Annotated in this window: 48 protein-coding genes (2 of these 48 running past the window's edge); 15 read left to right on the forward strand and 33 right to left on the reverse strand. The window is 62.5% G+C overall.

All coding sequences use genetic code 11. From position 1 onward, the window contains the following. The 4 genes from leuB to D0T11_RS09030 all read right to left on the reverse strand — a co-directional run. Window positions 1–1011: the 5' portion of a 3-isopropylmalate dehydrogenase gene (gene leuB, locus D0T11_RS09015; protein ID WP_119655458.1), read on the reverse strand. The gene continues 114 nt to the left of window position 1, outside the view; only the first 1011 of its 1125 coding nucleotides appear in the window; its start codon is at window positions 1009–1011; its stop codon lies beyond the left edge, outside the window. Then, window positions 999–1598: a 3-isopropylmalate dehydratase small subunit gene (gene leuD / locus D0T11_RS09020; RefSeq protein WP_119655459.1), complete on the reverse strand. Its 600-nt coding sequence runs from the start codon at window positions 1596–1598 to the stop codon at window positions 999–1001. Before leuD ends, leuB begins: the two co-directional genes overlap by 13 nt. Window positions 1599–1706: 108 nt before the next feature. Continuing rightward, on the reverse strand, window positions 1707–3119 hold the full coding sequence (gene leuC / locus D0T11_RS09025; RefSeq protein WP_119655460.1) for a 3-isopropylmalate dehydratase large subunit: 1413 nt from the start codon (window positions 3117–3119) through the stop codon (window positions 1707–1709). 204 nt (window positions 3120–3323) lie between these two features. Beyond that, window positions 3324–4490, reverse strand: coding sequence for a 2-isopropylmalate synthase (locus tag D0T11_RS09030; RefSeq protein WP_119655461.1), 1167 nt, complete (start codon window positions 4488–4490; stop codon window positions 3324–3326). A 340-nt stretch (window positions 4491–4830) separates the two neighbouring features. Between D0T11_RS09030 and D0T11_RS22080 the strand changes: the two genes are divergently transcribed. Then, the gene (locus D0T11_RS22080; protein WP_147374583.1) at window positions 4831–5391 is read left to right on the forward strand and encodes a hypothetical protein; all 561 of its coding nucleotides are present in this window, start codon (window positions 4831–4833) and stop codon (window positions 5389–5391) included. Between the two features lie 79 nt (window positions 5392–5470). On the opposite strand, the gene ilvA is transcribed toward D0T11_RS22080, so the two are convergent. The 6 genes from ilvA to D0T11_RS09060 form a co-directional block, all read right to left on the reverse strand. Then, window positions 5471–6748, reverse strand: a complete 1278-nt coding sequence (ilvA, locus tag D0T11_RS09035; protein ID WP_119655462.1) for a threonine ammonia-lyase IlvA — start codon at window positions 6746–6748, stop codon at window positions 5471–5473. Between the two features lie 208 nt (window positions 6749–6956). Next, the gene (gene ilvC / locus D0T11_RS09040; protein WP_119655463.1) at window positions 6957–8054 is read right to left on the reverse strand and encodes a ketol-acid reductoisomerase; all 1098 of its coding nucleotides are present in this window, start codon (window positions 8052–8054) and stop codon (window positions 6957–6959) included. A gap of 152 nt (window positions 8055–8206) precedes the next feature. Beyond that, the gene (ilvN, locus tag D0T11_RS09045) at window positions 8207–8797 is read right to left on the reverse strand and encodes an acetolactate synthase small subunit (RefSeq protein ID WP_119655464.1); all 591 of its coding nucleotides are present in this window, start codon (window positions 8795–8797) and stop codon (window positions 8207–8209) included. Between the two features lie 129 nt (window positions 8798–8926). Beyond that, window positions 8927–10693, reverse strand: coding sequence for a biosynthetic-type acetolactate synthase large subunit (ilvB, locus tag D0T11_RS09050; protein WP_119655465.1), 1767 nt, complete (start codon window positions 10691–10693; stop codon window positions 8927–8929). Then, window positions 10650–12374 carry a dihydroxy-acid dehydratase gene (ilvD, locus tag D0T11_RS09055; RefSeq protein ID WP_119655466.1) on the reverse strand — a complete coding sequence of 575 codons (1725 nt, stop codon included), beginning with the start codon at window positions 12372–12374 and terminating at the stop codon, window positions 10650–10652. The genes ilvB and ilvD overlap by 44 nt, the downstream gene beginning before the upstream one ends. Before the next feature lie 99 nt (window positions 12375–12473). Then, window positions 12474–13361, reverse strand: a complete 888-nt coding sequence (locus D0T11_RS09060; protein ID WP_119655467.1) for a branched-chain amino acid transaminase — start codon at window positions 13359–13361, stop codon at window positions 12474–12476. A gap of 542 nt (window positions 13362–13903) precedes the next feature. Here D0T11_RS09060 and D0T11_RS09065 point away from each other — a divergent pair. Next, window positions 13904–15448: a hypothetical protein gene (locus tag D0T11_RS09065; RefSeq protein WP_220473714.1), complete on the forward strand. Its 1545-nt coding sequence runs from the start codon at window positions 13904–13906 to the stop codon at window positions 15446–15448. A 31-nt stretch (window positions 15449–15479) separates the two neighbouring features. Here D0T11_RS09065 and D0T11_RS09070 read toward each other — a convergent pair whose 3' ends face one another. Together D0T11_RS09070 and D0T11_RS09075 are read right to left on the reverse strand one after the other, a co-directional pair. Continuing rightward, window positions 15480–16322, reverse strand: a complete 843-nt coding sequence (locus D0T11_RS09070) for a hypothetical protein (RefSeq protein WP_119655468.1) — start codon at window positions 16320–16322, stop codon at window positions 15480–15482. Window positions 16323–16333: 11 nt separating this feature from the next. After that, the gene (locus D0T11_RS09075) at window positions 16334–16798 is read right to left on the reverse strand and encodes an ABA4-like family protein (RefSeq protein ID WP_119655469.1); all 465 of its coding nucleotides are present in this window, start codon (window positions 16796–16798) and stop codon (window positions 16334–16336) included. Between the two features lie 156 nt (window positions 16799–16954). On the opposite strand from D0T11_RS09075, the gene D0T11_RS09080 reads away from it, so the two are divergent. Next, a complete protein-coding gene (locus D0T11_RS09080) occupies window positions 16955–17671 on the forward strand; it encodes a hypothetical protein (protein ID WP_147374584.1) in 717 nt (238 codons plus the stop codon). An 86-nt stretch (window positions 17672–17757) separates the two neighbouring features. Here the strand turns inward: D0T11_RS09080 and D0T11_RS09085 are convergent, their stop codons facing one another. The 3 genes from D0T11_RS09085 to D0T11_RS09095 form a co-directional block, all read right to left on the reverse strand. Continuing rightward, complete coding sequence (locus tag D0T11_RS09085) at window positions 17758–18210, reverse strand: hypothetical protein (RefSeq protein ID WP_119655471.1); 453 nt, start codon at window positions 18208–18210, stop codon at window positions 17758–17760. A gap of 357 nt (window positions 18211–18567) precedes the next feature. After that, complete coding sequence (locus D0T11_RS09090) at window positions 18568–20706, reverse strand: dipeptidyl-peptidase 3 family protein (RefSeq protein WP_119655472.1); 2139 nt, start codon at window positions 20704–20706, stop codon at window positions 18568–18570. A gap of 222 nt (window positions 20707–20928) precedes the next feature. Then, window positions 20929–22050, reverse strand: a complete 1122-nt coding sequence (locus D0T11_RS09095) for an AMP-binding protein (RefSeq protein WP_119655473.1) — start codon at window positions 22048–22050, stop codon at window positions 20929–20931. 181 nt (window positions 22051–22231) lie between these two features. Between D0T11_RS09095 and D0T11_RS09100 the strand changes: the two genes are divergently transcribed. Further along, a complete protein-coding gene (locus tag D0T11_RS09100) occupies window positions 22232–22444 on the forward strand; it encodes a hypothetical protein (protein ID WP_119655474.1) in 213 nt (70 codons plus the stop codon). Between the two features lie 110 nt (window positions 22445–22554). On the opposite strand, the gene D0T11_RS09105 is transcribed toward D0T11_RS09100, so the two are convergent. From D0T11_RS09105 to D0T11_RS09125, 5 genes are all read right to left on the reverse strand, one after another. After that, window positions 22555–22911, reverse strand: a complete 357-nt coding sequence (locus D0T11_RS09105; protein WP_220473715.1) for a DUF6370 family protein — start codon at window positions 22909–22911, stop codon at window positions 22555–22557. A gap of 110 nt (window positions 22912–23021) precedes the next feature. Further along, window positions 23022–23846, reverse strand: a complete 825-nt coding sequence (gene menB / locus D0T11_RS09110) for a 1,4-dihydroxy-2-naphthoyl-CoA synthase (protein WP_119655475.1) — start codon at window positions 23844–23846, stop codon at window positions 23022–23024. Between the two features lie 117 nt (window positions 23847–23963). Next, complete coding sequence (gene menD, locus D0T11_RS09115) at window positions 23964–25823, reverse strand: 2-succinyl-5-enolpyruvyl-6-hydroxy-3-cyclohexene-1-carboxylic-acid synthase (protein ID WP_119655476.1); 1860 nt, start codon at window positions 25821–25823, stop codon at window positions 23964–23966. Window positions 25824–25931: 108 nt separating this feature from the next. Then, window positions 25932–27146, reverse strand: a complete 1215-nt coding sequence (locus tag D0T11_RS09120; RefSeq protein ID WP_119655477.1) for a chorismate-binding protein — start codon at window positions 27144–27146, stop codon at window positions 25932–25934. A 226-nt stretch (window positions 27147–27372) separates the two neighbouring features. Then, entirely contained in the window at window positions 27373–27792 is a 420-nt protein-coding gene (locus tag D0T11_RS09125; protein WP_119655478.1) for a hotdog fold thioesterase, read from the reverse strand. Between the two features lie 188 nt (window positions 27793–27980). On the opposite strand from D0T11_RS09125, the gene D0T11_RS09130 reads away from it, so the two are divergent. The 5 genes from D0T11_RS09130 to D0T11_RS09150 all read left to right on the forward strand — a co-directional run bounded on the left by D0T11_RS09130 (window position 27981) and on the right by D0T11_RS09150 (window position 35282). Further along, entirely contained in the window at window positions 27981–28616 is a 636-nt protein-coding gene (locus D0T11_RS09130) for a histidine phosphatase family protein (protein ID WP_119655479.1), read from the forward strand. Between the two features lie 252 nt (window positions 28617–28868). Further along, window positions 28869–30632 (forward strand): pyruvate dehydrogenase complex dihydrolipoamide acetyltransferase, encoded by a 1764-nt coding sequence (locus D0T11_RS09135; RefSeq protein ID WP_119655480.1) that lies wholly within the window; start codon window positions 28869–28871, stop codon window positions 30630–30632. 270 nt (window positions 30633–30902) lie between these two features. Then, complete coding sequence (locus D0T11_RS09140) at window positions 30903–33476, forward strand: TonB-dependent receptor (protein ID WP_119655481.1); 2574 nt, start codon at window positions 30903–30905, stop codon at window positions 33474–33476. A 173-nt stretch (window positions 33477–33649) separates the two neighbouring features. Next, entirely contained in the window at window positions 33650–34186 is a 537-nt protein-coding gene (gene hslV, locus D0T11_RS09145; RefSeq protein WP_119655482.1) for an ATP-dependent protease subunit HslV, read from the forward strand. Window positions 34187–34310: 124 nt separating this feature from the next. Continuing rightward, window positions 34311–35282, forward strand: coding sequence for a deoxyhypusine synthase family protein (locus D0T11_RS09150; protein ID WP_119655483.1), 972 nt, complete (start codon window positions 34311–34313; stop codon window positions 35280–35282). A gap of 82 nt (window positions 35283–35364) precedes the next feature. Here D0T11_RS09150 and D0T11_RS09155 read toward each other — a convergent pair whose 3' ends face one another. The 5 genes from D0T11_RS09155 to D0T11_RS09175 all read right to left on the reverse strand — a co-directional run bounded on the left by D0T11_RS09155 (window position 35365) and on the right by D0T11_RS09175 (window position 39857). Continuing rightward, complete coding sequence (locus tag D0T11_RS09155; protein WP_119655484.1) at window positions 35365–36204, reverse strand: endonuclease/exonuclease/phosphatase family protein; 840 nt, start codon at window positions 36202–36204, stop codon at window positions 35365–35367. A gap of 88 nt (window positions 36205–36292) precedes the next feature. Next, on the reverse strand, window positions 36293–36838 hold the full coding sequence (locus tag D0T11_RS09160; RefSeq protein ID WP_147374585.1) for a hypothetical protein: 546 nt from the start codon (window positions 36836–36838) through the stop codon (window positions 36293–36295). 294 nt (window positions 36839–37132) lie between these two features. Continuing rightward, on the reverse strand, window positions 37133–38038 hold the full coding sequence (locus D0T11_RS09165) for a DUF3667 domain-containing protein (protein ID WP_119655486.1): 906 nt from the start codon (window positions 38036–38038) through the stop codon (window positions 37133–37135). A gap of 104 nt (window positions 38039–38142) precedes the next feature. Then, window positions 38143–38523, reverse strand: coding sequence for a hypothetical protein (locus D0T11_RS09170; protein WP_119655487.1), 381 nt, complete (start codon window positions 38521–38523; stop codon window positions 38143–38145). A 23-nt stretch (window positions 38524–38546) separates the two neighbouring features. Continuing rightward, window positions 38547–39857 carry a cystathionine gamma-synthase family protein gene (locus tag D0T11_RS09175; RefSeq protein ID WP_119655488.1) on the reverse strand — a complete coding sequence of 437 codons (1311 nt, stop codon included), beginning with the start codon at window positions 39855–39857 and terminating at the stop codon, window positions 38547–38549. Between the two features lie 139 nt (window positions 39858–39996). Between D0T11_RS09175 and D0T11_RS09180 the strand changes: the two genes are divergently transcribed. Next, window positions 39997–40338 (forward strand): hypothetical protein, encoded by a 342-nt coding sequence (locus D0T11_RS09180; protein WP_119655489.1) that lies wholly within the window; start codon window positions 39997–39999, stop codon window positions 40336–40338. Between the two features lie 297 nt (window positions 40339–40635). On the opposite strand, the gene D0T11_RS09185 is transcribed toward D0T11_RS09180, so the two are convergent. The 4 genes from D0T11_RS09185 to D0T11_RS09205 form a co-directional block, all read right to left on the reverse strand. Continuing rightward, a complete protein-coding gene (locus D0T11_RS09185) occupies window positions 40636–41646 on the reverse strand; it encodes an N-acetylmuramoyl-L-alanine amidase family protein (protein ID WP_245990699.1) in 1011 nt (336 codons plus the stop codon). 576 nt (window positions 41647–42222) lie between these two features. Continuing rightward, window positions 42223–42684 (reverse strand): hypothetical protein, encoded by a 462-nt coding sequence (locus tag D0T11_RS09195; protein ID WP_119655491.1) that lies wholly within the window; start codon window positions 42682–42684, stop codon window positions 42223–42225. A 96-nt stretch (window positions 42685–42780) separates the two neighbouring features. Further along, window positions 42781–43359: a 2'-5' RNA ligase family protein gene (locus D0T11_RS09200; RefSeq protein WP_119655492.1), complete on the reverse strand. Its 579-nt coding sequence runs from the start codon at window positions 43357–43359 to the stop codon at window positions 42781–42783. 24 nt (window positions 43360–43383) lie between these two features. Then, a complete protein-coding gene (locus D0T11_RS09205; protein WP_119655493.1) occupies window positions 43384–43941 on the reverse strand; it encodes a DUF1572 family protein in 558 nt (185 codons plus the stop codon). 149 nt (window positions 43942–44090) lie between these two features. On the opposite strand from D0T11_RS09205, the gene D0T11_RS09210 reads away from it, so the two are divergent. Continuing rightward, entirely contained in the window at window positions 44091–46244 is a 2154-nt protein-coding gene (locus tag D0T11_RS09210) for an AsmA family protein (protein WP_147374586.1), read from the forward strand. 63 nt (window positions 46245–46307) lie between these two features. On the opposite strand, the gene D0T11_RS09215 is transcribed toward D0T11_RS09210, so the two are convergent. After that, on the reverse strand, window positions 46308–46709 hold the full coding sequence (locus D0T11_RS09215; RefSeq protein ID WP_119655495.1) for a hypothetical protein: 402 nt from the start codon (window positions 46707–46709) through the stop codon (window positions 46308–46310). 267 nt (window positions 46710–46976) lie between these two features. Here D0T11_RS09215 and D0T11_RS09220 point away from each other — a divergent pair, with 267 nt between their 5' ends. Then, the gene (locus tag D0T11_RS09220) at window positions 46977–48620 is read left to right on the forward strand and encodes an amidase (protein WP_119655496.1); all 1644 of its coding nucleotides are present in this window, start codon (window positions 46977–46979) and stop codon (window positions 48618–48620) included. Between the two features lie 133 nt (window positions 48621–48753). Then, window positions 48754–49263 (forward strand): peroxiredoxin-like family protein, encoded by a 510-nt coding sequence (locus D0T11_RS09225; protein WP_119655497.1) that lies wholly within the window; start codon window positions 48754–48756, stop codon window positions 49261–49263. Between the two features lie 78 nt (window positions 49264–49341). Here the strand turns inward: D0T11_RS09225 and D0T11_RS09230 are convergent, their stop codons facing one another. Beyond that, entirely contained in the window at window positions 49342–50241 is a 900-nt protein-coding gene (locus D0T11_RS09230) for a sensor histidine kinase (RefSeq protein ID WP_119655498.1), read from the reverse strand. 9 nt (window positions 50242–50250) lie between these two features. Further along, a complete protein-coding gene (locus D0T11_RS09235; RefSeq protein WP_119655499.1) occupies window positions 50251–51471 on the reverse strand; it encodes a PAS domain-containing protein in 1221 nt (406 codons plus the stop codon). Between the two features lie 303 nt (window positions 51472–51774). Between D0T11_RS09235 and abc-f the strand changes: the two genes are divergently transcribed. Then, the gene (gene abc-f, locus D0T11_RS09240; protein ID WP_119655500.1) at window positions 51775–53685 is read left to right on the forward strand and encodes a ribosomal protection-like ABC-F family protein; all 1911 of its coding nucleotides are present in this window, start codon (window positions 51775–51777) and stop codon (window positions 53683–53685) included. A 219-nt stretch (window positions 53686–53904) separates the two neighbouring features. On the opposite strand, the gene D0T11_RS22085 is transcribed toward abc-f, so the two are convergent. Next, the gene (locus D0T11_RS22085) at window positions 53905–54960 is read right to left on the reverse strand and encodes a HEAT repeat domain-containing protein (protein WP_147374587.1); all 1056 of its coding nucleotides are present in this window, start codon (window positions 54958–54960) and stop codon (window positions 53905–53907) included. Window positions 54961–55484: 524 nt separating this feature from the next. Between D0T11_RS22085 and katG the strand changes: the two genes are divergently transcribed. After that, window positions 55485–57671, forward strand: the 5' portion of a protein-coding gene (gene katG / locus D0T11_RS09245) for a catalase/peroxidase HPI (protein ID WP_119655512.1). It continues 27 nt past the right edge of the window; 2187 of the gene's 2214 nt are visible here — the first part of the coding sequence; it begins with the start codon at window positions 55485–55487; its stop codon lies off the right edge, out of view.

Consider the following 57671-nt stretch of genomic DNA (forward strand, 5'->3'; position numbering starts at 1 on the left):
GGCCGGGTTGAGCTCGGGGGTTACCACGCCGGAGTTCAGGGCGTGCTGCACGGCGTCGCGGACGCACTCGGCTTCGATGAGCAGGCCGAAATGGTCGAGCAGCAGGGCGGTCGAGAGGATGGTGGCAATGGGGTTGGCAAGGCCCTGGCCCTTAGCCTGCGGGAAAGAGCCGTGGATGGGCTCGAACAGCGCCGCCGCGTCGCCGATGGAGGCCGAGGGCAGCAGGCCCAGGGAGCCGGCAATAACGGAGGCCTCGTCGGAGAGGATGTCACCGAACATGTTTTCGGTCAGCATGACATCAAACTGGCGCGGGTTGAGGATGATTTGCATGGCCGCGTTGTCCACGTACAGAAAGTCGAGGGCCACGCTGGGGTACTCGGGGGCGAGGCCCTGCACGGTTTCGCGCCAGAGGCGGGAGGTTTCCAGCACGTTGGCCTTATCCACGAGGGTGAGCTGGTGGCGGCGGGTTTCGGCGGCCCGGAAGGCCCGGTGGGCAATGCGCAGGATTTCGTCGCGGTGGTAGGTGCAGTGGTCGTAGGCGCTGGCGCGGTCCTCGGAGCGGCCTTTCTCCCCGAAGTAGATGCCGCCCGTCAGCTCCCGGAAAATCAGAATGTCGGTGCCCTGGATGCGCTCGGGCCTGAGGGGCGAGTGGGCCAGCAGCTGGTCGTAGGCCGTGATGGGGCGGATGTTGGCGTAGAGCCCCAACTCCTTGCGCAAACCCAGCAACCCCTGCTCGGGGCGCACTGGGGCGGTGGGGTCGTTATCGTACTTCGGGTCACCGATGGCGCCCAGCAGCACCGCGTCGGCGCGGCGGCAGGCGGTCAGGGTGGCTTCGGGCAGGGGCGCGCCGGTGGCGTCGATGGCGCAGGCGCCCAGCAGCTGGTAGTCAAACTGAAACTCGTGCCCGAACCGGTCGGATACGGCTTTGAGCACGCGCACGGCCTCGGCGCACACTTCCGGCCCGATACCGTCGCCGGGCAATACCACAATCCGTTTGCTTAAAATATCCATGGTCGGTGCTGTTCGAAGGTGGTAATGGCCGATTCCTGGCTCAGGAGAAAGTCAATGTCGTCGTACCCGCTTAGCAGGCACTCTTTTTTGTAGGCATCCAGCCCGAAGCGGATGGGCTCGGCCCGGCCCGGCACGCGCAGCGTCTGGGCGCGCAGGTCCACGGTCAGGGCCAGGTCGGAATCGGCCTGCACGGCGGCAAACAGGGCCTGGAGCTCGGGCTCCGTGACTTGCACGGGCAGCAGGCCGGTATTCAGCGCGTTGCCCCGGAAAATATCGGCGAAGTAGCTGCTGATGACCACCCGGAAACCGGCGTCATACAAGGCCCAGGCGGCGTGCTCGCGGCTGGAGCCACACCCGAAGTTCTGGCCCGCCAACAGGATCTGGTGGCCCTGGTAGCGCGGGTCGTTGAGCACGAAATCAGCCTTGGGCTGGCCGCCCGGGGCGTAGCGCCAGTCGGCAAACAGGTTCTGGCCGAACCCCTCGCGGGTGGTGGCTTTCAGAAAGCGGGCCGGGATAATCTGGTCGGTATCCACGTTCTCGATGGGCAGCGGGACCACCCCGGAACGCAGGGTTTGAAATTTTTCCATCAGGGGTGAGAAAGGGGGTGGGATAATGAAAACGCGTGTCATCCTGACGAAGGAAGGATCTTATTACACCTGAGCACTTTGCGCTGACGTGACAAGATCCTTCCTTCGTCAGGATGACAGTTCGTGGTCGAGCACGTACTCGGCCACGTCTACCAAGCGGCCTTCCACGGCCGTGATGGCCGCTACCAGGGGGCTGGCCAGCAGGGTGCGGGCGCCGGGCCCCTGGCGGCCCTCGAAGTTGCGGTTGGAGGTAGAAACGCAGTAAGCGCCGGCCGGAATCTTGTCCTCGTTCATGGCCAGACAGGCGCTGCACCCCGGTTCGCGCAGCTCGAAGCCGGCGGCGGCCAGCACCTTATCCAGTCCTTCGGCAATGGCCTGGCGGGCCACCTGTTGGGAGCCGGGCACGATGAGCACCTCCACGTGCGGGGCCTTCTGCCGGCCCTTCACGAAGGCGGCCACCGTGCGCAGGTCCTCGATGCGGGAGTTGGTGCAGCTGCCAATGAACACGTGGCTGATTTTCTGGCCCAGCAACGACTCACCCGCCCTGAAGCCCATGTAGCGCAGCGACTTATCGAGGCTGGCGGCCTCCGCGGCATCGGTGAGCACCGGGATGGTGGCGCTCAGGGGCATGCCCATGCCGGGGTTGGTGCCGAAGGTTATCATGGGCCGAATCGTGCCGGCCGCGAAGTGGTGCTCGGCGTCGAAAACGGCATCGGCATCGGAGGGCAGGGTTTGCCAGTAGGCCACGGCCCGGTCCCAGTTTTCGCCCCGGGGGGCATAGGGGCGGCCGTGCAGGTAGTCGAACGTGGTAGAATCGGGGGCGATGAGGCCGCCGCGAGCCCCCATCTCAATGCTCATGTTGCAGACCGTCATGCGCGCTTCCATACTCAGGGCCCGGATGGCGCTGCCGGCGTACTCCACGAAGTAGCCGGTGGCCCCGCCGGTGCCCAGGGCGGCAATAATGTGCAGAATCACATCCTTGGCCGACACGCCCGCCGCCAGCTCCCCGTCCACGGTAATGCGCATGCGCCGGGGCTTGTCGAGCAGCAGGCACTGGGAGGCCATCACCTGGGTCACCTGGCTGGTGCCAATCCCGAAGGCAATGGCCCCGAACGCCCCGTGGGTGGAGGTGTGGGAGTCGCCGCAGACGATGGTGAGGCCGGGCTGGGTCAGGCCCAACTCGGGGCCAATCACGTGCACGATGCCCTGGTGGGGGTGGCCCAGCCCGAACAGCTCCACGCCGTGGCGGGCGCAGTTTTCGGTGAGCTTATCCACCTGGGAGCGGGAAAGCGGGTCCTGAATCGGCTGGTCCTGGTGGCGGGTGGGCACATTGTGGTCGGCGGTGGCCAGCATTTGCCCGGGCCGGCGTAGGGTCAGGCCCCGGGCCGTCAGCTCGTCGAAGGCCTGGGGGCTGGTCACCTCGTGAATCAGGTGGCGGTCGATGTAGAACACCGAGAGGCCGCCGGGCACCTCGCGCACCACGTGTGCGTCCCAGATTTTATCAAATAGCGTCCTGGACATGAGAGAAGGGGTGGGGGTGGGGTAATGGGGAAATCATCTGTCATGCTGAGCGAAGCGGAGCGGAGTCGAAGCATCTCTACCGCTTCGTGCTGGCGGGGCGCCTCACCCCCCGGCCCCCTCTCCGAAAAAGGAGAGGGGGAGCCGGATGATTGGGGCGGCGCTTCACCATGCTCCGTTCAGCATCACAGCATAAAAAAACAGGCGTCAGCTGGTGGTAACCAGTTGCGCCTGTTCTACCAGTTGGTGCAGGTCGGTGTCGATGACTTCCTTCTGGCAGTCGGCCAGCACGAGGAAGGAGGAGTACGCTTTGTTGAGGGCCACGCGGTCGAAGTCGTAGCCGATTTTCTGGAGGCGGTAGGCGAGGGCGGCGCGGCCGGAGCGGGCGGTGAGCACGATGCTGGAATCGGGCATGCCCACCTCGCGGGGGTCAATGATTTCGTAGGTGGCGCGGTGCTTAATCACGCCGTCCTGGTGAATGCCGCTGGAATGGGCAAACGCGTTGGCCCCCACAATGGCTTTGTTGGCCTGCACCGGCATGCTCATCAGGTGCGATACCATGGCGGAGGTTTCGGCCAGCAACTGGGTGTTGATGCCGGTGCTGAAGTTGAGGTAGGGATGCTGGCGGAGCACCATCACGGCTTCTTCGAGGGCCGTGTTGCCGGCCCGCTCGCCCACCCCGTTAATGGTGCACTCGACCTGCCGGGCCCCGCCGAGTACGCCCGCAATGGAGTTGGCGGTAGCCATGCCCAAATCGTTGTGGCAGTGGGTGGAGAGGCGCACGCGCTCCATGCCGCGCACGTTGTCGATGAGGTACTTGATTTTGGCACCGTATTCGGCCGGGAGGCAGTAGCCGGTAGTGTCGGGGATGTTGAGCACGGTGGCCCCGGCCCGGATGGCGGCCTCGCACACGCGGGCCAGAAACTCATTGTCGGTGCGGCCGGCGTCCTCGGCGTAGAACTCCACGTCCTCCACGAAGGATTTGGCCAGCCGCACCGCCGCCACGGCCCGCTCCAGCACCTGGTCCGGGGTGCTGCACAGCTTAAAGCGAATGTGCGACTCGGAGGTGCCGATGCCGGTGTGAATGCGCGGGTAGCGGGCGGCTTTCAATGCTTCGGCCGCCGTTATAATGTCGTTTTCCACGGCCCGCGACAAAGCGCAGACGGTAGCCTCGCGGGTCTGGGCCGCAATGGCCGCCACGGCCGCAAAGTCGCCGGGACTCGATACGGGGAAGCCGGCCTCGATTACGTCCACGCCGAGTAGCTCCAGCTGCCGGGCAATCAGCAGTTTCTCCTCCCGGTTGAGCTTGCAGCCGGGCACCTGCTCCCCGTCGCGCAGGGTAGTATCGAAGATGTGGACTTTCTCGGGAGACATGGGCAATGACTTCGTGGCAGAAGGAAAGCTCCAAGTACACCCATCGGGGCCACTACCGGAAACGACTAGTCGGCGCGCCTACTATTTCAAAAAGTTGATTGTGTCTTTGTAAGTTGTTGATTTATAGGTAGTAAATAATGAACGGCTTACGAAGGCCAAAGGGATTCACATCGGTTGTAGAGACGCGACACTTCGCGTCTCGCCGTTGAACGGCCAGACCAAGCCGTTAGCGTAACGTCAGCAACGCGAAGTGTCGCGTCTCTACAACTATGATCGTTGTGAGGAATATGAAGGCCCTCTATATTGCAAGAGTTATCGGTGACCTTCTGATGTGAGAAAAATGAATCCGCGTAAGCTATTGAGAGTGATTTTATTGTTGGTATTTGGTGTGTGGTACTTCTATGAGCAATACCGCATGGCGGAATCTGACTTTATGCTGGATGGGATTCTGTTATTTTTTATTGCAGTGTGCGGAATTTGTTTTTATGGATGGTCTGTTATTAAAGATAGGCAACAGTACGCTCTAACAAAGAGGATAAATAGTTATTTCACAACCATCTTGGGCTTCATAATACTTCTGTCTAATCTTTGCTTTCAGGATAATAGGATGAACTCTGAAAGCTTAATAAAAGGATTTTATGATGGCGGGTTCAATGGATTTATGGTTGATTTTAAGAAGAACGGAAGCTACGTAATGGCTAACGGGAGTGGACTTGGGCAAAGCTATTTTTACGGAGTTTATTCTATAAAAGATAGTGTAATTACTCTTGATACATCCAATATTGATAATTGTATAAAAACAACCACTCTGCTTATACAAAAGAGGAAATATTATAATCAGGTGCAAGTAGATTCAGCTGTAGTGTCTAAAAAAAATAAGTTATATCGTTCAAGTAGATAATATGAATAAGGTCATCGATAAGGAATTTGAATTTCGAGTTACTGAAGATAACCGAAACGGAATAAAGTGAGCCACGCTTCTACACCAGCAAACTCAGAAAATCCTGCTTCCCGTTTAAATACTCGTACGAAAACCCCTCGGCCGTCATGCGCTGCTGGATTTCGGCAATGTCGTGGGGTTGCTGGACTTCCACGCCCACGAAAACGGGGCCTTTTTCCTTGTTGTTCTTCTTGATGTACTGAAACTGGATGATGTCGTCGTCCTCGCGCAGCACGTGGTTCACGAAGCGGCGCAGGGCCCCGGGCTTCTGGTTGAAAGTGACCAGGAAGTAGTGCTTGCGGCCCTGGTGGCGCAGGGCCCGCTCCTTGATGTCCTCCATGCGGGTGATGTCGTTGTTGGAGCCGCTGAGCACGCACACCACCGTTTTGCCCCGGATCTGGGCGGCGTACTGGTGGAGCACCGAGACGCTGAGCGTGCCGGCCGGCTCCAGCACAATGCCTTCCTCATTGTACATCTTCAACAGGTCTTCGCACACCTGGCCCTCGGGCACCAGGGCCACCTCATCCAGCAGCTCCCGGCAGATGGCAAACGTCAGCTCGCCCGGGCACTGCACGGCTGCCCCGTCCACGAAGCTCTCGATGTGCTCCAGCGGCTGGCGCGTGCCCGTCCGGATGGCGCGGTGCATGGAGGGCGCGCCCAGGGGCTGCACGCCTACCAGCCGGGTGGCGGGGCTGAGCTGGCGGAACACGCTGCTTAGCCCCGCCGCCAGTCCGCCGCCGCCGATGGGCATAAACACGAAGTCGATGGGGGCGGGGGCGTCATGCAGGATTTCCAGGCCCACGGTGGCCTGCCCGGCCACCACGGCCGCGTCATCAAACGGGTGCACGAACACGCCCTGCTGCTGGGCGCAAAACTCCTGGGCCGCCCGCGACGAATCGTCGAACGTAGCGCCCGTAAGCACAATTTCCACCTGGTTCTGCCCGAACAGGCGCACTTTGTTCACCTTCTGGGCGGGGGTGGCGGCGGGCATGAAAATGTAGCCCCGCCGCCCCAGTAGCTGGCAGGCGTAGGCCACGCCCTGGGCGTGGTTGCCGGCCGAGGCGCACACCACCGGCCGCGCCGCTTCCTCGGCCGGCAGCCCCGCCATCTTGTTATAAGCCCCCCGGATTTTGTAGGAGCGCACCACCTGCAAATCCTCCCGCTTCAGGTAAATATCGGCCCCAAACGTGGCCGATAACCCCAGGTTATGCTGGAGCAGGGTGGGGTAGATGACGCCCTGCAACGTGCGGGCGGCCTCTTCCACGAGGTGCAGCGGGAGGGCCGGGGAAAGGGCAGTAGGAGGTTGGGGAGTAGCCATGCGGAATGACGTTCTTCTGGTTATACTCGTCGCGAAGTGGTTTGCGAAACCGAAGTAGGGTGCGGAGCTTGCCCCCGCCCGCCATTGAACGACAGTGCCTGGTTTCGTTCAATGGCGGGCGGGGGCAAGCCCCGCACCCTACTTCGCGACGAGTATAGTCGTCTATCTATCCCGGAGCAAACTGTTTAGGATGACAGGCTGTGTATGCCTAGTTGCCGTTGGCAGTCAGGGCGAAGGCTTCTTCCTTTTCCACGGCGGCGGTGGCGGCGCGGGAGCGGAGCTGGCGCACGGTAGCGCCGGTCTGCCACAGCTCCGAGTCGCGGACTTCCCTGAGCTCGGCTTCCAGCTCCTGGCGGTAGCCGGGCGTGGAGCCGCGCTCAATGGTGCGGGCGGCTTCCTGGCCCGAGGCCACGCTGTCGTAGAGCTCGTTGAGTACCGGCAGGGTGGCTTCGCGGAAGCGGCCCTTCCAGTCGAGGGCGCCGCGCTGAGCGGTTACTGAGCAGTTGCTGAACATCCAGTCCATGCCGTTTTCGCCCACCAGCGGCACCAGGCTCTGGGTGAGCTCCTCCACGGTTTCGTTGAAGGCCTCGGAGGGCGAGTGGCCGCGCTGACGCAGCACCTGGTACTGGGCCTCAATGATGCCAGCCAGGGCGCCCATCAGTACGCCCCGCTCGCCGGTGAGGTCGGAGTACACTTCCTTCCTAAAGTCGGTTTCAAACAGGTAGCCCGAGCCCACCCCGATGCCCAGGGCCACGGCTTTCTCGTAGGCGTGGCCGGTGGCATCCTGGAACACGGCAAACGATGAGTTCAGCCCGCCGCCGGCCACAAACAGGCGGCGCAGACTGGTACCGCTGCCCTTGGGGGCCACCAGCACCACATCCACGTCGGCGGGTGGGATGATGTTGGTCTGGTCGCGGAACGTGATGCCGAAGCCGTGGGAGAAATACAGGGTTTTGCCGGCCGTCAGGTGCTTTTCGAGGGTGGGCCACACCGCAATCTGGCCGGCGTCGGAGAGTAGGTTGGCCAGGATGGTGCCCCGCTCGGCGGCTTCTTCCAGGCCGAACAGGGTTTCGCCGGGCACCCAGCCGTCGGCTTCGGCCTTGGTCCAGGAAGGCGAGTCGGGCCGCTGCCCGATGATGACGCGGAAGCCGTTGTCGCGCAGGTTCAGGGCCTGGCCAGGCCCCTGCACGCCGTAGCCCAGCACGGCAATGGTGTCGTGCTGGAGAATGGCCCGGGCTTTTTCCAGCGGAAATTCCTCGCGGGTTACTACGTGTTCGTCTACGCCGCCAAAGTTGATGGTTGCCATGATGGTTGGGTATTTATGGTGGTTTGTTTTTGGTTTTTGGGACCCCTCCCCAACCCCTCCCCAAAAGGGAGGGGCTCTAGTGCTAGCTTTTTCTATCCGCTAGTTTTTAGAGCTAGAGCCCCTCCCTTTTGGGGAGGGGTTGGGGAGGGGTTTTACATCGTGAACACCTTGTCCCGACGATTCAGAAATTCGTTTTCGCTGGGTTCCTCACTGGGTTCCTGGCGCTCGAATTCGCGGAGCTTGCCATGGAACCCCTCGCTGCCCTTGATGATGGCAATGCGGGCCGAGCGCACGAATTCGATGAGGCCGTAGGGGTGGAGCACGGCCAGCAGCTTGTTGGTTTCCTCGCGGTGGCCAGTGGTTTCAAACACCGTGTAATCCTTGCGAATCACCACCACGCGGGCCCCGTGCTCGCGCAGCAGCCGCTCCACCACGGCCCGCTCGGCAATAACGTCGGTGGGCACTTTGTAAAGGGCCATTTCCTGCCAGATGACGTCCTCGTTGGGGTTGAAGTACACCTTGAGCACCTCCACCTGTTTTTCCATCTGGCGGGCAATCTTGCGCACCACCTCCTCGGTTTCCTCCACCACCATATTGAAGCGGTGAATCCCCTCAATCTCCGAAGGCGACGTATTCAGGCTCTCGATGTTGATTTTGCGCCGCGAGAAGAGGATGGCAATGCGGTTGAGCAGTCCCACCTGGTTCTCGGTATAGGCCGTGATGTTGTATTCCTGGCGAGTCATGATTTCAAGCTGTTAGCTGATGGCTGTTAGCTGTTAGCTTTTTCGGCTGCTAGCAGTCAGGCCAAATTTTTTGCCGGTGATGCGGGTGGTTGAACAGAAACTATCAGCTAACAGCCAATAGCTAACAGCTCAAGAAAGCCGTATTTCGCCCACGCCGCAACCTTGCGGCACCATCGGGAAAATGTTGTTTTCGCGGGTTACGCGCACTTCCAGCAGGAAGGAGCCGGGGTGTTCCAGCATCTGGCGTAGGGCGGGTTGCAGGTCGGGGCGGTGCTCCACGCGGCGGGCGGCAATGCCGTAGCCGCTGGCCACGGTCACGTAGTCGGGGCTGGCAATGTCCACGCAGGAGTAGCGCCGCTCGTGGAAGAGCTCCTGCCACTGGCGCACCATGCCCAGAAACTGGTTGTTGAGCAGCAGAATTTTCACGTGGATGCCGGTTTGCATAATCGTGCCCAGCTCCTGAATCGTCATCTGAATGCCCCCGTCGCCGATAACGGCCACCACGGTGCGGGCCGGGGCTCCGTACTTGGCCCCGATGGCGGCCGGCAGCGCGAAGCCCATGGTGCCCAGCCCCCCGCTGGTGATGTTGCTGCGGGAGTGGTTGAGGCGGGCGTAGCGGCAGGCCACCATCTGGTGCTGGCCCACGTCGGTCACAATGATGGCCTCGCCCTGGGTCAGCTCGTTGAGCTGGTGAATAACTTCGCTCATTGTCAGCTCGTCCTGGGTGGGGAACAGCTCATCCTGAATCACGGCGGCCACTTCCGCGGCGTCATGGTCGTGGAAGCGCTGCCGCCACGCGGGGTGCTGGCGCGGCTCCGTGAGGGCTGTGAGCAGGGGCAGGGTTTCCTGGCAGTCGCCCCATACCGGCACGGTGGCCCGCACGTTCTTGTCGATTTCGGTGGGGTCGATGTCGAGGTGAATCACCTGGGCCTGGCGGGCGTACTTGTCGAGGCGGCCCGTTACCCGGTCATCGAAGCGCATCCCGATGGCAATGAGCACGTCGCACGCGTTGGTGAGCACGTTGGGGCCGTAGTTGCCGTGCATGCCCAGCATACCCACATTCAGGGGGTGGCCGGTGGGCAGGGCCCCGGCCCCGAGAATCGTCCAGGCCGCTGGAATGCCGCTTTTCTCCACGAAGGCCCGGAATTCGGCCTCGGCGCGGCCCAGCAGCACCCCCTGGCCCCAGAGGATGAGGGGACGCTTGGCGCGGTTAATGAGCTCGGCGGCCTGCCGCACGTACGCGGGGCGCACCACGGGCCGGGGCCGGTAGCTGCGGATGTGGGTGCAGGGCACGTAACCGGCGTACTCAAACAGCTGGAGCTGGGCGTTCTTGGTCACGTCGAGCAGCACCGGGCCGGGCCGGCCGCTGCGGGCAATGTAGAACGCCTTGGCCAGGGCCGCCGGCAGGTCGCGGGCGTCGGTTACCTGGTGATTCCACTTGGTAACGGGCGTGGTGATGTTGATGATGTCGGTTTCCTGGAAGGCATCAGTGCCCAGCAAGTGGGCGAAAACCTGGCCCGTGATGCACACCAGCGGGGTGGAATCAATCTGGGCGTCGGCGAGGCCAGTAACGAGGTTGGTGGCGCCGGGGCCGCTGGTGGCAAACACCACGCCCACCCGCCCCGAAGCGCGGGCGTAGCCCTGAGCCGCGTGAATGCCGCCCTGCTCGTGGCGCACCAGCACGTGGTGGAGGCGGTCCTGGAAGTCGTAGAGCGCATCGTAAATGGGGATGATGGCCCCGCCGGGGTAGCCGAAGATGGTATCCACGCCTTCGGCCAGCAGGCCTTCGAGCAAAGCCACGGCCCCCGAAACGGCCGCTGGGGCCGCTACCGGGGCGGGGCGGGCCGCAGCCTCAGACGAGGCGGGCGCGGGCTGGAGTTGGGGGTTCAGAAACATAGTCTTCGGCTAAGTCGGTGATGCAGCCGTGGCTGGCGTCGCTCACGGTGCGCAGGTATTTGAGCAGCACGCCCTGGGTTACCGGGGGCACGGGGCGCTGCCACGCGCGGCGGCGCAAATCCAGCAGCTCGTCGGTCACCAGCACCTCCAGGGTGTTGCGGGCCGCGTCGATGACGATTTCGTCGCCGTCCTGCACCAGGGCCAGCGGGCCGCCGTCGTAGGCTTCGGGGCACACGTGGCCGATAACGAAGCCGTGGGTGCCGCCGGAGAAGCGGCCGTCGGTAATCAGGGCTACTTTATCGCCCAGGCCGGCCCCGATGAGGGCGGCGGTGGGCTTGAGCATTTCGGGCATGCCCGGCCCGCCCTTGGGCCCCACGTAGCGGATAACCACCACGTGCCCGGCCCGGATGCGGCCGGCGGTAATGCCCTCGTTCACTCCTTCTTCGGAGTTGAACACGATGGCCGGCCCGGCGAATTGCAGCCCTTCCTTGCCCGTGATTTTGGCCACCGCGCCCCGGGGGGCCAGGTTGCCGTAGAGCATCTGTATGTGCCCGTCGGCCTTGATGGGGCGGCTGCGGGGCCGCAGCACGTCCTGCTCGGGGCCGAGCGGGGCCACGTCGGCCAGGTTTTCGGCCAGCGTTTGGCCCGTTACGGTGGGCAGGTCGCCGTAGAGCAGGCCTTCGGCGAGCAGGGTTTTGAGTACGGCCGGCACGCCGCCCCGGGCCGAGAGGTCTTCCATCAGATATTTGCCGCTGGGCTTGAGGTCGGCCAGCACCGGCGTACGGTTGCTCACGGCCTGAAAATCCTGGAGGGTAAGACGGACGCCGGCGGCGTGGGCAATGGCAATCAAATGGAGCACGGCGTTGGTGGAGCCGCCCAGCACGGTGGTCACTACCATGGCGTTTTCGAAAGCCTCGCGCACCAGAATGTCGCGGGGCTTGAGGTCGAGCTCCAGCAGGCGGTGCAGGTAGCCGCCGGTGCTGCGGCATTCGGCCTGCTTCTCGGCACTCTCGGCCGGGGCCGAGGACGAAAAGGGCACGCTCAGGCCCAGCGTTTCGATGGCGGCGGCCATGGTATTAGCCGTGTACATGCCCCCGCAGGCCCCTGGCCCCGGACAGGCATTGCGGATGATGCCCCGGTAGTCTTCCTCGGAAATCTGGCCCTGCAACTTCTGCCCATAGGCCTCAAAGCAGGACACGATGTTGAGCTGCTGGCCCTTGTAGGAGCCGCCCCGGATGGTGCCGCCGTACACCATCAGGGCGGGGCGGTTGAGGCGGGCCATGGCCATCATCGAGCCGGGCATGTTTTTGTCGCAGCCCACCACGCAGGCCAGGGCATCGTAGTTGTGGGCCCCGGCCATGGCCTCAATGGAGTCGGCAATGATTTCCCGCGACACCAGGGAGTAGCGCATGCCGGGCGTGCCGTTGGTGATGCCGTCGGAGATGCCGATGGTGTTGAAGCGCAGCCCCACCAGCCCCTGCTCGCGCACGCCCTGCTTCACCTGGTCGGCCAGCTGGTCGAGGTGCATGTTGCAGGTATTGCCCTCGAAGCCGGTGGAGCAGATGCCCACGAAGGGCTTGCGCAAATCCTCCTCCGACAGCCCCGAGCCAATGAGCATGGCCTGGGCGGCGGGCAGGCTGTCGTCCTGGGTATAGAGGCGGCTGTAGTTATTGAGGGCCATTCGGAGGAAGATGCCAGGCTGAAGAAGCCGGGAGTTAGACGTAGAGAAGGAGTTGAAGACCGGTTGGAAGTCGAATGGGGGCGCACGCGCCGGGCTTCGTTAGCTTCCGACGGCTACCAGCTGCCCCGTTACCAAGGCGTGGTACCGTTCCGCCAGCTGCCCCCCGATGGAATCGGCAAAGGGCCGGGGAAACACCACCTCATCCACGGAGGCAATGCCGATGACTTCGGCGGCGGTGCCGGTCATGAAAGCGGCCTCGGCGGTGCGCAGCTCGGTGGCGGTGAAAAACGTTTCGGTAACCCGGATGCCGGCTGCCCGGGCCAGGTCGATGAGGGTATTGCGGGTGATGCCGCGCAGAATGCTGCCGGCCGGGGGCGTGAACAACTCCCCGCCGCGCTCGAAGAAGAAGTTGGCCCCGGGACCCTCGGCCACGAAACCGTTCATGTCCAGCAGCAGCGCCTCGTCGAAGCCGCGGCCCTTGGCCTCGGTGCTGGCCACAATGGAGTTCACGTAGTGCCCGGCCACTTTGGCCTCAATGGGCACGGCCCGGGGGTTGGGCCGCTCGTAGGGCGAAATGGTGAGGCGCAGGCTCTGGTCGCCGAGGTACTTGCCCCATTCCCAGACGGCAATGAGCACGTTGCTGGTGGCGGCGGCCTGCAGGCTCATGTTGGGCGCGCCGGCAAACACCAGCGGCCGGATGTAAGCATCCTGGAGGCCGTTGCGTTCCAGCACCTCGTAGCTAAGGCGGGTGAGCTCCGCCACCGGGTAGGTGAGCGGTAGCCCGATAGCCCGGCAGGAGTAGTGCAGGCGCTCATAGTGCGCCTCGGCCTTGAAAATGCGCGGCCCCGCCGGCGTCCGGTAGCTGCGCATGCCCTCAAATACGGCGTAGCCGTAGTGCAGCGACTGGGCATACACCCCGCAGGTGGCCTGGGCGGCCGGCACAAACGCACCGTCGAGAAACGCAACGGTGTCAGGGGAGTAGTACATGGGGCGAAATGAGTAGTGCGTATTGAGACGTGAGGCCGTGGAGTGGATGCAAGTGCTTAGTGTGCGTTAGCAGTAGTCACTGGCTCTAACTCACTACTCAATACTGAATATCGGGGAAGCCAGGGCCGGTTTCCGGCGTCCGACCCTGCTCCCCAACCCTTCCGGCGCATTCGGGCCGCCTGCCAGAATCAGCGCAGCCGGAAAGGAAAGGACGTGGCGGCGCCGGCCCGGCTTCCGGAGTAGGCGGGGCCTTGGTTAGGTTCAATTTGTGGGGAAGCGTACGCGCTAGTTAGCCACGGGAACCTGGGAGCCACCGGATGCTGCAGGGCGCGCCAGGCAGCCGTTAAAAAAGCCATAAATAGTGTCGGCCAGGAAGTGGAAAATGGTGCGGACATAGCATCTTTACGCGTTATTGCTGCTGGCAAGTACCGTTAGCCCCCCCGCCGTAAGAAACTGTTATCCTGCTTGGATACTATTTCTATAAAATCGATTTATTCAGGCAAATAACTGAAAATCAAAAACTTGACTTTTGAGCGCCTACAATGCCCAACGAAAGTAACGACCCGGTTTTCCAGCTGATAAAGTCGCTGACCCGCACCGAGAAGCGGCACTTCCGCCTGTTCGCCAACCGGCAGGGGTCCACCGAGGGCCTGAAGTTTCTGCAACTCTTCGATGCCCTCGACGGCCAGGAGCGCTACGATGAGGAGCGGATGCTGGCCCAGGTGCCGGCCATCAGAAAAATACAACTCGCCAACCTCAAAGCCAACCTCTACCGTCAGCTGCTCTCCAGTCTGCGCATGTACCACGCGGGCCACAACCTCGATATTCAGCTTCATGAGCAGCTGGATTTTGCGCGCGTGCTCTACAACCGGGGCCTGTACCAGCACAGCCTGCGGATGCTGGAAAAGCTGAAAGCCACCGCCCGGCAGGCCGAAATGCGCCACATTGTGCTGCTGGCCCTGGAGTTCGAAAAGCTCATCGAGGGCCAGTACATCACGCGCAGCATCCGGGGGCGGGCCCGCCAGCTCTCCGACGAGGCCACCGACACGGTGGCCCACGTGGGCCGGGAGCACGAGCTTTCCAACCTGGCCCTGCGCATGTACGGGCGCTACCTCAAAATCGGGCACACCCGCAACCAGGCCGACTACGAGAAGATAACGGCGTACTTCCGCCAGGATTTGCCGGAACTCGACCTGCGTCAGGCCAGCTTTTTCGAGCAGCTCTACTACTACCAGGCCCACGTGTGGTACTACACCATCACGCAGAATTTCAGCCAGTGCTTCCGCTACGCCCAGAAGTGGGTGGACTTGTTCGAGGATAACGACCTGATGCGCGAGCAGCAGCCCATGCTCTACCTCAAGGGCCTGCACAATGTGCTCGTGACCACCTATAACATGCTCTATTATAGTCGGTTCGAGCAGGTGCTGGCCCGCCTGGAAGCCTATGCCGAAGACCCCGGCCGGCGTACCAACCCCAACATCGAAACGCTGCTGTTTCTCTACCGCTACACCAACCGGCTCAACGGCTACTTCATGCGCGGGCAGTTCACCGAGGGGCTGCAAATTGTGCCGGAGCTGCTCGAAAACCTGGAGCGGTTCCGCCTCCAGCTCGACCCGCACCGCCGCCTGGTGTTCTACTACAAAATTGCCAGCCTCTACTTCGGCAGCGGCCAGCCCGATAAGGCCATTGAGTACCTCAACAAGGTTATCTATTTCAAGGAAGCCAGCCTGCGCGAAGACATCCAGTGCTTCGCCCGTATCCTGAGCCTGATTGCTCACTACGAGGCCGGCCGCGACGAGGCGCTGGACTACCAAATCCGGTCGGTGTACCGCTTTTTGGGCAAGATGAACGACCAGCAGCCCCTGCAGGAGGCCATTTTCCGGTTCCTGCGCACCCTCGGCGACGTCACTCCCTCCCAGCTCAAGGAGGCCTTCATCAAGCTCAAAGACCAGCTCACCGTCATTGCCGAGAACCCCTACGAGCGGCGCCCCTTCCTCTACCTCGACATCATTTCCTGGCTGGAAAGCAAAATTGAAAACGTCCCCGTCCAAAACATCCTCCGCCGCAAATTTACCCGCCTGCGGTAGCGGTGAATGAGTGAATGGGTGAATGAGTCACTCATTCACCAATCAGCGGCACGCCGCGCAACGCCAGCGCGAATAGCCCGGCCACCAGTCCGGCGTAGAGCAACGCCCCGAGGCACGTGAGGAGCACGGCGCGGCGGGGCTGGTAGCGGCTGAGCCCCCAGCCCAGCAGGGGAATGATTTGCAGGGCGTGCAAGCCCAGGAAGTGGGCCGCGCGCAGGTCGCCGGCGCGGGTGCTCCAGCCCAGGCCGGGCAGGCCGGGGCCGCCGTCGGGCGCGCCCACGGTGTGCTGGCCCAGCTGGATCATGACGCCGCCCAGCACCGAGCCTACCAGAAACACGAGCAGCCCCAGGCGCACGCCCCACACGTAGCCGGCCAGGCCCTGGGGCCGATGCCGCCATACCAGGTACACGGCCCAAACCGTGAGCAGGGTGTTCAGGAGAATGAAAAAGCCCATCAACCCGAAAACCAGGCCGTTGAATAAGCTGGTTTGGTTGTAGTGCGAGGAAGTGCCCCGGGCGGCCTGCCCGAATACGCAGGTAATTTCCACCACCATGCTCCCGGCCACGCCCCAGCTCAGGCCCCGCACCGCCCGCTGCACCCGGGCCGGCAGGTCGGCCAGCAGCCAGCCCAGCGTCCAGACGTAGGCCGTCACGGAAACCGCGAATTTGAGCGGTTTCAGCCAGACCAGCGCACCCGTTACCAGGCGTGCATCCAAGGGCAACAACCCCAGCGCCAGCAGCAGCAGGGCCACGTGCAGCCAGCCCGTGAGGCTCAGCACGGGGTTCACGCGGTGCAGTTCCCGGAGCCAGCCCGCTACGGAATTTGGCGGCATGCCGGCGGTGGTTTTCAGCGAAAAAGCAGGGATGGAGGACATGGCCGCAAGCGTTAGGCCGGAACCGGAAGGAGGGGCGGAGCCGACTGGGTGGGCGGGTAGAACCGGCGCACCAGCGCGTAGAGCAGCAGCCCCACCGGCCCGAACAGGAACGTGAGCAGCAGGCAGGGCACCAGCAGCAGGTGGGGCACCCCGCGCCGGTGGGCATCCAGGCTTTCCCAGATGCCCAGGCTCATATCGAAGCACAGGTAGTGCACCCAGCCGGCCAGCAGCGCCCACGGGTTTTGGAACAGCGCCGCCACTGCGGCCAGCGAATCGAAACCGCCCTCGGAGCCATGGGAGCCCAGGTAGTGGCTGCCGATGAGCAGGGCGTAGGCGCCGGCCAGCACCAGGGGCAACGCTCCGGTGAGCACCAGCCGCCGGGTGCCGCGCCAGCGCGGGGCCAACACCAGCAGCGCCCAGCCCAGCAGGGCCAGCGGGTTGGCCAGGGAAAACAGAACATCCGGGGAGAGGAACATAGACTGCCAGGGTTGGTTTGCACTCGTAAACATGTCCAAAAGCCCACCGTCAACCTACCGGATGCGGGGCCAACCCGCCGGCCGGGCCGGCGAACCGGCTACTTGGGCGGGGTGGGCCGTGGACTGCTCCCGCCTCCGTGCCCTACCTTTACTCCTGTGAAAATTGTCTGTTCCGCTGTTGTTGCTGTTGCCCTACCGTTGCTGACGGTGGGTTTGCTGGTTTGCGGACCGGCCGCTGCCGCCGCCGTTGTCGTCTTCGACACCACGTTCGCGCGCGCGCCGCACCGCCGGCCGGTATTCCAGCTCGATCAGCGCTTTTCCATTCTCAATGGCAAGGTCGTGGGCACCAACGGCTTCAAGGCCGGCATTGAATGGCGCGGCCGGATGCGGGCCGGCATTGGGCTGTACCGCCTCTCGGGGGGCGTGCCCACCCGCGTACGCCAGCCCCCCGGCACTCCCCCCGGTACCCGCGACGAAGTGCGGTTCCGCTACGGCGTGGTGTACGGGGAGTACGTGTTCATTGGGGACCGGCGCTGGGAGCTGAGTACGCCTTTGCAGGTCGGCATCGGGGGCTACTACACCAAATACTCCTACCCCGACGGGGCCGTGGGCCGCACAAAATCTGAAATCCTGTACCTGGTAGAGCCTTCCGTGGCCGCGCATTACCGGGTATTCCGCTGGGTGGGCCTGGGGGCGGGCACCGGTTACCGGCAGGTTTTCGCCTCCGGCTCCCAGCCCGAAGACCAGATCAGCGGCTACATCTTCTTCGCCCGCGTCAAGCTCTTCCTCGGCGAGCTGTACAAAGTCGTCCGCGGCCGGGAGCAGCTCTTCACCCAGCAAGGGTTGCGGCGAGATGGTGAGGTAGTGAGGTAGTGAGTTTGACGTTCACCGGTCCTGACTGCGCCGCTTGCGCAAACAGGACCGGTGAACGTCAAACTCACTACCTCACTACCTCACTGTTACCGGCCCGGCTTCAGGGCTTTGGCCGAGAAGGAGCGGCGCAGCACGTAGCGGCGCACGTAGCGGCCGGCATCGGCCTCGGCGCGGCTGTTGACGGGCGTTTCGAGAATCTGCACAATTTCCCAGCCCAGGCCGCCCATGTAGTTGATGGCGCTGATGGGGGTGGCAAACACTTCGAGCCGGCCGGCCTCGCGCTTCATCTGCTCCGAGCCGCCCAGCTTCTCGTAGCCGTAGCCGAAATCCACGTAAATGTCCTCGGTTTTGCCCTTGTCGGGAGTGCCGGTGCCGCTGTTGATAATGCCCACGTGGGTCAGCTCGCAGTACTCGTAGCGGGCCGGTTGCAGCATCACCGTGGCCGGAGTGGCGGGCTTGGCGGGCGTCGTCTGGGCCAGGGCGGTGGTGCCGGTGGTCAGGCCGGCGCTCAGCAGCAGGAAGGAGAAAAGGTGTTTCATGGGTGTGGAGGAGGAGTTTGTGAGAGCCAGAAAAATCGGAATGCTGAAGTAACTGCTGTTACGCAGGTCGCTTCCGGTATCTGCGGTGGCAGGTCGTTTTTCGGTGCTCGTTACTCGTTTTTCGGGACTGATTTACCTTCATTAACCAATCAGCAACGAAAAACGGGAAACGAATGCTTCAATGGCTACTGCGTAACAGCAGTGAAGTAAAGAACTCTCCTCCTGAGCTTGCGCGAAGGATCTTAGCCCGTTAGAACAAGTCGTTTGTACCGTCGTTTGTACCGTCGTTTTGGCGGCCTAAGATCCTTCGCGCAAGCTCAGGAGGAGAGTTCTTTTAGACAGAATATTCCCATACTCCTAATTGTAGTTCGGCAGCAGCTTGTACTTGCGGCCGTAGTCGAGCATCTGCTCGCTGAAGCTGGCGGGGTAGTCGAGCTTCACGTCCACCATTTTGCCCTCGCGCATCACCGGAGTCAGGTGGGGCTGCACGAAGCCGGCGTAGGGCGCAATGCCCAGCTTCTGGTAGCGGGCCAGCACTTCTTTGTGCAGCACGGGGTCTACTTTCACGCCGTAGGTTTCAATCAGGGCTTTGCCGGCCGCGTAGTCGCCCTCGCTCGTGATGCGCTGCAACTCCCGCAGCAACTGCCCGAACAGGCCGCGCAGCTTGTCGTAATCCGTAATGTGGAAGTAGGTTTTGCCCTCGCGGGTCACGCGCTCAATCACGTTGCCCTTCTTGCCCTTCTCGAAGGCCCACTGGGCCACCATCTGGCGGTTGCGCATGTGGGCTTCCTCCACCATTTCGCCCGGTTGCAGGCGCACCAGCTGGGCCATCAGCCCGTTGCGGATGTAGCTGTCGTACTCGGCCTTGGCCACGTCGGCCGAAGGGGCCACGCCCAGCTGCACCAGTTTGGGGTCGGGCAGGTAGTAGAGGGCCACGAGGTCGGCGCGGGCTTCTTCCAGGGCCGAGGCGTAGCTTTTCAGCGTTTCCTTGGGGGTGCCCACGCCCTTGTTGATCTGGCCCGAAGCGTGACCGATGACCTCGTGCATGTCGGTGTGCAGCTTGCCGGCCAAGCCGGAATACTGCTTGGCCCGCTCCTGTTCGGCATCATCAAAGGCGAATTCCTCCAGCATCCCGCCTGCGTCGGCGGCCCCGTAGGCGTCCACGATGTTGCCCAGATTCACCGACTTGGAGCCGTGCTCCTTGCGAATCCAGGTGGCGTTGGGCAGGTTGATGCCGATGGGCGTGCCGGGGGCCGCGTCGCCGCCTTCCACCACCACCGTAATCACCTTGGCCGTGATGCCCACCACGTTCTGCTTGCGGTGCTCGGGCTTGATGGGCGAGTTGTCCTCGAACCACTGGGCCTCGTCGCCGATGGCCTTGATGCGCTTGGTGGCCTCCAGATCCTTGAACGACACCACCGACTCGTAGCTGGCGCGGTAGCCCAGCGGGTCGCCGTACACTTCAATGAAGCCGTTCACCACGTCGGTGCGCGACTTGGTATCGTGGACCCAGGCAATGTTGTACTCGTCCCACTTTTTCAGGTCGCCGGTCTGGTAGAACTCCACCAGCCGTTCCAGGGCCACTTTCTGCTCGGGCGTATCCGTCACCTCAATGGCCTTTTTGAGCCAGAACACCACTTTGGCCAGGGCCTCGCCGTACATGCCGCCCACGCGCCAGACCTGCTCCGTAACCCGGTTCTGACGGTCCTTCACCAGCTTCGAGTTCAGGCCGTAAGAAATGGGCGTGGCGTCCTTGGTATTGATTTTCTTCTTGTAAAACGACTCCACTTCCGACTGCGACACGCCCTCATAGAAGTTGGTGGCCGAGGTTTTTACCAGGTCCTGACCGGCTTCCTGGTTTACGCGCTTGGGCGCCACGGTGGGGTCGAAGATGATGGGCGTGATGGTGGCCAGAAACTTGGTCACTGACTCGCCTTTTTCGAGGGGCAGCAGCTTGGCGTCGGTGGCAAAAATCAGCTCCTTAAAGTAGGCCGGCGTGCACTCGGGCACCAGTTTGCGGGTGCTGTAGTGGTGGTGGATGCCGTTGCTGAACCACACGCGCTTGGCATAGGTGGCAAATTTGCCGGCCTGCTCAATCTCGGCCTGGTTGGTGGTGGCCACGCGGCGGTCTTCGTTGGCCTGCCACACGGCTTCCAGGGTGCGGCGCACGCGCAGGTTGTGCTTGTAATTCTGGTCGTAGATGATGTCGCGCCCGCTCAGCGCCGCCTCGTACAAATAGTACAGCAATTCCTTCTGGCGGGGCTCCAGCGACTCGAAGCCCGGCACCTGGTAACGCAGAATGCGCAGGTCGGCAAACTGCTCCAGCACCACCTTGAACGGAGGCTGGACGGGCGCGGCAGCGGGCTGGTTGACGGCCTCGGCCGTGGCCGTGCTCACGGCGGCGGTAGGTGGGGTGGTTGTGGTGGTGCTGGCGCAGCCGCCGCCGAGTTGCGCGAGCAACAACAGCGCCGCCGCCGAGAAGCGAGTGGGAGTCATGGACTGGGAACTAGAAAAGGAACTTGTACAAATCAACGGATAATTTCACACTTGACAGGGTGGCGGGGGCTGCGGGGCCAGAGGACTTGGACTTTGGAAGGCGTGTCATCCTGAGCTTGCCGAGGACCTGCTACCAGTAGCCACGGGGCGGTACCAGGGCCTCGGCAAACTCAGGATGACGGCCCTCTTCTCAGGCTACAGTTTCCTGCCCCTCAGCCCCCATCACTGCTTTACACTCCGCAATGTGGCGGGCCGGTCGAGTTTGCCGGAGGTGGTGATCTGAAATTTGGGCAGCCAGACGAGTTCCCGGGGTACTTCGTACCTGGCGAGGCGGGCGGTGAGCAGGGCCAGGAGCTGGCGTTGCTGCGCATCGGGGAGGGCAGGGCCTTCGAGGAAGGCGGTGACCTGCTCGCCCAGGCGCTTATCGGGGCGGCCGGCCACGAAGGCGCGGTGGGCCAGGCCCAGCTCCGTGAGGGCCACTTCGAGCACCTGCTCCACCTTTTCGGCCTGCACCTTCACGCCCCCGCTGTTAATCACGAAGTCAACCCGGCCCAGCCACTCGAAAGTCTGGGCGTCGTCGGCCAGCGTGATGCGGTCATTGGTGGTGATAAGCTGGTTGTCGGTCACATCGGCGCGCACGGTGAGGCAGCCGCGCTCATCCTGGCCCACGGCAATGCCGGGCAGCACGCGGTAGGTGGGCTGGGCCTGGGGGCCATTGAGGCGGCGCAGGGCAATGTGGGAGGCCGTTTCCGTCATGCCATACGTGAGGTAGAGCGGCACGTGCAGGGCCTGCAACTCCTGTTCGAGGCTGCGCTCCACTGCCGCGCCGCCCACCAGAATGCCCCGCATCTGGTTCAGGCGCGGGGCGTGGCCGGCGGCCAGCACGGCCCGCAGTTGCAGGGGCACGAAGGAAGTGAAGTCGAACCCGGCCTCCGGGGGCACCAACGCCAGCGGGTCGGCCTGGGGCTCCACGATGGTCAGGTGCATCCGGCGTTCCAGCCCCCGCACGAGCATCATCAGCCCGCCCACGAACTCGCAGTTCAGGCACACCAGCAGCCGGTCGCCGGGGCCGAGGTCGAAGTAGTCGCCGGTGCGGCGGGCGGAGGCTTCGAGCTGCTGCCGTTTCATTTGTACGAGCTGGGGCTGGCCCGTAGAGCCGGAGGTGTGCAAACCGAACTCCTGAGTCCCGTTGAGCCACTGGCGCACAAAATCCAGCACCCGGGCCTCGTAGCCGTTCAGGTCCTGGGGGGCGTGGGCGGGATATTGCCGGATGTCGGCGTAGCGGAATTCGCGGCCGTTGAGCAGCAAGCAATCGGGCAGGAGCAGGTCGGAAACGGGAGTCATAGCAGAAAAGGGGAGGAAAAGGGGAGCAGGAAGCAGCCGGGAACCGGCCGGTGCAAAGGTTTTCAGCAACAACCACCAGTCCAACGGCCGGGTTGGACCGAAACGCCCGGAAAAAATAGTTGTTCTTGACAGTGAGAAGATTAAAGGCTATATTAAAGCTACTCACCAACCCCGCCGCGCCATGTCTACTCTGCCCGTCAGTCCGTTTGCCCTGGCCCGAACGTTCGTTTTCCGCCGCTACCTGACCGTCCGTCACCGTCTGGCCGATATGCGCCTGACGGCCGATGCCATCCGCCAGGCGCGCCAGCGCCGCCAGCAGGAACGCCACGACAAACGCATGCGCGACTTCTACGGCTGGTGCGACGCGTGCCGCGCCTTCGGCTCCATTTTTTAAGCACGAAACGGCCGTAAAACGGCCGTAGCGCCAACTTCGCTAACGGCCAATGCTACCAGCCTGTGGAGGGTTTACGGCTGCGGAAGTCCTGGAAACAGCTACTCCGGTTGTTACCGGGGCTTGGGCGTTTCCGGCAGCAGCCGGAAATAGGTGGCCACAAACCGGTCGTTCACCACTTGTCCCTGCACTTCTGCCTGCCGGATCTGCTGGCAAAAACCGTCCTTGGCATGGGCGTCGCCGTGCGAGTCGATGTGGGTGCCATCCACGAAATACGCGTTGCCTTCGATGCGGACGGCCAGGTCGCAGGCCCGCCCCGGCAGGCCCAGCCGGCACTGCCCGCAGGCGGCTTCCACCACTTGCACGGGCTTGGCTTTGTCGGGCGCGGCGGCTGTTGCAGGGGCCGTCTGGGCCAGGGCGGCGGCCGCGGGGGCGAGGGCCAGCAGGCCCAGAAGTAGGAAGCGCTTCATTGTGGATGCAAAAACTGGCAGGAGCCGGAATATAACAAAAAAGCCCGTCGGGCCGGCAGTGCCGGACCCGACGGGCGCTCTGGTGCCAGACCTGCGCTGGCCGAAAAGGACTATGGAAACTTCGGATACTTGTCGAAGTCGGGCTGGCGCTTCTCCACGAAGGCATTGCGGCCTTCCTTGGCTTCCTCACTCAGGTAGTACAGCAGCGTGGCGTTGCCGGCCAACTCCTGAATACCGGCCTGCCCATCCAGCTCGGCGTTGAAGCTCGACTTGAGCATGCGCAGGGACAGCGGGCTCTTTTGCAGAATTTTGTGGCACCAGGCCACTGTGGCATCCTCCAGCTCAGCCAGGGGCACCACTTTGTTTACCAGGCCCATATCGAGGGCTTCCTGGGCATCGTACTGGTCGCAGAGAAACCAGATTTCGCGGGCCTTTTTCTGGCCTACGATGCGGGCCAGATACGAGGCCCCGAAACCCCCATCGAACGAGCCGACTTTCGGGCCGGTCTGGCCGAAGCGGGCGTTGTCGGCGGCAATGGTCAGGTCGCAGACCACGTGCAGCACGTGGCCGCCCCCAATGGCCCAGCCGGCCACCATGGCAATCACGGGCTTGGGCAGCGAGCGAATGAGCTTCTGTAAATCGAGCACGTTGAGGCGGGGCACGGCATCCTCGCCGATGTAGCCGCCGTGGCCGCGCACGCTCTGGTCGCCGCCCGAGCAGAAGGCCTTACCACCTTCGCCCGTGAGAATCACCACGCCAATATCCGTCCGGTCGCGGCAGATGTGCATGGCCTGAATCATCTCGTCCACCGTGAGCGGGGTGAAGGCATTGTGCACCTGGGGCCGGTTGATGCTGATTTTGGCGATGCCGCCGGCCTGGGTGAAGAGGATTTCTTTGAACTCCTTGATCGGGGTCCAGGTGATTTGTTCGGACATAGAAAGGTGTCGTTTTGGGTGCGGCGAAACAGCTTATCACGGCCGCGCCGCAAGGTTATACATGAGCCGACGAAAGCAACCGTGATAAGCTGTTGCCTGCATCAGCCTACTAAGTTGTTAGGCAAAAGCCGTTTTTACCGCTTTACGGTATTCCTCGAAGAAAGCAGCGTTGGTTTGCGAGTCGGTGAAGATTTCGAGGATGGCCGCGCCGCCCTCCATTGCAAAGAAAACCGGCAACGCGGCATCTAGTTCGGCAAAGGTAGAAACCGGGAAGTAGCGCAGCCCGAAGTCGCGGGCCGTATTCTCGGCCGTCAGGGTCTGGCGGGTCTCGAAGAACTCCTCCAGCTCGGGCTGCTGGCGCGGCCCATCGATGAGCCGGAAAATGCCGCCGCCGTGGTTGTTGAACAGCACCACCCGTAGGTTGGGCGTGGGGTAGTTGTGCCAGAACGCGTTACGGTCGTAAAAGAACGCCACGTCGCCGGTCAGCAGCACCACCGGCCGCTCGGGCTGGGCCAGGGCCGCGCCCACAGCCGTGCTCGTGCAGCCATCAATGCCGCTGGTGCCCCGGTTGGCGAATACTTCGATTTGCTTGCCCTGCGGAATGCCCAGAATATTGGTGTAGCGAACGGCCATGCTGTTGGCGAGGTGCAGGGCAGTGTTTGCAAGCATATTTTGTAAACAGCGAAACATCACCACAAACTCGCCAAATGCAGGCGAAGCGTTGAAAATGCTATTTTCAGCATGGAGCACTTGGCTTGCTTTAAATGTCGCTTGGTCCCAAGTGCTACGGTAAGCTTCCCGCTCTTTCCGTTTTTGTTCAGGCAGTAAATGCTCAGCCGTAACAGCGTTTAAGAGCATCAATATCCCTTCGGTCGGGTCCGTTCTTATAACTGTGGTGAGGCATTTAAACGTGTCAGGCACCTCCCCCGCCGCCTGAATGTGCCAATGCTCCTGCGCGGGGTATTGACGTAGGAATTGTTTGAGTGATTTAGAAATCAATGACAGACCAACAGTAACCAGTAGCTCAGGCTTAAGCAGTGCTTTTTGTTCGTCCGAACTGCCTGCCATTACAATGTCTTGCAGGTTGTGGGTAACGTCAAAGAATTCTTCATTGCTGGTCACATTGCTAATACTATCACCAACGAAAACAGCGCCCATCGTCTCCTCTAGTTTATAATCATCCCACTTCCGAGCAAGTAGATTTTGCCAAAGCTGACCAGACTGCTGCCCAAATACGAAAAGGATGCGGGAATAAGAATCAAACAGATTACCCAACTTTCCGGCAAGAGTCGAGTCTATTTGTTGCATAGCGCCTTCTTCCCGAATAATTTTCACATCCTGGTCGTACACGATTTCCTCCTTCGGATAAAACGGCTCCCGCAGCGGAATATTCACCTGCACCGGCCCGGCGGGGGCGGCTTGCGTGAGGTTGATGGCTTCGTTGATGATGCGCCCGGCGTGCCACTTGGCATCGGGGTGGCTGGTGTCGGGGGGGAAGTCGAAGGCGGCTTTGGCGTGGGCGCCGTAGAGGTTGCGCTGGCGGATGGTCTGGCCGTCGAGCTGGTCGATCCACTCCGGGGGGCGGTCGGCGGTGAGGATGAGCAGCGGAATCTGCTGGAAAAAGGCCTCGGCCACGGCCGGCGCATAGTTGAGGCCCGCCGTGCCCGAGGTGCACACCAGCACCACCGGCCGCCGCGTGGCCTGCGCAATGCCCAGCGCAATGAACGCCGCCGCCCGCTCATCAGGCACCACCCGCAGCTTGCCCTGGTAAGCCGGGTGCCGGGCAAAGGCCAGCGTGAGCGGAGCGGAGCGCGAGCCGGGCGACAGCACCACGTCGGTAATGCCGTGCCGGGCGCAGATTTCGGGGATGTTGTGGACGGCCTGGAGGGAGGACATAATGGGGCAAGTTGAGGAAATGGACGTCATGTTGAGCATGTGGCGCATAGAGCCAGGGGTCCGGAGGAGCAGTCGAAGCATCTCTACCGCGACGGGTAAACGCATGCGTCAGGGGTTAGCATGGCGGTAGAGATGCTTCGACTGCGGTGGCGCCTTCGCTGAGCATGACGTTCTTTTTGCTGTCGTTCCTCATCCCAAAACGGCCCCTGCGGTCCGGAGTTTCAACTCCGTTTCCTCCCATTCGCGGGTGGGGTCGGAGTCGGCGGTGAGGCCGGTGCCGGCGTAGAGCACGGCTTGGCCGGGGCGCAGTTGCAGACAGCGCAGATTCACGTAGAGGCGGGCCGCGCCGGGGTCGGGCAGGTTTACAGGACCCAGGAAACCGGCGTAATAGGCCCGGTCGTAGCCCTCGTGCTGCTTGATGAAATCGAGGGCCGCCTGGCGGGGCATGCCGCTTACGGCCGAAGTGGGGTGCAGCAGCCGCAGCATATCGGTGCCGAGCGTGGCGAAGGGCACATTGTGCAAATCCACCGCAAAATCGGTGCGCAGGTGCAGCACGTCGCCGGCGGCCACGGTGCGGGGGCCGGTTTCCTGGTATTCGCGCAGCCGCAGCTGCTTGAAGCAATTCACGATGTAGCGACCCACCAGGGCCTGCTCCTCAATTTCCTTCTGCCGCCAGATAGCCTCACTCGGCGCATGGCCCGGCAGCAGCGGCTGGGTGCCGGCCAGCGCCATCGTCCGGAACACCTGGTCTTCGCCCACTTCGGCCAGCACTTCGGGCGTGGCGCCCAGCCAGGTGCCCGCGCCCGGCGCACTCACCAGCGATACGAAGGCGTTGGGGTAGCGCCGCTGCAACTCTTCAAAGGCCCGCAGCGCATCAAACCCAGCGGGCAACTCCCGCTGCACGGCCCGGCTCGATACCACTTTCTGGACCGTGCCGGTCCGGATGGCGGCTACCCCGGCGGCCACCAGCGCCTCGTATTCGGGGCGGGTGGCGGGCCGGGGGGCGTGGCGGGGGCGCACGTGCCAGGCCAGCGGGGCCGGCCGCGCCAGGGCCGCGAACCGCTGCCGTAGCTCGGGCAGCCGGGCGGCGGCGGCCGCACTCACGCGCACCTCATCGGGCCGGGCGAGGTCAAAATACAGGTCGGCCGGCAGCAGCAGGGGCGGATTGTGGTCGGAATCTTGGAAGGGAAAGAAGGCGAAACCGGCCGGCGCGCTGGCCTCCAGCGCCGGCGGCAACCCCACGTAAGCCGCTTCCACGCGCAAACTCAGGCACAGCCGGGCGTGCGCTGCACCGGGCAGCCGCCACAGCGCCACCGGCCGGCCGCTGCTCAGGGCCAGCGCCACCAGCTGCCGCTGCCGCTCGGCCGGCGACAAGTCAGGATTCCAGGCAACGGATTGGAGCATTGTTAGGGTTTTGGGGGCTGGGGGACTGAGAGAACCGAGGAATGGGGAGCCTGAGGAACTGAAACCAAGAACGGTGTCATGCTGAGCGAAGGCGTAGTATCTCTACTGCTTCGTTGAGATGGTAATTGAGTAGTCAGAGGTAGAGATGCTTCGAGTATGGCTACGCCTTCGCTCAGCATGACACCGTTCTCTTAACAGGCTCGTACCGTTTCTCACTTCTCACTTCTCACTTCTCCACATCAATCACCGCCATGGTAATGCGGCTGATGCAGACCAACGCGCCGGTTTGCTCGTGGGTGATGCGGATTTCCCAGACCTGGGTGCGGCGGCCCACGTGCAGGGCCGTGGCCCGGCCGATAACGTGGCCGTCGCGCACGCCTTTTATGTGGTTGGCGTTGATTTCGAGGCCCACGCAGGCTTGTTTGGTAGGGTCGGGCAGGCGGGTGTGGGCCGCTATGCTGCCCAGCGTTTCGGCCAGCGCCACCGAGGCCCCGCCGTGCAGCAGGCCCATGGGCTGGTGGGTGCGCCCATCAACGGGCATCCGGCCTTCGAGGTAGTCCGCCGTGAGAGCCGTGAGCTCGATGCCCAGCACATCGGCCAGGGTGGGGCGGGTATTCACCCACTGTTTGAGTTGCTCCAGAGTCATGCGGGAAGTAGGATAGGGTACAGGAAGGAACGATGAGGGGGCCGGCCAGCCGTCCGGTAGCACAACCATTGGGCCGCGAAATCTTCCGGCCCGCCGGACCCGCTCCTACGGGCAATCCGGTCTGAACGGCAGCTGTCCGGCCAAAAAGGCCGTACTTTAACGGCGCAAACAGCAAAACTAGCGGGAAAATGAGCGTCAAAAAAATCTACCTCATTCGCCACGGGCAAACCGACTTCAACCTGCGCGGCATTGTGCAGGGCAGTGGCGTCGATTCGTCGTTGAACGAAGCCGGACGACGGCAGGCGGCCCGTTTCTTTGCCGCCTACCGCCAGGTGCCCTTCGCAAAAGTATACACCTCCCTGCTGCGGCGCACGCACGAGTCGGTGGCCGGGTTTGTGGCGTTGGGCCTGCCCTGCGAGCAGCACGGCGGCCTGAACGAAATCAGCTGGGGGACCCGGGAGGGTACCCGCGTCACGCCCGAGGAAGACGAGGAATACCACCGCGTGCTCCAGGACTGGCGGGCCGGCCGGACCGCTTCCTGCCTTCAGGGCGGCGAGAGTCCCGAGCAGGTGGCCGCCCGGCAGCGGCCGTTCGTGGAGCTGCTGCTGAGCCGGCCCGAGGAGGAAACCGTGCTCGTGTGCATGCACGGGCGGGCCATGCGGGTGCTGCTGTGCCAGCTGCTGGGCTACCCGCTCAGCCAGATGGACCACTTCGAGCACCACAACCTGGGCCTCTACCAGCTCGATTATACCGGCTCCCTGTTCACGGTGCGCCGCTTCCTGGACGTGCGCCACCTGATGAGCGCGGAGGAGCGCGGACTCTAACGGATTCAGCTTGGCTGTCCTTCGGCTCACGGATTTTGTAGCCGGTAAAAGAGTGGCAGCAGGATTTGCTCAAGCGGCCATGAGCGAGCACACCCGCCCGCATGCAGGCACTGGTCTGGCCTAAGCCGCCGGAAACTCCCGTCAGGCGAAAATTCGCTGTTTTGGGGCTTCTGGAGGAAGATCGGGTTTCGTTTGCACCCCCGAAAATTCGGGCTAATTTTGACCCCATTCAACCCAACGACGACGACGCAGATGGCCGAACTCATAAAAATGCCCAAGATGAGCGACACGATGACCGATGGGGTCATTGCTTCGTGGCTCAAAAAAGTAGGCGATAAAGTAAAATCCGGGGATATTCTGGCCGAGGTGGAAACCGACAAGGCGACCATGGAACTGGAAAATTATGAGGATGGCACCCTGCTCTACATCGGCCCGAAGGAAGGAGATTCCGTGGTCGTGAATGGCCTGCTGGCCATCGTAGGCAAGGAAGGCGAGGACATTGCTTCCCTGCTGAAAGATGCCCAGGCCGAAACCGCCCAGCTCGCCACCGGCGAAACGGAAGAAGCCCCGGCCACCGAAGCCCCGGCCGCTGCGCCCGAAGCCCCGGCCGCTGCCCCCAAAGCTGCCGCTGCTCCGGCTCCCGAGGCTCCTAAAGCCGACGCTCCAAAGCCCGCGGCCCCGGCCGGCAACGGCAAGAAGGCAACGGTCATCCGGATGCCCAAGATGAGCGACACCATGACCGAGGGCACCATTGCCGCCTGGCTGAAAAAAGTGGGCGACAAGGTGAAATCGGGTGATATTCTGGCCGAAGTGGAAACCGACAAGGCGACCATGGAGCTCGACAACTACGAGGACGGCACCCTGCTCTACATCGGCCCGAAAGAAGGCGAGGCCGTGGCCGTCGATGGCGTGCTGGCCATCATCGGCGAAGAAGGCGCCGACGTGCAGGCCCTGCTCGGCGGCCCGAACGACGCCGCCCCTGCTGCTGCTCCGGCGGCCGCTGAAGCTGCTGCCCCCGCGTCGGCTTCTACCTCGGCTCCCGCCCCGGCTGCCGAAGCGGCTCCCGCCGCCAACGGTGGCCGCATCTTCGCCTCGCCGCTGGCTAAAAGCATTGCCAAGGATAAAGGCATCGACCTGAATACCATTAAGGGCTCCGGCGAAAATGGCCGCATCGTGTCGCGTGACCTGGAAGACGTAGCCGCTTCGCCCGCGCCCGCCCAGGCTGCTGCGCCAGCTGCTGCCCCGGCTGCTCAGCCCGCCGCGGCTCCGGCTCCGGTGGCGGCCAAGCCGGCTCCGGCCGCTGCGCCTGCTGCCCCAGCTGCGCAGCCCGCCGACGGCACCTATACCGATACGCCGGTGACGCAGATGCGCAAGGTAATTGCCCGCCGCCTCTCCGAAAGCCTGTTTACGGCCCCGCATTTCTATCTGACGATGGAAATCCTGATGGACCGGGCTATGGAAGTGCGCACCCAGCTCAACGAGCTTTCGCCCGTTAAACTCAGCTTCAACGACCTGGTGCTGAAGGCTTCGGCCCTGGCACTGCGTCAGCATCCGGCCGTGAACTCCTCGTGGCTGGGCGACCGGATCCGCCAGAACCACGTCATCAACATCGGCGTAGCCGTAGCCGTGGATGAGGGCCTGCTGGTGCCGGTGGTGCGCAACGCCGACGGTAAGGGCATGTCGCAGATTGCCACGGAGGTGAAAGAGCTGGCTGGTAAAGCCAAGAGCAAGAAGCTGCAGCCCGCCGAGTGGGAGGGCAGCACCTTCACCATCTCCAACCTGGGCATGTTCGGCATCGACGAGTTCACCGCCATCATCAACCCGCCCGATGCCTGCATCCTGGCCGTGGGCGGCATCAAGCAGACCGCCGTGGTGAAGAACGGCGAGCTGGCCGTGGGCAACATCATGAAGGTAACGCTGAGCTGCGACCACCGCGTGGTGGACGGTGCCACCGGCGCGGCCTTCCTGCAAACGCTCAAAAGCCTGCTCGAAGACCCGCTGCGGATGCTCATCTAAGCTAAGCCGCAGAATTACTTCAAAAGAGCCAGTCCCTTGCCGGGGCTGGCTCTTTTATTTGCCTGTTAACCGGCACGGCGGTTCGTCTGCGTTGGAAGCTGATTTGACACGGCCGTGAGCAAGGAAGCAGTGGCCGTGAGCCCGGGGCGGGATGAATTTGCAGGAGCCAAGGATGCGGGTGGCTGATTTTACAGCAAAACGGCTATACTTGCCGCTGGTGGGCGTTGCGCCGGCAACACCCGATTGTGAATTGCTCACTCAATACTATCTATGAAAACGAATTTACTCGCCATTACCCTGTGCATAGCTAGTGCTACCACCGCCTACGGCCAGGGCCAGACCCTCAATGGCCAGGTGCTCGACGCCGCCGGCAAACCCGTTATCGGGGCTACGGTAGTAGAAAAAGGTACCAACAACGGCACCGCCACCGACAATGACGGACGCTTTGTGCTGAAGGCCCGCACGGCTTCGCCCCGCCTGCAAATCAGCTCCATCGGCTACGGCGCCCAGGAGGTGGCCGGCAGCGGGGAGGTGAGCGTGCGCCTCGCCGATGCCACCAACAGCCTCGGCGACGTGCAGGTAGTAGGCTCGCGCAGCCAGAACCGCTCCATCACCGACTCACCTTCGCCGGTCGATATTATCGATTTGCGCGAGGTAACCACCAAAACCGGCCAGCTCGATGTAAACCAGCTGCTGCAGTTTGTGGCGCCCTCGTTCAACTCGAACCGGCAGACCGGCTCCGATGGCGCCGACCACGTGGACCCCGCCTCGTTGCGCGGCCTCGGGCCCGACCAGACGCTGGTGCTCGTGAACGGCAAGCGCCAGCACCAGTCGGCGCTGGTAAACCTGTTCGGCTCGCGGGGGCGCGGCAACACGGGCACCGACCTGAACGTGATTCCGGCCGCCAGCATCGAGCGGATTGAGATTCTGCGCGACGGCGCGGCCGCCCAGTACGGCTCCGATGCCATTGCGGGCGTTATCAACATCGTGCTCAAAACGTCGGTGAAGGAGCTGACGGCCAACGTGAACTACGGGGCCTACGACGCCAAGTACCGCCGCGACGACCAGCGTTTCGACGGCGGCAACTTCAACGCCAACGTAAATTACGGCCTTGGGCTGGGCGAGAAGGGCAGCTTCATCAACACCACGGTTGACTTCAACCAACGCCAGCACACCCAGCGCGCCGCCGTGCCGGCCCCCGATGGCCTGGCCCGCCGCGAGTACGGCGACCCCAAGGTGTCGAACCTCTCGGCCTACGTCAACTCCAAGTTCGCCCTCACCGACCAGACCCATATTTACGCGTTTGGCGGGGCCAACAAGCGCCAGGGCGACGCCTACGCCTGGACCCGCTTCCCCGACGACGACCGCAACGTGCCCGCTATTTACCCCAACGGCTTCGACCCCATCATCACCAGCGACATTATTGATGTGTCGGCCGTAGCGGGCTTTTGCACCAAGCTCGGCGGCTGGGACCTGGATTTGAGCAACAACTTCGGCTCCAACCGCTTCAACTACGGCCTGAAAAATACGCTCAATTCCTCGCTGGGGGCCAAGTCGCCCACCTCGTTCGATGCCGGCGGCTTCCAGTTGCAGCAGAACGTGGTGAACCTGGGCCTGACGCGCAATTACGGCACCGTGCTGAGCGGTCTGAACCTGGCCGCCGGCGCCGAATTCCGCCGCGAGTGGTACTCACTCTTCGCGGGCGAGGAAGCTTCCTACAAGAACTACGACCCGGCCGGCACGCCCGACTCGTTGCGCCGGGCCAGCGGCTCGCAGGGCTTCCCCGGCTTCCAGCCCACCGATGCCATCAAGGCCGACCGCGACAATGTGGGCGCGTACGCCGATGCCGAATTGAACGTGAACCTGCGCTGGCTGCTGGCCGGCGCCCTGCGCTACGAGCACTACACCGACTTCGGCAGCACGCTCAACTACAAGGCCTCGACCCGCTTCAAGCTGACGGAGTTTCTGACCCTGCGCGGCACCTACAGCACCGGCTTCCGGGCGCCCTCGCTGGCCCAGATCAACTTCAACTCCACCTTCACCAACTTCATCCAGGGCCAGGCCGTGGAAGTGCTGCTGGCGCGCAACAACAGCGCCGTAACCCAGAAGCTGGGTATCCCGGCCCTCCGGCAGGAAACCTCCAACAGCGCCAACGTGGGCCTCACCAGCCGCATCGGCCCGGCGCTGAGCCTGACGCTGGACGGCTACTACATCAAGGTGAAAGACCGCGTGGTGCTCACCAGCCAGTTCGGCAACGACGACCCGGTGATTGGTCCCGACCTGGTGGCGCTGAACGTGGGGCAGGCCCAGTTTTTTGCCAACGCCGCCGACACCCGCTCGCTGGGCCTCGATGTGGTGCTCAACCACACCGCTCAGCTGGGCGCGGCCGGCCGCCTCAACTCCACGCTGGCGGCCAACTTCAACCAACTGAAAATCGACCGGGTGCAGACCTCGGGCCGCCTGGCGGGCCGCGAGGATGACTTTTTTGGACCCCGCGAGCAGGCCTTCGTGAAGGCGTCCGCGCCGCCGTCTAAAATCAACCTCACCTTCGACTACCAGGTGGCCCGGTTCGGCACGCTGGTGCGGTTCGTGCGCTTTGCCGGCGTGGATTTGATTGACTGGGACGGCAACCCGATGAACTACGACGCCCGCGTGACGACTGACCTGACGCTGAGCTATGCCCTGACCAACCACTTGCAACTGATCGGGGGCAGCACCAACCTGTTCAACCGCTACCCCACGCTCTTCAATCCGCAGCTCACCGAAACCGGCGGCGCCTGGGACCCGGTGCAGATGGGCGCGAATGGGCGGTTTTACTTTGCTAAATTGCAGGCCCGATTCTGATTTGAGTTGTTTGTTGTCAGCTGCTCGTTGTCAGCTGATACCTGCCAGATAGCCTGAAGTCGGGAGTCAGCCGTTGGTACGTTGCGTACCGGCGGCTGGCTCCTTGTTTCCGCGCTACGCTCCCCCGACAACCAGTAACCGACAACTGACAACTACCACCTGACAACTAGCCAATGAAAATCCGTTCTACTACCGTCCTCGGCGTCCGCCACAACGGCCAGGTGGCCCTCGGGGCCGATGGCCAGGCCACCATGGACAAGCACGTGGCCAAAAGCAACGTGCGCAAAGTCCGCAAGCTGCACGACGGCAAAGTGGTTACCGGCTTTGCCGGCTCCACGGCCGACGCGTTTATGCTGCTCGATAAGTTCGAGGAGAAGCTCGGCAACTACAACGGCCAGTTGCGCCGGGCCGCCATCGAGCTGGCCAAGGAGTGGCGCAAAGACCAGTACCTGCGCAAGCTCGAAGCCATGATGGTGGTGTGCGACAAGGACGAGCTGCTCATCATTGCCGGCACCGGCGACGTACTGGAGCCCGACAACGACGTGGCCGCCATCGGCTCGGGCTCGATGTACGCCCAGGCCGCCGCGCTGGCCCTGAAAAAGCACGCCCCCCACCTCACGGCCCGCCAGATGGTGGAAGAAGCCCTGCACATCGCCGCCGACATCTGCATCTACACCAACCACAACCTCATGATTGAGGAACCGGTATAGCTGTTTTGAGCTGCAAGCCTCAAGCTACAAGCTGCAAGCTTTCAGTTAGGACTATTTAAATCATCTGTTTTTCGTTTTGCCATAGAGCTTGCAGCTTGCAGCTTGAGGCCTGAAGCTCCTAAAAATGCAAATCACCAACTTCCTCAAGCACCATTACCGCCACTTCAACGCCGCCGCCCTGATTGATGCGGCCGAGGGCTACAACAAGCACCTCGCCGATGGTGGCAAGATGATGATTACCCTGGCCGGCGCCATGAGCACCGCCGAAATGGGTATTCAGCTGGCCGAGCTCATTCGGCAGGATAAAGTGCAGATTATCAGCTGCACCGGTGCCAACCTCGAAGAAGACATCTTCAACCTGGTGGCCCACGACTTCTACGAGCGGGTGCCCAACTACCGCGACCTGACGCCCGCCGACGAGCAGGCCCTGCTGGAGCGCCACATGAACCGCGTAACCGATACCTGCATCCCCGAGGAGGAGGCCATGCGCCGCCTGGAGCACTCGGTGCTCAAGTTCTGGGAGAAGGCCGACAAGGCCGGCGAGCAGTATTTCCCCCACGAGTTCTTCTACCAGATTCTGCTGAGCGGCGAGCTGGAGCAGTACTACCAGATTGACCCCAAGGACAGCTGGATGCTGGCCGCCGCCGAGAAAAACCTGCCCATCATCTGCCCCGGTTGGGAAGACTCCACGCTGGGTAACATCTTCGCCGGCCACGTCATCACGGGCGACATCAAAAATGTGCACACCGTGCGCACCGGCATCGAGTACATGATTTACCTGGCCGGCTGGTACACCGAGCAGGCCACCGAAGAGAGCCCGGTCGGCTTCTTCCAGATTGGCGGCGGCATTGCCGGCGACTTCCCCATCTGCGTGGTGCCCATGCTGCACCAGGACCTGGGCCGCACCACGGTGCCGCTGTGGGGCTACTTCTGCCAGATTTCGGACTCCACGACCAGCTACGGCAGCTACTCGGGTGCCGTGCCCAACGAGAAAATCACCTGGGGCAAGCTGGGCCAGGACACGCCCAAGTTCATCATCGAGTCGGACGCGACCATCGTCGCCCCGCTGATATTTGCCATCGTGCTGGGGCAGTAATTGCCGTCTGACACTCCATAAAGAAAGGCCCGCCGCTGAACATCAGCGGCGGGCCTTCGCATGTGAGGTGATGGGGAGGAAATTATTGCCACGCCAAGCGGCAATACACGGCCGGATGGTCAGATACGCCCACACTGTGCGGAATGAAATCTACGCTTCGGGTCTTGAAACGACCGACGGAAAAGTATATCCGGTCGACACTGATGAATGGGGGCGAAAATGTATTCAGTACATCCGCATATTTGGTGGACGGTAGCTCGTGTACCTCAAACATATTGAAATCGCCCAGAATAAGCTGAGCCTCGTCCTGCCGCTCCTGGAAATACGTGGCGGCCGTGGCGGCAGCGGTGGGTAGCGGATCAAAATGCAGGGAATATACCCGTACCGGCCGGCTGCCCACCAAAATTTCGGCGGCCAGGATGCTGCGTCTTCGCCATTTGCTGACGTATTCGTTCTCGTGGTTCTCGATGCTGTTGATGGTAAAGCGGGTCAAAATGGCATTGCCCCACTCGCCCTTTGGGGGCTGAACGCCCCGCGGCTCGTTGTGGGCGTGGGCCCCAAAAGCATAGTTCATGTGTAGCCGGGCGGCCAGCTGCTCGGTGAAATCCTGCGTAGCGGAATTAGAGCGGTTGCGCGGCACTTCCTGCAAGCAGATAATATCGGGCTTCACCCGGCTCAGAACGCGCGCTATACTATCGAGCTGAGCCGCCGAGCCGCCTTTTTGGGTAGCATCCCACGGGTCTTGTCCGTCCCGGAATCCTAGCTGGATATTATACGTCACGCACGTCAGCAGGCTATCGGGGAGGCTGCCACTTACCGGATTCCGGAAGTAAGATGTGCGGGTTCTGTAATCCGGGAACAGCTTTTTGCAGCCGCCCAGGGCCACGGCCGCCAGTACCAGAGTCAATCGGATTAAATACATGGTTTACCAAGGCTTACGGTACCTGCAAGTGCGGAGAACTACTGCAAAAGAAGGAGTACCCTACCAAAAAAGCGTGACGAGTAGAACACTAGGACGCCAACTCCACTGCCTCCGCCAGCAGCTCGGCTTCGCAGCGCAGGCCGGCGAGGCGGGCTTCCAGCAGCAGGCGGGCCGTGGCCCCGCACTTCTCGCGGAGCTGGCGGCGGGCTCCCAGCTCGAAAATGGTGAGCCAGTCCGCTTCGTCCTCGGGGTTGGCGACCGGGCCGGGATAAGCCCGCAGGGCCGGGGCGGCGGCCAGCCGGGCCAGGTATGGGGCCGCCCGACGGTGTAGCGTTGCCAGTTCCAATTCCAGACCCTGCATCTTCACCCGACACTGGCGTAGCCGGTAGTCCAGCTCCTGCACATCCGGGGGCGGTTCGGGCAGGGCCGGCGGGGCCGGAAAACTGCCCCCCGCACCATCGTAGACGAGGCCCTGGACCGTCATTGCCAGTCGCATCGTCTGGACTCCCACGGTGGCGGTCGTCGATTGGTAGCCTCGCTCCGTTAGGGCCAGACTCGACCTGCCTACCCCCAGCCACTCGGCCATCATGTCTTGCGAAAGTCCGAAGTACGTGCGAAGTGGGAGCGTGTCCATGCCAGAAGATTGAGGTCCGTTGGTGAAGCTAAACAATTTTGGACTAAACAATTTGAAATTGTTTAGTCCAAAATTGTTTAGCTTCACCCTGTTGCTATGTGTGTTGGGTTTGTAAGCAGTAAGGTGGAGGCGTGAGCTATCATCAGCCAGGAACGCCCCTGGCGCGCCCCKGGCGCGCCAGGGGCGTTCCTGGGGGGCTGGGGCAGTAATTGCCGCTAAACACTCAGTAAAAAGCCCGCCGCTGAATATCAGCGGCGGGCTTTTTGTTTTCTTCACGGGTCCACCGATTGGCTTCTAGTGAGCCGGCGCGGGCACCGATTTGGTCTGCTGCTTTTGGAGCCGTTGCTGCTCCACTTCTTTTTTAATAGCATTTCCTCTCAACCCCGCCCCAACTATTCCCACGAGCATAGATGGCACGATGATGCCCAGCACAAATGGAAGAAAACCTCTTATCAGACGGCCTGCCAAGCTCAGGCCCGTATGTGCCAGCATGGAACTGTAAGCCCAAGTGGCATATCCGAAGCTGATTAGCGACGCTATAGCCCCCACTTTCGTGATGTAGATTGTGCCGGAGTAAAAATAGGAAACGGGTAGGAAGAACAGGGTTAGCGAGTTGCAAACCGCCGTGATCAATGCCGCAATAACGAGACACTCGGCGTAGTTGTAGCCCCCGCGGCGTAGAAACAGCCGCGCAAACGCGGCTATTATCGGCACCAATCCCACGTAAACCCAACTCATGTATTTGGCTATGAATTCGATGCCAGACTTTTGCGCCTGCCATACGGCCTCGGGTACGGCCGGGTCGCGGGGCGGCATCAGGTCGATATGCAGGACCGAGGAAATAAAGGCGTAGAGACCGGTTACCAGTAACAGCAGCGACAACGGCGGAAAGTGGTACTTGCGCTGCCCGGCCAGGTACTCCCGGATGGTGGGTCCGGGCCGCAATAGCATGTTTTTTAGGGTGTACAGAATGCCCTTATCCACGTGCCAGATGGAGTGCGGGATGTCGTGGAGCATGTCGGCCATCGTGAGCCGGTGGGTGTGGTGGGCGTCCTGCCCGCACTGCCCGCAGAATCGGTCGGGCACCGCGTGGCCGCAGTTCAGGCAGTGGGCCGGGCCATGCGCGGCTGGGGTTGATACGGGTAGTTGGGTTGGGTCCGGGAGAATAAGTTCAAGCTCGGGAGTAGCGGTTGGTTGCATAGGAATGAGTTGTAATGCTAATTGTAAATCTACTCGAATATGTGGTTCACCCAATGAAACAGGCCCGCCGCTGACGTTCAGCGGCGGGCCTTTGTGGTGTTTCTTTAGCGGTCAGGATACGTGTGCCGGGCTTTCAGTAGGGGCCAGCTGACATCCTGAATAGCGCAGGCCCGGCGTTTCAGCTCTTCCAGGCCGGTTGCCGCAATCCAGTGGTTCGCGCGGTCATAGAAGTCAAAAAACGACAGGCCAGCTATAGAGTCTTCGGCCGCCTGATCGGGGCAATGGATGCCAATGGCCGGATAGTGCGGGCCCGGCCCGGGATTATGCGGGCTGGTTACGGCTATCAGATCAAACGCAACGCTACCTGAGGCCTCGGGGAGGATACCAGGAAAAGCCCGGCGGACTACCTCATGGCATTTAACCAGTAAATCCAGCTCCCAGTCCTGGGGTATATCGATTTCAACAAGCAGGTAGCCGCGTTCCATACACGATACTTCCGCCGTCCAGCCTACGCCATTTCCGCCACTTCCACCTCCTTTGGCATGCCTACGGCTTCAAATGCCTGACCCAAATCCAGCATTAAATCCTGGGGGTCTTCTACGCCGATACTCAGGCGGATCATCTGGGGGGTGATGCCCATTTCCTTCTGGTCTTCCAGCGTGATATCGGAATGGGTCATGGTGCCGGGGTGCTCGGCCAGGCTTTCGGTGCCGCCCAGGCTTACGGCCAGCTTAATGAGCTTGAGGGCATTGAGGAAGCGGAAGGCTTCGGCCTCGCCGCCCCGGATGTCGAACGAAATCATGGAGCCCGGCGAGAGGCACTGGCGGCGGTAGATGTCCTGCTGCACGGGGTTGCCTTCGAGGTGGGTGAGGTAGTGGGTGCGCTCGACCAGTGGGTGCGCCCGCAACCAGTCGGCAATGGTTTGGGCCGATTGGGCGGCGCGCTCCATGCGCAGCTTCAGCGTTTCGAGGCTGCGCATGAGCATCCAGCCGGTATTGGGGTCGCACATGGTACCCATAAACGTGCGCATGGCCTTGATTTCCTTCATCAGGGCGTGGCTGCTGAGGGCGGCCCCGGCAATCAGGTCGGAGTGGCCGCCCAGGAACTTGGTGGCCGAGTACAGTATCACGTCGGCGCCGTGCTTGAGCGGGTGCTGGAACACGGGACCCAGGAAGGTGTTATCGACCACGAAGCGCACCGGCTTGTCGGGCGTGGCGTACTGGCGGGCCAGGGCGGCGCAGGCGTCGAGGTCGATGAGGTGGTTGGTGGGGTTGGCAGGGGTTTCCACGTAAATCATGGCGAGGCGGCCGGGGGCAATGGCCGCGGCCTGGGCCTGCATTTCCTCGGGGCTGGCGCTGGGGCGGAAGCCCACGGCCTCGATGCCGAACTTGCGCAGCACATTTTTCAGGAAGAAATCGGAGCCGCCGTACACGGGCTCGGAGTGCAGCACTACGTCGCCGGGCTGGAGCAGGGCCAGCAGGGTGGTGCTGATGGCAGCCATGCCCGAGGCGAAACTGGCAGCTTCTTCGGCTTCATCCCAGAGGGTGAGCCGGTTCTCGAGGATTTCGAGGCTGGGGTTGTTGAGGCGCGAATAAATCAGGCCCATTTCCTCGTCCGGTCCCTGCTGGCGCAAGCCGTAAGCCAGCTCAAAGAAGGCCTTGCCCTCCTCGGCGTTCTTGAACACGAAGGTCGAGGTCTGGAAAATGGGCGGCTTGATGGCGCCCTCGCTCCAGGCGGGCGTGTAGCCGTAGCTCATCATCAGGCTCTCCGGGTTCAGGCGCTGGCCGTTGATGCAGGCGTGGTCGGCGGGGTTGGTCATGGGGGTGGGATTTGGGGGGTGGGTGGGAAAAATGGGTAGCCTAAAGGTACCGTTTCTGCCGAACCTACCCCGAAAAAAGCCGGCATTTCCAACCTCAACCGTGTACCTTCGGGCCTCACCCTTCCTTTCCCGCCGCGCTATGTCCCTCGATACCCTGACCTTCCTCCAGCACACGACCGAAGCCGAAAAGACGACTGTGTACACCCGCGGTGAGGACGAGGACGGCGATGAGGTGCTGATTCCGTGTTCGGCCCTGCTCATTGCCCAAACCGAGTACCAGAAGCTCTATATCACCCTCGAAGCCCGCCGCCGCTACCTCACCCACACCCAGGTACCCGGCGAGGAGGAAGTGGAAATCGACTTCCTGCGCGACTACGAAGAAGTGGAAGCCCTCCTCGAAGACGCCGGCCTCGATGGTATCTTCGACGGCGAGCAAGGCATTCTCTACCACAACCTGCTCTTCCTGCTGATGAACCCGTAATTCAGTTGCCAGTTGCCAGTTGCCAGTTGCCAGTTGCTAGTTGTCAGTGGTTAGTTGTCAGTTGCCAGTTGTCAGTTGTCAGTGGTTAGTTGTCAGTCGCCAGGAAAAGGAACGTCATTCCGAGCGAAGGCGGAGCCGGAGCCGAGGAATCTCGCGTGCAATGGTACTTCTGTCGTTAGGTTAGTTGACGCAACATCAGCACGCGAGATTCCTCGGCTCCGGCTCCGCCTTCGCTCGGAATGACGTTCCTTTTCCTGACAATTGACAATTGACAATTGACAACTGACAACCAACAACTCACTTCCGCGTGTAATCCGCCAGCAGGCCCTCATAAATCCAGTTGGCCAGGGCCTGGCGGTTGTCGGCCACCACGAACCGCTGCTGGTCACGGGCATTCTGGATGTTGCCCAGCTCCATGAACACGGCCGGGGCGTGGCTGTTGCGCACCACGTACAGGCTGCTGCGCGCCGACACGTTGCCGGAGTAGGAACGGTTGGGCTGAGCCCGCCGGTAGCGCGCCGTGAATACCTGGTGAATATTACGGGCCAGGCGCTGACCGGCCGCGCTGTTGGCGTGGTGGTAGAAAAACACGTCGATGTTTTGGCCCTTGCTGCGGCTGTCCACGTGCAGGGCCAGCAGGCGCTGGTAGGCTCCTTTGTGGCGGGCGTAGAGCTTATTGGCCTGGCCCACGCGCTGCTGCAACCGCCCGAGCTGGCTGAGCGGAATGCGCTGGTGCGGAAACGTTACCTCGTCGTGGTCGATGGGCAGGATGCTCGCGTCGCGGATGCCGTCGTTGGGGTCCTGCACCAGCAGATACACGGTGGCCCCGTGCTCCATCAGCACCCGGGCCAGGCGCAGCGTCACGTCGTAGGCGTACTCGTCTTCGGCCAGGCGGTGGGGGCCGTACCGGCCGATGGCTCCCGGGTCGGGGCCGCCGTGCCCGGCCGAAAGGTAGTACACGGCCCCGCGCAACGCCCGGTCGCGAACGACTACCCGGGCATACTGGGGGCCAAATACCGGCGCTTTCAGCACTGATGAGGCGTGAGCCAGGGTGGGGGCGTTGGCGGGGGCCGCCGCGCCCGGGGGCAACCGGTAGGTGCGGCCCACAATGAGGCCGTTGCCGCTGGTCAGGTTTGCCTGGTTGAGCTCCACGAACTGCCGGAAGTGCTGGCCCGAGGTGAAACCGTAGCGGCGGAGCAGGGCATGGGCTCCGTCGCCGGGCCGGGCGACCACCGTGGTGGGTACGCGCTGGCTGAAAACGGGGCCGGCGAGCAGGCAAAGCAGGAGCAGGAAAGCAGAAAAACGCAAAAGCAGAAAGCTGAACGGGCGGGGAATACGGGGACGCTATGAGCCACAAAAACCGGGCAGGGAATACTCGGGGCCTTACGCCGGACAGGTGGCCCGGACGCCCGACAACATCCGCAAATTGATGAGTGAGCGCGCGTAAAAGTAGCCAGACGGCCCTGAAAACACGCGAAGCAGGCCGCGTAACGGCTGTTACGCGGCCTCCCGGGGCGCTACTCCGGCGGTTTTTGGGGAGGTATGCAGCGGTCCGCAATGGCTGGGGGGCTGACCTTCCTGGCAAGGGCCAACCGCTCATCTGCAAACGGCTCCGAGCCTTGCCAGACGGCTGCGTGGAAGTGCGTGCCGCCGTTTTTGCCGTCTTTTTGGTCGATGGGCCAGCAGCCGCTCCTGACCCTGGGGGCATGGGCCACCAGGGCTCCGGTTTGGGGCCGGGCGACGAAGAACGCCTCGTTGGAACGGCTGGGGGCGGGCAAGGCGGGAAGCTACGCGCCGCCCGTCCCGGAAAAACCAAAAAAAAGGTCGACCCCAGGTGGGGGCCGACCTTCTCAAAACGGACTAACCAGGGGCGAAGCGGGCCGCTTAAACGTGGAACGCCGGGCGGGCCGGGTTCCAGATGCCCCACGGGATCATGAGCAATACCAGAACAAGCGCAATGAGAAACCAGATGAACGCCTTGCGGTGCTTGAGCACGGGGTCGGTGGCTTTTTTGGAAAGCGTGCGGCCCACCTGGGCGGCCACCACGGCCAGCAGCATCCCCACCAGGTGCTCCACGGCGAAGAAGCGGCCGGTGGGGTCTTTCATAACGGCGCTACCCGCCGTTTCGAAGGCCTTCACGCCGTAGGGGCTGATAAAGTAGAGGAGGATGCCCAGCAGCAGTTGCAGGTGCATGGAGCCCACGAAGGCGGCCCCCATGCCGTTATCGGCCCCCACCCAGGGCTTGCGGCCCTGCCAGCCGGCGAAAGCGCGAAAAATGGCAATCAGACCAAAAACGAGGACGAGCCAGCGCGTCCAGGAGTGCAGCAGCAGAATAGGTTGGTACATGGGCCGAGGAAAGCAGAAAAGAGTGGTGGAGCCGGTAAAGGTCGGCACTGGTGGTCAAAAGTACGCGCCCGGCCCCATATTCGGCACTGCGGCCGGCTACTTGGCCGTTTCGAACAGGGGCAGGGCCGGCGCGTGCTGGTGGCCCTCGAAGGCGTAAATCTTCTCCGGCACATATAGTTCCTCTTCCTCGCGCAGGATGGCCAGGTTGGTAATAGCCAGCTTCAGGTTGAAGGTATGCTGGTTGAGGTACTGCATCACGGGGCCGAGTAATTCGGGCGTGGTATCGTGCAGGGCCAGGGAAATATGGGGCAGCCAGCAGTCGGGGCCGCTGAACTTGTCGGTGCGCAGGCACAAGGGCGCGGTGGCCCGCAGAATGCGGTGGTGAAGCTGGTTGAGGGCATCGGAGCGCAGCACCGGAATATAAATTACCGGGTTCGGTCCCGGAAACACGCCCAGCCCGCTGGTGTGGGCCACGAAGGGCTGGGTGTGGCGGGCCACTTCGCGCAGCACCTGCCGCAGGGCGCTCCGCTTGCGCACGCCCGCCAGCTGGTAGGTAATGTGCGGGTCGGGCGTGGCCTGCACATCGTCGAGGCCGAACTCGGTTTCCAGGTTCTGAATCAGCCGGTTGATCCGGTCCGCATTCTGGGCGTTCAGCAGAGAAGTTATGGCAAGCATCGGGCGGTTGTTAACTGCAAACACTTAGGATTGGTTGGCCTGAGCCCGTAGGGTGGAGGTGAAGAGGTCGCTCTGCCCGCGCGGCACGCTCAGGTTCTGCCACTGCGCCCCGCGTAGCTGTTTGGCCGCTTGCACCAGTTGGCCGGTATGATACGCATAATGCGCTACCTGGCGTTGCAGGGCCGCCAGCACCGTATGGGCCTCGCCCCGGATGCGTACGGTGCGCAGCAGGTCCTCGGGCCGGAGCTGGTGGTCGAGCAAATCGAAGAGCACCTGCCAGGCGGCGGCCCACTGGTGGTGCAGGCCGGCCACGGCAGCCGGGGTGGGCTGCTCGAATTCCTGGTCGCGGTGGCGGGTGGGCTTTTCGCCGTCGGTGGTCAGAAAATCGGTGAACCGGGAGCGAAGATTGCCCGTCATGTGCTGCACGATGACGGCCACGCTGTTGCTTTCGGGGCCGGGTACGTGCAGCCAGTCGGCGGGGCTGAGCTGGGCCAGCGCCCGGTCGGCCAGGGTCTGATAACTGCGGAACGTGGTACGGAAGGAAGCCAGCAGGGTGCGGCCCAGCTCGTCGGAAGTTGGCATAGCAGCAAAAGTCAGGCGGGGAATAAGCGTCGTTCAGCGAAGGTAGGCGTTCTGGCCGGAATGCCCGGGGCCGGCCGGGGGCAACGGGTTAGGCGAAAAAATGTGCGGCTGCTTCGGCCGTGCGCCGGCCCTCGCCCGTAAGCCCTGCCGTGCCTGTTGCTTCCCATATTTCTGCTTCCCGCGCCGCCTCCGCGCTGCGCCGCCACTGGGGGCGGTGGGCGGTGGGGCTGCTGGCGGTGCTCGTTGTTGGGGTGTGGGCGGCCGTTACCTTCCTGCTCGACCCCTGGCTGCAACGCCAGTTGGAGGAAAAAGCGCGCACCGCCAGCCAGGGCCGCTACCAGTTGCGCGTTGGCAGCCTGCGCACCAGCCTGCTGCGCCGCCGCGCCGAAGTGGGCCAGGTGCACCTGCGTACGGTATCCGCCGGTCCCGGTTCGGCCCGGTTGCCCCGCCTGGAGTTCACCCTGGGCCGGGTGCTGGTGGAAGAGGTGGGGGTGTGGGCGCTGCTGCGGGGCCAGGAAGTACCCATCGGCAGCATCCGGCTCGATTCGGTAGCCGTGGACCTGGCCCGCCTCCCCCAAACCACCGACCCGCGTCCCCTGCACGAACGGTTACCGGGTAAGGGGCTGCGCGTGAAGTACCTGATGGTGCGCCACCTCACGGGCCAGTTTGGCCCGCCCGCCCGCCCCACGGCCCGCCTGGCCCGGGCCGACCTGACCGCCCGCGACCTGCGCCTGAGTGCGGCCGGGGCCGCCGACTCGGCCCGGGTGGGGTATGCGGCCTCGGTGGCGGGGCAATTGCGGGGCGTGCTGGCCCAGGTGCCGGGCCACGCCCTGAGCCTGCGCGGGCTCCGCTTCGCCACCACCGCCCGGCAGTTGGTCGTCGATTCCGTCGCTGTCCACCCGAACCAGGCCATCAGCGGCCGGCGCAGCGCAAATATCCGCGTGAGCCTGGGGCTGCCCCGGCTGGTGCTGCGGGGCCTCGATGCCGCCGCCCTCAGCCGCCGCCGTTTCCGGGCCGATACGCTTGCTGTGCGTGCCCCGCGCCTGGCCCTGACGCTGCCCGCCACCGCCCCGCCCGCCTTCCACGAGCTGCTCGCGCCCTACCTGCGCGAGTGCCGCCTGGGTGCGCTGGTAGCCACCGGCGGCCGCCTGCGCGTGGCCGGTACCGATCTGGCCCCGGCCGTGGCCCGGGTATTTCTGACCGGCACCGGCTTGCAGGTGCTGCCCTACCAGCCGCCCGGGGCCAGCATCTTCTACGCCCAGGCCTGGCAACTGCGTACCGGGCGGGCTACGGCCACCCTCAACGCCCCCTACTATCACCTTTCCTGGCTGGGGCTGAAGGCCGATACCCGGGCGGGAAAACTGGCGCTACGGCAGCTCACGATAGTGCCCACGCTGTCGGTGGTGGGGCTGGCGCGCCGCAAGGGCCACCAGGCCGCCCACCTGACGGCGCGGGTACCGGCACTCCGCCTGACGGGCCTCGACTTCGGGGCGGCCGCCAACCGCCACGAGCTGCGGGCCGGCGCGCTCACGGTTGCTCATGCCCGCATCAGTACCCGCAGCGACGGGCGCTTTCCCGAAAACCCCGAAATATCGCACATCACGCCCGAGGCCCTGCGCCAGGTGCCTTTTCTGTTCGGCCTCGACCAGCTCATTATCCACCAGGCTACCATCACAACCCACTACCGGGCTCCCCGGGAAGCGCAGCCGGGTATTTTGCAGATTAATGACTTCGGGGGCACGCTCCGCAACGTGAGCAACGATCCGGCGCGGATGAGCGCGGCCCACCCGCTCACGGGCAGGGCCACCGGCCGCCTCCAGGGCAAGTGCCGGGTCCGGGTTATGGTGCGGGCCAACGTGCTCGATCCGGCCGGCCGCCACACGGTCAGCGGCACGTTTTATTCAGCCCCACTGGCCATTCTCAACTCCATGACCATCCCCACCCGGGGTATCCGGTTTCGGAGCGGCACCATCGGGCAGATCCGGTTCCGGATGCAACTCGACCAGCAGGCCGCCCGTGGTACCATGTGGGCCGGCTACACAAATCTGAAGTTGCAGCGCCTCAACCGGGAAAACCAGCCCGGCCTGCTGCACCGGGTCGAAACGACCCTCCTCAATGGTATCTTCATCCGCGACAACAACCCCCGCCAGCCGGGGCAGGAGTTGAAAACCGGCCGGATGCACTCGGCCCGGAAACGGCGCTACTCGGTGTTCACGCTCTGGCGGCAGGGCCTGGTAAGCGGCCTGCTCAACAGTGCCGGCGTGCCCGCGCCCCTGGCCAAAAAGCTCAGCGAAGGCAAATAAAACCGGCGGTTTTTTCAGGGTCGGGCGGCCCCGATGGCCGCGCGGCCCCGGCCAGCCGGTAGCTCAGCGGCCCTGCTGGCGACTGAGCCACAGGCAGGCCGTGGCCACGTCGTCGAAGGCGACGACGGTCGGTTTATCCAGGTAGCGCACGAGCATCTCGGAGGGCTGGCGGCCCGGATAATCGGGGGCGTATACCCAGGCCATGTAGCGCAGCCCCTGGGCGTACATTTCCCGGAGCCAGTTCACGCCCCATTCGGTAAGCTGCACCTCGGAGCGGGATAAGTTGGAGTTGTCGTTCAGTAATTTGCCAGTAGGATACCGCTGCATGGCCGCCTGAATATGCCCGCAGCACTGGCGGGCCGAAGCCTGGTCGTGCTCACCCTGCCAGTCGGCGTACAGCCAATTATTCGCGGCATCATAGCTGATGAACACTTCCGGCGTTGGCAGAGCGGGTAACGGGGGCATAACCAGAGAGTAGCAGGCGGAATACGTAGCGGCAGGAGTTGCGAACAAAACGCCTTAAGCAAGGATAAATAGCTGTTCGTAAATCGGGTACGTTGCCAGAAAGGTTTGCGTTTTTCCGGGTTAGCGGCAAGAGAACGAGGCGGTCCGGATTTTGGTGTAGCAACATACGTCAATTCCGCCCAGAAAGCCACGCGCCGCGAGAAAGCCAGGCGGGCAGGTCCGCAGTCCGGGTTTCCGACCTATCTTGAGGCGCCAACTACTGCTGCTATGAACCGTCGAATTTTCCTGCGCAACAGCTCGCTTACCGGGTTGTCCCTGTCTGTTTTTTCGCTGGCGTCCTGCTCGTCGGCTCCCGAGCAGCCGCCGGCCGCCAACGCGGCGGCGGCCCCGGCAGCGGCGCCGGTGGCCGAAGCCGATTTTGAACTGCTGGAAAACACGCTGGCCGAATTGCAGGAAAAGATGCAGCGCGGCACGCTCACGGCCCGTGGCATCACGGAACAGTACCTCAACCGCATCAAGGCCCTCGACCAGGCCGGCCCGCGCCTGAATGCCGTGCTACTCACCAACCCCGAGGCCCTCGACCTGGCCCACAAGCTGGACCAGGAGCGCAAGTCGGGCAAAACCCGCGGGCCGCTGCACGGCATCCCCATTCTGCTCAAAGACAACATCGATACCGCCGACCAGCAGCCCACCACGGCCGGCTCGCTGGCCCTGGCCGGGCACCGGGCCGCTCAGGATGCGTTTATCGTGGGCAAGCTGCGCGCGGCCGGGGCCGTGGTGCTGGGCAAAACCAACCTGAGCGAGTGGGCCAACTTCCGCTCCACGCGCTCCACCAGCGGCTGGAGCAGCGTGGGCGGGCAAACCAAAAACCCCTACATCCTCGACCGCACGCCCAGCGGCTCCAGCGCGGGCTCGGGGGCGGCGGCCTCGGCCAACTTCTGCGCCGCCGCCATCGGCACCGAAACCGACGGCTCCATCGTGTCGCCGGCCTCGTGCAGCGGGCTGGTGGGCGTGAAGCCCACGGTGGGCCTGTGGAGCCGCACGGGCATCATCCCCATTTCGGCCACCCAGGATACGGCCGGCCCCATGACGCGTACCGTGCACGATGCTGCCCTGCTGCTCACGGCCCTGGCCGGCCCCGACCCGCAGGATGCCGCTACCCAGGCCAGCGCCGGGAAAATTCCGGCCGACTACACCGAATTTCTGAAGCCGGAAGCCCTGAAGGGCAAGCGGCTGGGCGTAGAAAAAGCCCACCTCACCGGCAACTCCGAAGGCGTGGCGCTGCTGCTGGCCGCCCTGGAGGTGCTCAAAGCCCAGGGCGCGACCATTGTGCCGGTGGAAGTGGAAAAGCTCACCGACCCGCTGGGCCAGGCCGAGTACGACGTGCTGCTCTACGAGTTCAAGGAGGGGGTGAACAAGTACCTGGCCAGCGCCGGGGCCGGGGTTAAAACCCTGGCCGACGTCATTGCCTTCAACACCCAAAACAAGGCCAGGGCCATGCCTTTCTTCCAGCAGGAAATCCTGGAAGCCTCCGAAAAACTCGGCGACCTGACTACGCCAGCCTATCAGAAGGCCCTGAAGAAGTCGCGCGATGGTGCCCGCGCCGCCCTCAACGGGGTGCTGGTCAAGAACCGCCTCGATGCCGTGGTGGCCATCACCAACAGCCCCGCCCGCTGCATCGACCTCATCAACGGGGACTCGGGCGGCGGGCCGGGCTTCTCGTCGCCGGCGGCTATGGCCGGCTACCCGCACATTACGGTGCCCATGGGCCAGGCCCACGGCCTGCCGGTGGGCCTCTCGTTCGTGGGCGGGGCCTGGCAGGAAGGTCCGTTGCTGGGCCTGGCCTATGCCTATGAGCAGGCCTCGAAGAAACGGGCCGCGCCCGAATTCAATGGGCCATTTGTGGGCTAGAAAACGCAACAGGCAATTCGCCCAGGCTGATTTCAGGCCCTGAGCGGACTCCCTGTTGCGCGTCCGCCGGCAACTATCAGCCCGCTAAGCGGTATACGTGTGTCGATACATACATTCCGTAACCCCTTTCCTCATGATTAAGCCCAGAACGCAAGTACCCCCGCTCGATGTGCGCCTGGTAGGCGGCGGCCGCTTCCACCTGGCCGGGGCCGCACCCGACTACATGACCATGCTGGTCTTTTACCGGGGCCACCACTGCCCGATCTGCAAAAAGAACCTGAAGCAGCTGCAAACCCAGCTCGCCGCCTTCCAGGCCCTCGGCATTCAGGTGGTGGCCATTTCAACCAACTCCCAGCAGCTGGCCGACAAAACCAGGCAGGACTGGGGCCTCGACGACGTGACGCTGGGCTACGGCCTGACCATTGAGAAAGCCCGCGAGTGGGGCCTGTTTATTTCCGAAGGCATCAGCGACTCGGAGCCGGCCGAATTCAGTGAGCCCGGCCTGTTTCTGGTGCTCCCCGACGGGATGCTCTACGCTGCGTCCATTCAAACTATGCCCTTCACCCGTCCTGATTTTGAGGAGCTGCTGGGCGGACTCACGTTCGTCAAAAACAAGAACTACCCGGCACGCGGCGAGGCGTAAGGCGCATTCCCGACCTGCCGTTCCACGGCCCGGTAGCCCCGCGCTGCCGGGCCGTGGTGCTGGTGCGCGGCCCCGGCCTTACTGCCGGAAATACACGCTGAACAGGGAGCCAATACCCTCCTGGCTGCTGACTTCGAGGCGGCCCCCGGCATTTTCCACCATCTTCCGGACCATGTAGAGGCCAATGCCGGTGCCTTCTACGTGGCTATGGAAGCGCTGGAACATGCCAAACAACCGGTCCCGGCTGTTTTCGGGCAGGCCCAGGCCATTGTCGCCCACTTCCAGCACCAGAAACTCGTTCTGCCGCCGGGTGCTGATGGTAATCTGAAGCGGCCGGTGGGGACAGTGGTATTTGAGGGCGTTGCTGAGCAGGTTGTAGAGCACGCTACGCAGGTTTTTCGGCGAGAAAACGACGCTGGCGTAGTCGGTCAGCTGGCGGGTAATGCGCGCGCCGGTATCGTGGATGAGGGGCGCCAGATCCAGCTGCACCGCCAGCAGCACTTCCCGGATGTTGACCAGCGTGGCCGTGGGCAGCTGTTCCTGGCGCAGGCGGGTCACGTCGGTGAGCTGCTCAATGGTACTCTTGAAGCGTTCCACCGAGTCCTGCATCAGCTCCAGAATATAGCTGATTTCCTCGGAGCGCTGCCCGGCGGGCATTTCGGCCGTGAGCGTGTGCAGCAAGCCTTCGATATTGGTAATGGGGGCTCTGAGGTCGTGCGAGGCGGTGTAGATGAAGTTGTCCAGGTCCAGGTTGGAGTGGGTGAGCTGCTGGTTGAGCAGGCGGAGCTCCTCGTTCGTGGCTTGCAGCCGCTCGTTGAGCGTCTGCACCTGCCGGCGGGCCAGCACCTGCTCCGTTACGTCGTGGGCAAAAACCGAAATGCCTGCCGTCTGGCCCTGCTGCTGGTAGGCCTGGTAGGTAAAGTCGAAATACGTCTCCGTTGTAGTGCCGTGGGCGGAATCATAGATCAGCAGGGGCATTTCGGTGCCTTAGTAGGTTTCACCGGTCTGGTACACCTGGTCGAGCAGGGCCACAAAACCCTGGGCCACCGCCTCGGGCTGGGCTTCGGCTACCGGGCGCCCCCGCAGCTGGCGGTCCGGAAAAAGCTGCTCGTAAGCTGCGTTGAAGTACTCCAGCCGGTGCTCGGGGCCGCGCAGAATGCAGATGGCGGCCGGGGTGCGGGCAAAGGCCTGATAGAACGTTTCGCGCTCCTGGGCCAGCCGCCGGGTGCCGGCCTGTACTTGGGCTTGCAGCCCCTGGACCCGTTCGCGCACCCGCACATGTTCCGTCATATCGATGGCAAACACGATAATGCCATCGATTTGGCCCTGGTCGTTGTAGCGGGCCTGCTGAATATGGTGGAAGTAGTACTCCTGCAAGGGGCCGCCTTCCGTGCGGGCAATGGGGATGCGGGTGCCAATTTCCTCGTGGGTTTCGCCGCTCATATACACCTGTTGCAGCGCTTGCCAGACGGGTTGGCCCGCCAGCTCGGGCAGGGCCTCCAGCAGGGGGCGGTGCAACAACCGCCGCCCGGGAAACAGCTGCTGATAGGCCGGATTGATCAGCTCAAAGACCAGATCAGGGCCGTCGAGGACACAGATGGCGGCCGGGGCCTGCCTGAAGAACCGCTCCAGCCGCTGCTGCTGCCGGTCGGCTTCGGCGCGGGCCTGCCGCAACTGCCGGGTGTGCTCCCGCGCCTGGCTTGCCAGCGCCTCGCTGAGCTGGCGGAGCTGCTGCTGGGTTCTGAGCAGCGCCTGGTTGCTGGTCTGGGCCTGGGTGTCGATTACTTCCGCCGCGTCCTCTTCAAGCATGCCCGCCTCTTGCAGCAGACTAATCACCAGGTGCTCGCCATGGCGACGGGCCGCTACGCGCAGCGGGTGGTTGGGGCCGGGGTAGGAGAGGACGAGCCCGGCCGTGGGGTTGGGGCCGCACTGGCGGCGGCAGAAAGCCAGCAGGGCCGCCGCTACCGGCCCGGGGAAGTGGGTGCGCAGCGTGCCGCCGGGGTGGGCGGGTAATGCCAGCAGCCGCTGGCCGGCCGGATTCAGGTAGTCCAGGGCGAAATCAGTTGCCTCGGCGGCGGGCTCGGCCGGGCCGGCTCGGCCGGACCAGGGCCGCAGCAGCAGCAGCGGGGTCAGCGAAACGTCCAGCACCGTCTCTAACAAACCTTCGGGCTCGAATCGGGCGGGAACAGCAGCCGGGAAATCGGACATGGAGGAACGCGAAAGAAAAAACGCTGCCGCAGGTGTCGGCAGGCATCGTGGAATCGGCAGGGGCAGAGGGCGCGGCCTGCCCCGGAGGCGGGCCGTGCCCAAGGGGTACGGCCCGTTGAACCGTCTGGTTGGCTGGCGGCGGTTTTTTTCGGAAAAAGAGCCGGTTGCCGGCTTCCCGTGCCAGCGCCCGGGTTGCAGTACGCCCGCGCCCGCCCGGTGGCCGGATTACGGAGTTTCGTAATTTCTCCGGGAGCTTCACCCAGATACATAGTACCTTTGCGGCCTCATAGCTCTGCAAAGTAGATGATTTCCATTTCTGACCTCGATTTCCACTTCGGCTCCCGTGCCCTCTACGACAAGGCCAGCCTCCACATCAAACCCAAGGACAAAATCGGTCTGATCGGCCTCAACGGCACCGGCAAATCGACGCTGCTGCGCGTGTTGGTGGGCGAGTACAAGCCCGACGGGGGCAGCATCTCGATGAGCAAGGACGTGAGTCTGGGCTTCCTCAACCAGGATCTGCTCAGCTACGACACCCACGAGAGCATCCTCATCGTGGCCATGCAGGCGTTTGCCGAGGCGCTCAACATTCAGAAGCGCATTGATGAAATCCTGCTGGAGTTTGAAAACAACTACACCGACGACCTGATCGAGAAGCTGGCCGACGCCCAGGAACGCTTTGAGGCGCTGGGCGGCTACACCATGCAGGCCCAGGCCGAGGAAATCCTGGAAGGCCTGGGCTTCAGCACCGAGGAGCTGCAAAAGCCGCTCAAGTCCTTCTCGGGGGGCTGGCGGATGCGGGTGATGCTGGCCAAAATCCTGCTCCAGCAGCCCAGCCTGCTGCTGCTCGACGAACCCACCAACCACCTGGACCTGCCCTCCATCAAGTGGATTGAAAACTACCTGGCCGGCTACGAGGGCGCCGTTATCATCGTCAGCCACGACCGGGCCTTCCTCGACCGCACCACCAACACCACCGTGGAAGTGCTGGGCGGCAAACTGGTGCCCTACGCCGGCAACTACAGCTACTACCTGGAGGAAAAGGAGGAGCGCAACATCATTCAGAAAGGGGCTTTTGAAAACCAGCAGGCCCAGATCAAGCAGGCCGAGCGCTTCATTGAGCGCTTCAAGGCCAAGGCCAGCAAAGCCAAGCAGGCCCAGAGCCGCGTGAAGGCCCTCGACAAGCTGGAGCGCATTGAGGACGTAGCCCAGGACGCGGCCAAAATCAACATGAAGTTCACCTTCAAGGTAGAGCCCGGCCGGCACATCCTGCGCATGGAGCACGTGACCAAGAAGTACGACCAGAAGCTGATTTTCCGCGACACGAACGTGCACATCGAGCGGGGCGACAAAATTGCCCTCATCGGGGCCAACGGCAAGGGCAAGTCCACGCTCATGCGCCTGGTGGCCGGCACCGAGGCCCCCACCAATGGCAAGCACCAGCTGGGCCACAACGTCATCATGTCGTTCTACGCTCAGCACCAGCTCGAAAGCCTGAACGTGGACAACGAAATTCTCCAGGAAATGAGCGAGGCCGGCTCCAAGCGCAGCGACATGGAGCTGCGCTCGGTGCTGGGCTCCTTCCTGTTCACGGGCGAGGACGTGTTCAAGCGCATTAAGGTGCTCAGCGGGGGCGAAAAAAGCCGGGTGGCGCTGGCCAAAACCCTGATTTCGGAAGCCAACTTCCTGCTCCTCGACGAACCCACCAACCACCTCGACATGGTGTCGGTGAACATCCTGATTCAGGCCCTGGAGCAGTACGAGGGCACGTTCATCGTCATCAGCCACGACCGGTTCTTCGTCGAGAACGTGGCCACCAAAATCTGGTACATCGAGGATTTCCAGCTCAAGGAATACCCCGGCACCTACAACGAGTACGAGCAGTGGCAGGAAGACCGCGAGAAGGCCGCCAAGAAAGCCGGCCTGCCCAGCCCCTCGGCCCCCAAGCCCCTGCCCAAAGAGGAGCCCAAGCCCGACCTCACGCCCGCCAAAACCCCCTCGCCCGACCAGAAGAAAGCCCTGCGTGAGCTGGCCGAAGTAGAAAAGAAAATCGACGAGCGCGAAAAGGAGCTGGCCGAGTACGAAACGCAGCTGGCCGACCCCAAAATCTACGACAACGCCGCCCAGCTCAAGGACGCCACCCTCAAATTTGAGCAGGTGAAAAAGGAGTTGGCCCAGCTCAACGACCAGTGGGAAATGCTGGCCGAAGTGTAGCCGCCCCGTCCCCTAAAATCGAAAGCCTCTCTTGAAGCATAGTGCTTCGGGAGAGGTTTTTTTGTGGTGTTGGTTTGCTAACGGTTTGCAGCTACCCGAAGGGCGGGTCTTTTACCACAAAATTTGATTTGAAAAACTAAACTTTCATTAACCACAAAACTGTCTTTGGAATACGAAACCCCGCCTTTTGGGTAGGTGCTGTTATGCGTAGACTTTCTTTTAGTAGTCATTTTCAAGTTCGTCTTTTACTTCGCCCATTTGATAGTCGCTTAATTTTATTTTTAATTTAATTGGTTCGTAAAGTTTGTTTGGGTATTTTGTAAGTGCAACAAGTAAATATTTGCAAAGTATTTTATATCTGAATTCGTCTTTTGATTTAGTCGTCCTGTCAAATAGCTCAACAGTTTCTGGTTTTGGATACTTTGCAAGTGTTTGATAGCAAATCCTCCATTTCGGATAATCGTATAATTCTTGTTTCCATTCTTGCTCAAACACCTTTTTCACATGCGAATAAAAGTAGTCGTCTGGAAACTCTCTAACTGCATATAATGCTGAAGATTGTGTATTGTCGTCTTTGAAAAATGAAGCGATTAGTTCTTTGTCTGTTTGCTTTTGATACTTAGCCAATGTTCTTAGTGCAGATTTGTTTCTGTCGTCCTTTACCAATTGTCTAATTCTTGTGTAGTTGTCTGCTGTTGGCTTTAGGGTCTTCAATACCGATGATTTTGCCGAAATAATTATTGATTTGTCGTTAAGCAAAATGCTGTCGAGAGTTTTGTTTTCTGTTTGATTTAATTTATAAATATCAACCTCAATATAGTTTGGTGTTACAACGTTCACAAAATAGTCAGCCACATATTGTGTCATTCCTATGCAACCGCTTTGTGTAGAAACTCTTGATGTGTCGTTTAGATGTTTTAATAGAACAGGAAATATTTTGTCCGAACGCTTTGTTGCCAATGCTTGAAAAGCGTAACAACGTACTGCTGAGTTTTTATGATCAGTTAATGCAACTAATTGGTCAATAGTTGCAACTTTTTTAAGTTGTTCGTATTTGTACCATTGTTTGGAAGGTGAGCCACCTTCTCCGATATGAGAACTTTCAACTCTGTTTCCTTTTTCAATACCGTCCACAATTTTCTTGAGGTCAGGCAAAGTGTCAAGATTGATATAAACTGGTTTTTGCTCAACAATTTTGTCAGGTCGTTCCTGTCCACCGCAAGCAAATAAAATGCTCGCTGTTAAGATGAATGTTAATGTTTGTAGTATCGTCATAAGGTTACACATAACATTAGGATTAGCGAAGGTGTGAGTTTCGCTAACCCCACCTCAGTACGCAAGTAACCTTCGTTTATCGTATCTAAATTGGTATGATAAACGAAGCCCTGACTTGGTGCATCTCAACTTATCAAGTGAAGAGGATAGTAGGCCGCGTAGTTTACAGTATTGGCAACGCCATCACACCACAGCCGAGTCCTCAAGTATACACCGTTTCAGTCGAAACCGCGCGCTTCCAGTGACGCTACGGCTTCCCGGACCCAATAGGGTGCGGTCGTGCAGGGAGAGCGAGAGGAGGCCCGAATCTTTCCAGATAAGAATGATTCCTATCTATGAAGTGTTGCCTACCTTTGCAAACGGCAGCCAGCAACGCCCGTAGCGGCTTCTCAAGACGCTGCGCTGGCTAACTGACACCGGCCGCAACGCCGGCCCTACCACCGACTTTTCCACTTATCAACCTCATCACTATGGCTCACGAGCAAGAGGGGCGCGCCCCCGAAAACAACACCACCGAGTACTTCATGAACGATACCTCCGTGGCCAAATGCCCCTTCGCGGGCGGCTCGACCACGCAGGCGGCCGGCGGCGGCACCCGCAACCGCGACTGGTGGCCCAACCAGCTCCGGCTTAACATCCTGCGCCAGCAGTCGAATCTCTCCAACCCCATGGGCGAGAACTTCAACTATGCCGAGGAGTTCAAGAAGCTCGATTTGCCGGCCGTCAAGCAGGATTTGTTCGCCTTGATGACCACCTCCCAGGACTGGTGGCCGGCCGACTACGGTCATTACGGCCCGTTCTTTATCCGCATGGCCTGGCACTCGGCCGGCACCTACCGCATCGCCGACGGCCGCGGCGGCGCCGGCTCGGGTATGCAGCGCTTCGCCCCCCTCAACAGCTGGCCCGACAACGCCAACCTCGACAAGGCCCGCCTGCTGCTCTGGCCCATCAAGCAGAAATACGGCGAGCAGATTTCCTGGGCCGACCTCATGATTCTGGCCGGCAACTGCGCCCTCGAATCAATGGGCCTGCCCACCTTCGGCTTTGCCGGGGGCCGGGCCGATGTGTGGGAGCCGCTGGACGAAATTTACTGGGGCTCGGAGCGCGAGTGGCTGGGTGGCGATAAGCGCTACAGCGGCGACCGCCAACTCGAAAACCCGCTGGCGGCCGTGCAGATGGGCCTCATCTACGTGAACCCCGAAGGCCCCAACGGCAACCCCGACCCGCTCGGCTCGGCCCGCGACATCCGCGAAACTTTCGGCCGCATGGCCATGAACGACGAGGAAACCGTGGCCCTGATTGCCGGCGGCCACACGTTCGGCAAAACCCACGGCGCGGCCGACCCCGCCAAGTACATCGAGCACGAGCCGGCTGCCGCCGGTATTGCCGAGCAGGGCAAGGGCTGGCTGAACTCCTTTGGTAAGGGCCATTCCGAAGACACCATCACCAGCGGCCTCGAAGGCGCCTGGACGTCCACGCCCGCCCAGTGGAGCAACGACTACTTCAAGTACCTGTTCGAATACGAGTGGGAGCTGACCACCAGCCCCGCCGGGGCCAAGCAATGGAAGCCCAAGGGCAACGCCGGTGCCGGCCTGATTCCGGATGCCCACGACCCGGCCAAGCGGCACGCCCCGTTCATGCTCACCTCGGACATCGCCCTGCGCGAAGACCCGATTTACGAGAAGATTTCGCGCCGTTTCCACGAGAACCCCGCTGAGTTTGCCGACGCCTTCTCACGCGCCTGGTTCAAGCTCACCCACCGCGACATGGGTCCCATCGAGCGTTACCTCGGCCCCGAGGTGCCCGCCGAGCAGCTACTCTGGCAGGACCCGGTGCCCACCGCCGATTACGCGCCGATTGACGAAACCGACGTAGCCAAGCTTAAAGGCCTGCTGCTGGCTTCGGCCGTATCGGTGTCGCAGCTCGTGCGCACGGCCTGGGCTTCGGCTTCCACGTTCCGTGGCTCCGACAAGCGCGGCGGGGCCAACGGTGCCCGCCTGCGCCTGGCTCCCCAGAAGTACTGGGAGGTGAACAACGCCGCCGAGCTGAGCACGGTGCTCGACACGCTGGAAAGCATCCGGCAGGAGTTCAACGAGGGCCAGACCGGCGGTAAGCGCGTATCGCTGGCCGACCTGATCGTGCTGGGCGGCAACGCCGGCATCGAGGAGGCCGCCCGCCAGGCGGGCCACGAGGGTGTGCAGGTGCCCTTCCGGGCCGGCCGCACCGACGCTACTCCCGAGCAAACCGACGTGCAGTCGTTTGCCGCCCTGGAGCCCCACGCCGATGGTTTCCGCAACTACCTCAAGCCCGGCCACGAGGCCTCGCCGGAGGCCATGCTCATCGACCGGGCTCAGCTGCTGACGCTGACCGCCCCCGAAATGACCGTGCTCATCGGCGGCCTGCGCGTGCTCGATACCAACTTCGACTCCTCGCAGAACGGCGTGTTCACCGACCGCCCCGGCCAGCTCAGCAACGACTACTTCGTGAACCTGCTCGACATGGGCACCACCTGGAAAGCCACCAGCAAGGAAGACCAGCTCTTCGAGGGCCGCGACCGGAAAACGGGCGCAGTCAAATGGACCGGTACCCGCGTCGACCTCATCTTCGGCTCGAACTCGGAGCTGCGCGGCATTGCCGAAGTCTACGGTACCCACCAGGCCGAGCCCAAGTTCGTGCGCGACTTCGTAGCCGCCTGGACCAAAGTGATGGAC

It is taken from the genome of Hymenobacter rubripertinctus, assembly GCF_003583925.1.
GTDB classification, from domain to species: Bacteria; Bacteroidota; Bacteroidia; order Cytophagales; family Hymenobacteraceae; genus Hymenobacter; species Hymenobacter rubripertinctus.

Bases quoted from the DNA above. Each gene is read 5' to 3' on its own strand.
- ilvC (WP_119655463.1), bottom strand. From the start codon at position 8,054: ATGGCAACCATCAACTTTGGCGGCGTAGACGAACACGTAGTAACCCGC.
- D0T11_RS22085 (WP_147374587.1), bottom strand. From the start codon at position 54,960: ATGACGATACTACAAACATTAACATTCATCTTAACAGCGAGCATTTTA.
- D0T11_RS09155 (WP_119655484.1), bottom strand. From the start codon at position 36,204: ATGTATTTAATCCGATTGACTCTGGTACTGGCGGCCGTGGCCCTGGGC.
- D0T11_RS09085 (WP_119655471.1), bottom strand. From the start codon at position 18,210: ATGAAACACCTTTTCTCCTTCCTGCTGCTGAGCGCCGGCCTGACCACC.
- D0T11_RS09180 (WP_119655489.1), top strand. From the start codon at position 39,997: ATGTCCCTCGATACCCTGACCTTCCTCCAGCACACGACCGAAGCCGAA.
- menB (WP_119655475.1), bottom strand. From the start codon at position 23,846: ATGTCCGAACAAATCACCTGGACCCCGATCAAGGAGTTCAAAGAAATC.
- D0T11_RS09205 (WP_119655493.1), bottom strand. From the start codon at position 43,941: ATGCCAACTTCCGACGAGCTGGGCCGCACCCTGCTGGCTTCCTTCCGT.
- D0T11_RS09200 (WP_119655492.1), bottom strand. From the start codon at position 43,359: ATGCTTGCCATAACTTCTCTGCTGAACGCCCAGAATGCGGACCGGATC.
- ilvA (WP_119655462.1), bottom strand. From the start codon at position 6,748: ATGGCTACTCCCCAACCTCCTACTGCCCTTTCCCCGGCCCTCCCGCTG.
- D0T11_RS09150 (WP_119655483.1), top strand. From the start codon at position 34,311: ATGCAAATCACCAACTTCCTCAAGCACCATTACCGCCACTTCAACGCC.
- D0T11_RS09095 (WP_119655473.1), bottom strand. From the start codon at position 22,050: ATGACTCCCGTTTCCGACCTGCTCCTGCCCGATTGCTTGCTGCTCAAC.
- D0T11_RS09120 (WP_119655477.1), bottom strand. From the start codon at position 27,146: ATGCTCCAATCCGTTGCCTGGAATCCTGACTTGTCGCCGGCCGAGCGG.
- hslV (WP_119655482.1), top strand. From the start codon at position 33,650: ATGAAAATCCGTTCTACTACCGTCCTCGGCGTCCGCCACAACGGCCAG.
- leuD (WP_119655459.1), bottom strand. From the start codon at position 1,598: ATGGAAAAATTTCAAACCCTGCGTTCCGGGGTGGTCCCGCTGCCCATC.
- D0T11_RS09105 (WP_220473715.1), bottom strand. From the start codon at position 22,911: ATGAAGCGCTTCCTACTTCTGGGCCTGCTGGCCCTCGCCCCCGCGGCC.
- D0T11_RS09030 (WP_119655461.1), bottom strand. From the start codon at position 4,490: ATGTCTCCCGAGAAAGTCCACATCTTCGATACTACCCTGCGCGACGGG.
- D0T11_RS09125 (WP_119655478.1), bottom strand. From the start codon at position 27,792: ATGACTCTGGAGCAACTCAAACAGTGGGTGAATACCCGCCCCACCCTG.
- D0T11_RS09090 (WP_119655472.1), bottom strand. From the start codon at position 20,706: ATGACTCCCACTCGCTTCTCGGCGGCGGCGCTGTTGTTGCTCGCGCAA.
- D0T11_RS09135 (WP_119655480.1), top strand. From the start codon at position 28,869: ATGGCCGAACTCATAAAAATGCCCAAGATGAGCGACACGATGACCGAT.
- D0T11_RS09215 (WP_119655495.1), bottom strand. From the start codon at position 46,709: ATGCCCCCGTTACCCGCTCTGCCAACGCCGGAAGTGTTCATCAGCTAT.
- D0T11_RS09160 (WP_147374585.1), bottom strand. From the start codon at position 36,838: ATGGACACGCTCCCACTTCGCACGTACTTCGGACTTTCGCAAGACATG.
- D0T11_RS09195 (WP_119655491.1), bottom strand. From the start codon at position 42,684: ATGTACCAACCTATTCTGCTGCTGCACTCCTGGACGCGCTGGCTCGTC.
- abc-f (WP_119655500.1), top strand. From the start codon at position 51,775: ATGATTTCCATTTCTGACCTCGATTTCCACTTCGGCTCCCGTGCCCTC.
- leuC (WP_119655460.1), bottom strand. From the start codon at position 3,119: ATGTCCAGGACGCTATTTGATAAAATCTGGGACGCACACGTGGTGCGC.
- D0T11_RS09060 (WP_119655467.1), bottom strand. From the start codon at position 13,361: ATGTACTACTCCCCTGACACCGTTGCGTTTCTCGACGGTGCGTTTGTG.
- ilvB (WP_119655465.1), bottom strand. From the start codon at position 10,693: ATGTTTCTGAACCCCCAACTCCAGCCCGCGCCCGCCTCGTCTGAGGCT.
- D0T11_RS09235 (WP_119655499.1), bottom strand. From the start codon at position 51,471: ATGTCCGATTTCCCGGCTGCTGTTCCCGCCCGATTCGAGCCCGAAGGT.
- D0T11_RS09130 (WP_119655479.1), top strand. From the start codon at position 27,981: ATGAGCGTCAAAAAAATCTACCTCATTCGCCACGGGCAAACCGACTTC.
- menD (WP_119655476.1), bottom strand. From the start codon at position 25,823: ATGCTTCGACTGCTCCTCCGGACCCCTGGCTCTATGCGCCACATGCTC.
- D0T11_RS22080 (WP_147374583.1), top strand. From the start codon at position 4,831: ATGAATCCGCGTAAGCTATTGAGAGTGATTTTATTGTTGGTATTTGGT.
- D0T11_RS09100 (WP_119655474.1), top strand. From the start codon at position 22,232: ATGTCTACTCTGCCCGTCAGTCCGTTTGCCCTGGCCCGAACGTTCGTT.
- D0T11_RS09075 (WP_119655469.1), bottom strand. From the start codon at position 16,798: ATGTTCCTCTCCCCGGATGTTCTGTTTTCCCTGGCCAACCCGCTGGCC.
- D0T11_RS09065 (WP_220473714.1), top strand. From the start codon at position 13,904: ATGCCCAACGAAAGTAACGACCCGGTTTTCCAGCTGATAAAGTCGCTG.
- D0T11_RS09140 (WP_119655481.1), top strand. From the start codon at position 30,903: ATGAAAACGAATTTACTCGCCATTACCCTGTGCATAGCTAGTGCTACC.
- ilvN (WP_119655464.1), bottom strand. From the start codon at position 8,797: ATGACTCGCCAGGAATACAACATCACGGCCTATACCGAGAACCAGGTG.
- D0T11_RS09070 (WP_119655468.1), bottom strand. From the start codon at position 16,322: ATGTCCTCCATCCCTGCTTTTTCGCTGAAAACCACCGCCGGCATGCCG.
- ilvD (WP_119655466.1), bottom strand. From the start codon at position 12,374: ATGGCCCTCAATAACTACAGCCGCCTCTATACCCAGGACGACAGCCTG.
- D0T11_RS09165 (WP_119655486.1), bottom strand. From the start codon at position 38,038: ATGCAACCAACCGCTACTCCCGAGCTTGAACTTATTCTCCCGGACCCA.
- D0T11_RS09230 (WP_119655498.1), bottom strand. From the start codon at position 50,241: ATGCCCCTGCTGATCTATGATTCCGCCCACGGCACTACAACGGAGACG.
- D0T11_RS09225 (WP_119655497.1), top strand. From the start codon at position 48,754: ATGATTAAGCCCAGAACGCAAGTACCCCCGCTCGATGTGCGCCTGGTA.
- D0T11_RS09175 (WP_119655488.1), bottom strand. From the start codon at position 39,857: ATGACCAACCCCGCCGACCACGCCTGCATCAACGGCCAGCGCCTGAAC.
- D0T11_RS09170 (WP_119655487.1), bottom strand. From the start codon at position 38,523: ATGGAACGCGGCTACCTGCTTGTTGAAATCGATATACCCCAGGACTGG.
- D0T11_RS09220 (WP_119655496.1), top strand. From the start codon at position 46,977: ATGAACCGTCGAATTTTCCTGCGCAACAGCTCGCTTACCGGGTTGTCC.